We start from the raw sequence: 56056 nt of genomic DNA, 5'->3' as shown, positions 1-56056 counted from the left end.
GGTATTTGATGGCGCGCAGGAGGAAGAGATCAAGGCCCTGCTGGCCCTGGCCGATCTGCCGGAAAGCGGGCAAATGATGCTCTATGACGGACGTTCCGGTGATCAGTTTGAGCGGCCTGTAACCGTCGGTTATATGTACATGCTGAAACTGAATCACCTGGTAGACGACAAAATGCATGCCCGTTCAACGGGATCCTACAGTCTGGTCACCCAGCAGCCATTGGGCGGTAAAGCCCAGTTTGGTGGTCAACGCTTTGGTGAAATGGAAGTGTGGGCGCTCGAGGCCTATGGCGCAGCCTATACCTTGCAGGAAATGCTCACAGTCAAGTCCGATGATGTGAATGGTCGTACCAAAATGTATAAAAACATTGTGGATGGCGATCACAGCATGGAGCCCGGCATGCCGGAATCCTTCAACGTGTTGGTGAAGGAAATACGCTCGCTTGCTATCAACATCGAGTTGGAAAACGAGTAACGGTCATTATTAGGTTGGGGGCGGACCTAATGTCCGCCGCGCAAAGCTAGCACCCACTGGAGAAAGGCATTGAAAGACTTACTGAATCTGCTCAAGTCACAGGATCAAACCGGCGAGTTTGACGCCATACGTATTGGCCTGGCATCACCGGACATGATCCGGTCCTGGTCATATGGCGAAGTGAAAAAGCCGGAGACTATTAACTACCGCACCTTCAAGCCCGAGCGCGAAGGTTTGTTTTGCGCCAAAATTTTTGGTCCGGTAAAGGATTACGAGTGTCTCTGCGGTAAATATAAGCGCATGAAGCACCGCGGTATCGTTTGTGAAAAATGTGGTGTCGAGGTCACTCTGGCCAAAGTGCGTCGGGATCGTATGGGTCACATTGAGCTGGCCTGCCCGGTGGCCCATATCTGGTTCCTGAAATCGCTACCTTCCCGCATTGGTCTGATGCTGGATATGACCCTGCGTGAAATTGAGCGCGTCCTCTACTTCGAATCATTTGTGGTTACCGACCCGGGCATGACGACGCTTGAGCGTGGCAACCTGCTGACCGATGAAGAATACTTTCAGGCCATGGAAGATTTCGGTGATGACTTCGAAGCCACGATGGGTGCCGAGGGCATCCAGAAGCTGATGAAGGATCTCGATTTGGAGCAAGAAATTGCAGATATCCGTGAGGAGATTCCCAATACCCGTTCCGAAACAAAAATCAAGAAACTGTCCAAGCGGCTGAAATTGCTGGAAGCTTTCCTGCACTCCGGCAATAAACCGGAATGGATGGTCATGGAGGCACTGCCGGTATTGCCGCCGGACCTGCGTCCTCTGGTGCCTCTGGACGGTGGACGTTTTGCCACCTCGGATCTCAATGACCTGTATCGCCGGGTTATTAACCGCAACAACCGTTTGAAGCGCCTGCTGGAGCTGAATGCTCCTGATATCATCGTGCGCAATGAAAAACGCATGCTGCAGGAGGCTGTCGACGCCCTGCTGGATAACGGTCGTCGCGGTCGGGCCATCACCGGTTCAAACAAGCGTCCGTTGAAATCGCTGGCGGATATGATCAAGGGTAAGCAGGGTCGTTTCCGTCAGAACCTGCTGGGCAAGCGCGTGGATTATTCCGGGCGTTCGGTGATTGTTGTTGGTCCAACCCTGCGTCTGCATCAATGCGGCCTGCCAAAGCGTATGGCGCTGGAGCTGTTCAAGCCCTTTATCTTCTCGAAGCTGGAGTTGCGTGGTCTGGCAACCACCATTAAAGCGGCCAAGAAAATGGTCGAGCGGGAAGAATCGGTAGTTTGGGATATCCTTGATGATGTGATCCGCGAACACCCCGTATTGCTCAACCGGGCACCCACGCTTCACCGTCTCGGTATTCAGGCGTTTGAGCCGGTACTGATTGAGGGTAAAGCCATTCAGTTGCACCCGCTGGTCTGTGCGGCCTACAACGCCGATTTTGACGGCGACCAGATGGCGGTCCATGTTCCCCTGACTCTGGAAGCACAGCTGGAATCCAGGGCGCTGATGATGTCCACCAACAATATCCTGTCTCCCGCTAGCGGTGAGCCGATTATTGTGCCGTCCCAGGATGTCGTGCTGGGTCTCTATTATATGACTCGTGAGCGGGTCAATGCGCAGGGCGAAGGTCGGGTGTTTGGCACCCTTCAGGAAGTTTCGCGCGTCTATTACGGCAAGCACGCGCACTTGCAGGCAAAGGTAAAAGTGCGTATCCACGAAGTTACCTTCAGTGAAGAAGGTGAGCGCCTGGCGCGTACCTTCATTGCTGACACGACAGTCGGTCGTGCGCTGCTCTGGGGTATCGTTCCGGAAGGTCTGAGTTTCGATCTGGTTAATCAGCCGATGACCAAAAAGGCGATCTCCCGCATTATCAACCGCTGCTATCGCGATGTTGGCCTCAAGGCAACCGTCATTTTTGCCGACCAGCTGATGTACACCGGTTTCGATTTCTCCACCAAATCCGGGGTTTCCATTGGGGTTAATGATTTCACTATTCCCGAAGCCAAGGGTGAAATTATCGCCCGGGCCGATGCCGAAGTATTGGAAATTGAAAGTCAGTTTTCCTCGGGTCTGGTGACCCAGGGGGAAAAATATAACAAGGTGATTGATATCTGGTCGCGAGCCAATGACCAGGTCGCCAAGTCCATGATGGATGTCATCAGCACCGAGCCGGTCATTAACCGGGATGGTGTCGAGGTGGAACAGGAGTCATTCAACTCTGTTTATATCATGGCCGACTCCGGCGCGAGGGGTTCTCCTGCCCAGATTCGTCAGCTGGCTGGTATGCGCGGCCTGATGGCTCGTCCGGATGGTTCGATCATTGAAACACCCATCACTGCAAACTTCCGCGAAGGGCTGAACGTCCTGCAGTACTTTATCTCTACTCACGGTGCCCGGAAGGGTCTTGCCGATACCGCTCTGAAAACGGCCAACTCCGGTTATCTGACGCGGCGTCTGGTGGATGTATCCCAGGATCTGGTGGTGGTTGAGCATGACTGTGGTACCAGCGAAGGGCTGTTGATGACCCCGGTCATTGAAGGCGGTGACATTATTGAGTCGCTCGGTGACCGTATATTGGGTCGGGTAGTGGCAGTGGATGTGTTGAAAGCCGGGTCCAATGATATCGCCATAGAAGCTGGCCTTATGATTGACGAGAAATGGGTTGATCGCATTGAGGCAATGGGCATTGATGAGCTGGTTGTGCGCTCACCGATTACCTGTGAAACCCGTTTTGGTATTTGCTCCGTCTGCTATGGTCGCGATCTCGCCAGAGGCCACATGGTCAACCCCGGAGAAGCCATCGGGGTCATCGCGGCCCAGTCCATCGGTGAGCCGGGTACCCAGTTGACAATGCGGACCTTCCACATTGGCGGCGCGGCATCACGTGCCTCTGCTGTAGACAGTATCCAGGTAAAAATGAGCGGCACTGTGCGGCTTGTTAATATCAAGGTAGTCGAGCGTGAAAACGGCGAGCTGGTTGCCGTCTCCCGCTCGGGTGAACTGGCTCTGGCGGATGAAAACGGCCGCGAGCGCGAACGTTATAAATTGCCCTATGGCGCTACGATCAATGTGAAGGAAGGTGCCAAGGTTCAGGCGGGCGATGTGGTGGCCAATTGGGACCCGCACACCCACCCGATTATTACAGAAGTGGCAGGCCATATAGCGTTCTCCGGTATGGAGGAGGGGCTGAGTACCCGCACGCAAACAGATGAGCTGACCGGCCTTTCCAATATTGCCGTGTTGGATCCCAATGAGCGCCCATCTGCAGGTAAGGATCTCAAGCCGATGGTGACAATGCTGGATGACAAGGGCAAGGAAATGACCTTCCCCAGCTCGACCGTTCCAGCACACTACATGCTGCCCACCCACGCCCTTCTCAGTGTCAGCAATGGCAGCCGGGTCGGCGCGGGTGATGTTATCGCGCGGATCCCTCAGGAGGGATCGAAAACCCGCGATATCACTGGTGGTTTGCCCCGGGTAGCGGATCTGTTTGAAGCGCGCCGCCCGAAAGATCCCGCTATTCTCGCCGAGGTAACCGGTACCGTTACGTTTGGCAAGGAAACCAAGGGTAAGCGCCGTTTGGTTATTACCCCCACGGATGGCCAGACATTGCCTGACGGAAGCCCCTTCTACGAAGAGCTGATTCCCAAATGGCGCCAGCTGGGTGTGTTCGAGGGTGAGCATGTCGAGAAAGGGGAGGTGATAGCCGACGGACCCGCCAACCCTCACGATATTTTACGTCTGCAGGGTGTGGATTCACTGGCGAAGTATGTCGTCAATGAAATCCAGGACGTCTACCGTCTGCAGGGTGTAAAAATCAATGACAAGCATATCGAGGTCATTGTTCGCCAGATGCTGCGCAAGGTCGAAATTACTGATATGGGTGACTCGTCGTTCGTGAAAGGCGAGCAGGTGGAGTATAACCGCGTCCTCGAAGAGAATGAGGCGCTCTATAATGACGGCAAAACGCCGGCTAAGTTTGAGCGCCTGTTGTTGGGCATAACCAAAGCTTCACTGGCGACGGAAAGCTTTATTTCGGCCGCTTCCTTTCAGGAGACAACGCGAGTTCTCACCGAAGCCGCTGTTACCGGTAAAGCCGATTTCCTGCGCGGCTTGAAGGAAAATGTGGTGGTGGGGCGTCTGGTGCCAGCGGGTACGGGTCTTACTTATCACAAACAGCGTCGCGAAGCCCGAGAAGTTGTTGGTGAAACGACGGTGAGTGCCAGCGATATTGAAGCAGCATTAAGCGAGGCGCTGAATTCGAGCGACGAATAAAATTTGCTTTGCAAGCGGCCCGTACGGGCCGCTTGACTCGCAGGTTCTCTGTCTTTAGAATGCCGCCTCCCTAAAGTGGGGTCCAGCTAACTGGATCTATTTATTGGAGCCTTCTGCGCGAAGGCGTTTTTATATCTGGAGTTAATGAATGGCAACGATCAATCAGTTGGTTCGTAAGCCGAGGAAACGCAGAGTTGCCAAGAGCGACGTTCCTGCATTGCAAGCTTGTCCCCAGCGTCGTGGTGTCTGTACCCGCGTTTATACAACTACGCCAAAAAAACCAAACTCGGCGCTGCGTAAAGTTTGCCGGGTTCGCCTGACAAACGGTTACGAAGTCAGTTCTTACATTGGCGGCGAAGGGCATAATCTGCAAGAGCACAGCGTGGTTCTGATTCGTGGTGGTCGTGTTAAGGATTTGCCGGGTGTGCGTTACCACACCGTGCGAGGCAGCCTGGATACCGCTGGCGTGAATAATCGCAAACAGCGCCGTTCCAAATATGGTACCAAGCGTCCCAAGAAATAACGGACGAACTGTGTGTCGGTAAGAAGAACTGAGTAAGGCCGGGTGCGCGTCAGCGCTCAGTGAATCCCGGATAGCCCTGAAGAGAAGAGCAGACTATGCCTAGAAGAAGAGTTGTCGCCAAACGCGAAATTTTACCTGATCCAAAATTCGGTAATGTAACGCTGGCAAAGTTCATGAACCACGTTATGGTAAGTGGCAAAAAATCTGTCGCCGAGCGCATCGTTTACGGTGCGCTGACGGTGGTTCAAACCCGTTTGAAGGAAGATCCTGTCGCGGCTTTTGAAACGGCGCTGGATAATATTGCGCCGATGGTTGAGGTGAAATCCCGCCGGGTCGGTGGTGCAACCTACCAGGTGCCTGTTGAAGTGCGTCCATCCCGCCGGGTTGCGCTGGCAATGCGCTGGATGGTGGACTACGCCCGCAATCGTGGTGAGAAATCCATGTCCCAGCGTCTGGCTGGCGAGATAATCGATGCCTACCAGAGCAAAGGTGGCGCCGTGAAGAAACGTGAAGACGTCCACCGTATGGCGGAAGCCAACAAGGCGTTCTCGCACTTCCGGTTCTAGTCCCGGTTGGCGTGCTTTCGTTTTGCAAAAGGGTAGCTGGCTTACAGCTACCTTTTGTAATTTTTAAGATTAATTGTTTGTTGGGGAAAAATTGTGGCTCGTAAGACTCCCATTGCCCGTTACCGGAATATTGGTATTTGTGCGCACGTAGATGCTGGTAAAACGACTACGACAGAGCGTGTGTTGTTCTACACGGGGCTGTCACACAAGTTGGGCGAAGTGCATGATGGTGCCGCCACTACTGACTGGATGGCTCAGGAGCAGGAGCGTGGTATCACGATCACCTCAGCGGCCGTCACGACTTTCTGGCAAGGGATGGATCAGCAGTTCGATCAACACCGAATCAATGTTATCGATACACCCGGCCACGTCGACTTTACGATTGAGGTTGAGCGTTCACTGCGAGTGCTGGATGGTGCGGTTGTAGTGCTCTGTGGCTCTTCCGGTGTTCAGCCACAGACTGAAACAGTCTGGCGGCAGGCCAATAAGTACGAAGTGCCGCGCATGGTATTTGTGAATAAGATGGATCGTGCTGGCGCTGACTACATGATGGTTGTCCGTCAATTGAAGCAGCGTCTCGGCGCTAATGCTGTGCCATTGCAGATGACCATCGGCTCTGAAGAGAATTTCAAGGGCGTGGTCGATCTGATCAAAATGAAAGCAGTGCTTTGGAACGAAGCTGATCAGGGTATGACCTTTCAATATGCTGAAATTCCGGCAGACATGGTTGATCAGTGTCAGGAAATGCGTGAGTTTATGGTTGAGGCCGCCGCCGAAGCCAATGAAGAGTTGATGAACAAATACCTCGAAGGCGAAGCGTTGACCGAGGCAGAGATCAAGATAGGTCTGCGTGCCCGTACGCTGGCTAACGAAATTGTGCCGGTTCTCGGTGGTTCAGCCTTCAAAAACAAAGGTGTTCAGGCCGTGCTGGATGCGGTGGTTGAATATTTGCCGGCGCCCACGGAAGTGAAGGCCATTGAAGGTATTCTGGATGATGGTGAAACAGTGGCAGTGCGCAAGGCTGATGACGACGAACCCTTCTCTGCGCTGGCGTTTAAAATTGCCACCGACCCTTTTGTGGGTACCTTGACGTTCTTCCGTGTTTACTCCGGCACACTGAATTCAGGTGATACGGTCTTAAACCCGGTCAAGAGCAAAAAAGAGCGTATCGGTCGTATGGTGCAAATGCACGCCAATAACCGCGAAGAGATCAAGCAGGTGCTGGCGGGTGATATTGCAGCGGCGATTGGCCTTAAAGATGTGACCACAGGTGATACGCTCTGTGATTTGAACAATATCATTACACTCGAGCGCATGGAGTTTCCGGAGCCGGTAATCTCGGTTGCCGTAGAGCCAAAATCCAAAGCCGATCAGGAAAAGATGGGCATTGCATTGGGCAAGCTCGCTCAGGAAGATCCTTCTTTCCGTGTTAAAACAGATGAAGAGACAGGTCAGACCATTATCTCGGGTATGGGTGAGCTGCATTTGGATATCCTGGTAGACCGGATGCGTCGCGAGTTCAATGTCGATGCCAATATCGGCAAGCCACAAGTTGCCTATCGCGAAGCGATTCGCAATACCTGCGAAATTGAAGGTAAGTTTGTGCGTCAGTCCGGCGGTCGCGGTCAGTACGGCCACGTCTGGATCAGGTTCGAGCCGGGTGAGGACGAAAATGCCGAAGGGCTGGAATTCGTCAATGAAGTCGTTGGTGGTGTGGTTCCCAAGGAGTATATTCCTGCTGTGCAGAAGGGTATTGAGGAGCAGATGCAGAATGGCGTGCTCGCTGGTTATCCTCTGCTGGGTTTGAAGGCAACAGCCTATGACGGGTCTTACCACGACGTCGATTCGTCTGAAATGGCCTATAAAATTGCTGCGTCCATGGCGACCAAGCAACTTGCCCAAAAAGGCGGCGCTGTTCTGCTTGAGCCTATCATGAAAGTTGAGGTTATTACGCCCGAGGAAAATATGGGGGATGTGGTCGGTGACCTCAACCGCCGGCGCGGCATTATTCTCGGTATGGATGAAAGTGTTTCAGGAAAAGTTATTAATGTGGAGGTTCCCCTGGCAGAGATGTTTGGTTACGCAACCGACCTGCGTTCAGCCACCCAGGGCCGCGCTACATTTGCTATGGAATTTAACAAATACGCCGAGGCGCCGCGCAATATTGCCGATGAAGTCATCGCAAAAAACCAGCGCTAATTTTTGAAATATTAAAAAGCATATCTTTAAGAGGATCTAGACAATGGGTAAAGCAAAGTTTGAACGTAACAAGCCCCACGTAAACGTTGGCACGATTGGTCACGTTGACCACGGTAAAACGACCCTGACGGCTGCGCTGACGCGCGTCTGTTCAGAGACCTGGGGCGGCAGCGTAGTAGCGTTTGATGGTATTGATAACGCGCCGGAAGAAAAAGCCCGCGGTATCACCATTGCGACGTCCCACGTTGAATACGATTCTCCGAGCCGCCACTACGCACATGTTGACTGTCCGGGCCACGCCGACTATGTAAAAAACATGATCACCGGTGCTGCGCAGATGGATGGTGCGATCCTGGTCTGTGGTGCCACTGATGGCCCGATGCCGCAAACCCGGGAGCATATCCTGCTGTCCCGCCAGGTGGGTGTCCCCTACGTTGTGGTATTCCTGAACAAGGCAGACCTGCTGGCTGAAGATTGCGGTGGTGTTGGCTCTGAAGAATATAACGAGATGATCGAGCTGGTTGAAATGGAGCTCCGTGAGCTGCTGGATACCTACGACTTCCCGGGAGACGACACGCCTATTATTGCCGGTTCAGCCCTGATGGCGCTGAACGGTGAAGACGACAACGAGCTGGGTACCACGGCGGTTCGCAAGCTGGTGGAAGCCCTGGATGCCTATATTCCTGAGCCCGAGCGTGCGATTGACCAGCCGTTCCTGATGCCGATCGAAGACGTATTTTCGATCTCTGGACGCGGTACGGTAGTGACCGGGCGCGTTGAGCGCGGTGTTGTCAAGGTGGGCGAAGAGATCGAGATTGTGGGTATCCGGGATACCACCAAGACGGTCTGTACCGGTGTTGAGATGTTCCGGAAGCTGCTGGACGAAGGTCGTGCTGGTGAGAACGTTGGTGTTCTGCTTCGCGGAACCAAGCGCGATGACGTGGAGCGCGGTCAGGTTTTGTGTAAGCCCGGCAGCATCAAGCCGCACACCAAGTTTGAAGCCGAAGTTTACGTGCTGTCCAAGGACGAGGGAGGGCGTCACACGCCGTTCTTCAAGGGCTACCGCCCCCAGTTCTACTTCCGTACCACGGACGTGACAGGCGCCTGTGAGCTGCCTGAGGGCGTGGAGATGGTTATGCCGGGCGACAACATCCAGATGACAGTGACGCTGATTGCGCCGATTGCGATGGAAGATGGCCTGCGCTTTGCGATTCGTGAAGGTGGTCGCACGGTCGGTGCCGGCGTGGTCGCTAAAATTATTGAGTAATAAAGCGCCTGTCTTGTTTGTGGGGGTCCCTGGGACCCCCTTTTTATCGCGATGCCATTGATCGATAGCCGATAAAAATCGCCTGGGTTGCCAGGTTTTTACTTGACAGGGATTGGGGGCAGCCTTAGAATCTCGCCTCCATTTTTCCGGGTCCCGATGTGCGGGATTCGATGGCTCTTTAGACAGTTGGAGTTTGATTCCATGCAGGATCAACGCATTCGTATTCGCCTGAAAGCCTTTGATCACAAGCTGATTGATGCTTCCACGCAAGAAATTGTTGAGACGGCAAAGCGTACCGGGGCCCAGATTCGTGGACCGATTCCCCTGCCAACTCGCAAAGAACGTTTTACCATTTTGATCTCGCCGCACGTGAACAAAGATGCGCGTGATCAATATGAAATCCGTACCCACAAACGGTTACTGGATATTGTTGAGCCGACAGAGAAAACTGTTGATGCCTTGATGAAGCTGGATCTGGCCGCAGGTGTTGAGGTTCAAATTAGCCTGACATAAGCGGTACTGAAAACCCATGTCCTGCCAACGCAGGGCGTGTGTAACGCTCTGAAATGGGCGGCCATAGCGGGTAATAGCCCCGTACACTATGAGGTTAGACAAATGACTATTGGTATAGTCGGTCGCAAATGCGGCATGACACGTGTGTTTACTGAGGATGGCGCCTCTATTCCGGTCACTGTGATCGAAGCGGAGCCCAATCGCATTACTCAAATCAAAACCGATGATACTGACGGCTATATTGCCGTACAGGTGACGACTGGTGCCCGTAGGGCTTCTCGAGTCAGTAAATCCCAGGTTGGTCATTTCGCCAAAGCCGGCGTTGAAGCGGGCAGAGGTTCCTGGGAGTTGCGTGTCGAAGGTTTGCCCGAAGACTTGCAGGTTGGTGGCAACATCACCGTTGAGCAGTTCGAGGCGGGCCAGAAAGTCGATGCTACCGGTACTTCTAAAGGTAAGGGTTTTCAGGGTGTCATCAAGCGCTGGAACTTCAGCATGCAGGATGCGACGCACGGCAACTCATTGTCACACCGTGCTCCCGGTTCAATCGGTCAGTGTCAGACGCCTGGCCGGGTATTCAAAGGCAAAAAAATGTCTGGGCACATGGGTGCTGAGCGTGTTACCACGCAGAATCTCGAAATTGTCCGTATAGACGCTGAACGTAACCTGCTCCTTATCAAGGGTGCTGTACCTGGTGCGCCAGGTGGTGACGTGATCATTCGTGCTGCTGTGAAGGGCTGAGGGGATCGCCGATGGAATTAACGATAGCTACTCCCAAAGGCAGCGCAGGAACCATAGAGGTTTCTGAGGTCGCGTTTGGTAAAGAATTTAATCAGGATCTGGTGCATCAGGCAGTGACTAGCTACCTGGCGGGTGCCCGTCAGGGTACGCGGGCTCAAAAAACCCGTGCCGAAGTCAGCGGTGGTGGCAAGAAACCCTGGCGCCAGAAGGGTACGGGTCGTGCCCGTGCCGGCACCATTCGTTCGCCAATCTGGCGTACCGGTGGTGTCACCTTCGCCGCCAAGCCACAGGATCATTCGCAAAAGCTGAACCGCAAGATGTATCGCGCCGCGCTCAGATCCATACTTTCAGAACTGGCCCGTCAGGATCGCCTGGTGGTGGTGGAATCCTTTGAAGTGGATCAGCCAAAAACCAAAGCCTTGATTCAGAAACTGGGTGAGTTTGGTGTTCAGGATGTGTTGATCGTGACTGAAGAGGTGACAGAAAATCTGTATCTGTCATCGCGTAATTTGCACAAAGTCGACGTGCGTGATGCGGTTGGTGTTGATCCTGTCAGTCTGATCCATTTTGAAAAGGTGTTGGTCACAGTGCCTGCGCTGAAGAAGATTGAGGAGATGCTGGTATGAATCAAGAGCGCATCTTTAAAGTGTTGTTGGGGCCGCATATTACGGAAAAGACATCCCTTGCTGCGGATCGTCAAAATCAAGTTGCTTTCAAGGTTGCTACCAATGCGACCAAGCTTGAAATAAAGGCTGCCGTTGAAAAACTGTTTGATGTTGTGGTGATGGATGTTCGTGTCGCCAAGGTCAAGGGTAAAACCAAGCGCACACGCTTTGGTTTGGGTAAGCGCTCTGACTGGAAAAAAGCGTATGTACGTCTTGCGCAGGGTCAGGACATTGACTTTGCAGTAGCTGCTGAATAAGGGGTTGTTGAGATGCCAGTCGTAAAGAGAAAGCCAACGTCTCCCGGTCGCCGATTTGTTGTCAGTGTCGTCAACCCGAATCTGCATAAGGGAGAACCCTATGCGCCGTTGCTGGAGAAGAAAACCAGAACGGGTGGGCGCAATAACAATGGCCGAATTACAACACGCCATATTGGTGGTGGTCATAAACAGCATTACAGGCTGATCGATTTTAAGCGTAGTAAGGACGGTATTCCGGCAAAAGTCGAGCGCCTGGAATACGATCCCAACCGTACACCCTATATTGCGCTGGTTTGTTATACCGATGGTGAGCGCCGCTACATTATTGCTCCCAAAGGTTTGAAAGATGGCGATATGATCCAGTCCGGCGTTAGTGCGCCGATCAAGGTGGGAAATACGCTCCCTCTCAGAAACATACCGGTGGGTAGTGTTATCCATTGTGTCGAGATGAAACCCGGTAAGGGTGCACAATTGGCGCGCAGTGCGGGTACTTCTGTGCAGCTGGTCGCCCGTGAAGGTCAATACGCCACCTTGCGCCTGCGCAGCGGTGAAATGCGCAAAGTGCCGGTAGATTGTCGTGCGACCATTGGTGAAGTTTCCAACAGCGAGCACAGTCTGCGCTCACTGGGTAAAGCTGGCGCATCTCGCTGGCGTGGTGTTCGCCCCACTGTTCGCGGTGTGGTTATGAACCCGGTTGATCACCCCCACGGTGGCGGTGAAGGTCGTACATCCGGCGGGCGTCATCCGGTGACCCCGTGGGGTATCCCGACCAAAGGTTACAAGACCAGAAAAAACAAGCGCACAACTAATATGATCGTGCGCCGTCGCGGCAAGTAATTGATAGAGAAGAGGAAAATATAGTGCCACGCTCTCTCAAGAAAGGACCTTTTATCGACCTTCACCTTGTGAAAAAAGTTGATGAAGCCCAAGAAAAAAATGACAGACGTCCGATCAAAACCTGGTCGCGCCGTTCGATGGTCAGCCCGGATATGGTCGGCTTGACTATTGCCATACACAACGGTCGTCAACACGTACCAGTGTTGGTGAATGAGGAAATGGTGGGGCACAAATTAGGTGAATTTGCCCCTACTCGCACTTATCGCGGCCACGTAGCGGACAAAAAGGCCAAGCGTTAAGCTGGTGTTTAAGAGGTAGATGACTGTGGAAGTAGCAGCAAAATTACGCGGAGCCAGATTGTCGGCGCAAAAGGCGCGTCTGGTGGCTGATCAGGTGCGTGGCAAGCCTGTAGAGGAAGCGCTGGATATATTGGCTTTTAGTGCCAAAAAAGGTGCGGCGATTATCAAAAAAGTGCTCGAGTCTGCTATTGCAAATGCCGAGCACAATGAAGGCGCGGATGTTGATGAACTTCGTGTATCGACAATTTTTGTCGATGAAGGCACCACCATGAAACGCATCAAACCCCGTGCCAAGGGTCGTGCTGACCGCATATTCAAACGCTCTTGTCACATTACCGTGAAAGTTGCCGATGAGGAGACCGTTTAATGGGTCAGAAAGTACATCCAACAGGCATTCGTCTGGGTATTGTTAAAAAACATACCTCTATCTGGTACGCCGGACAGAAAGATTATGCAGACAAACTGAATGCTGACTTGAGTGTTCGCGAGTTTATCAATAAAAAACTTGCCCATGCCTCTGTCAGCCGAATTGAAATTGAGCGCCCCGCACAAACGGCGAGAATTACTATTCATACTGCCCGTCCTGGCATTGTGATCGGTAAGAAGGGTGAAGATGTTGAGGCGCTGCGCAACGAGGTTTCTGCCCAAATGGGTGTTCCCGTGCATATCAACATTGAGGAAGTTCGCAAGCCCGACCTTGATGCAACCCTGGTGGCCCAGAATGTCGCTCAGCAATTGGAGCGTCGCGTTATGTTTCGTCGCGCCATGAAGCGGGCGGTCCAGAATGCCATTCGGCAGGGCGCAAAGGGTATCAAGATCCAGGTCGGCGGACGTCTTGGTGGCGCTGAAATTGCACGCTCAGAATGGTATCGCGAAGGTCGTGTTCCCCTGCACACCCTGCGGGCCGATATAGATTATGGCACTGCAGAAGGTTCGACTACTTACGGCATTATTGGCGTAAAAGTATGGATCTTTAAGGGCGAAGTGATTGGTGGTGAAGAGGCGGCGCAAGCGCCAGCCAAGAAAACACCGACTAAAAAGAAGTAAGTTTGCGAGTTAAGGGTCAAGCGAGATGCTGCAACCGAAACGTACAAAATTCCGTAAGCAACACAAAGGCCGCAACCGTGGTCTGGCATTGCGCGGTAGCAAGGTAAGCTTTGGCGAATTTGGTCTGAAGGCCATAGGTCGTGGTCGTCTGACTGCGCGTCAGATTGAATCTGCCCGTCGTGCCATGACCCGCCACATCAAGCGTGGTGGCAAGATCTGGATTCGGGTTTTCCCCGATAAACCGATCACCAATAAACCACTTGAAGTGCGGATGGGTAAAGGTAAGGGGAGCGTTGAATACTGGGTCGCTCAAATTCAGCCCGGCAGAGTGCTTTATGAAATGGAAGGTGTTTCTGAAGTAATCGCTCGCGAGGCCTTTGCGCTCGCGGCAGCCAAGTTGCCGGTTCAAACTACCTTTGTTAGACGGTCGGTAATGTAATGAAAGCCATCGAATTGCGTGAAAAAACAGTTGAAGAACTGAATCAGGAATTGAGCAAGCAGCTAGAGCAGCAATTCAAGTTGCGTATGCAGGCTGCCACTGGTCAGTTGGGTCAGAGCCACAAGGTCAAAGAGGCGCGTGTTAATGTCGCGCGTATCAAGACTGTGCTGAATGAAAAAGCGGGTAACTAAGATGAGTGAAGCAGAAAAAAATGCTCGCACGCTCACTGGTCGAGTTGTTAGTGACAAGATGAATAAATCAGTCACTGTGCTGATCGAGCGCCGGGTTAAGCACCCGGTTTATGGAAAAATCGTGAGCAAGTCCACCAAGGTTAAAGCTCATGATGAAAGTAACGATTGTCGTCAGGGTGATCTGGTGACCATTGCGGAAACTCGTCCACTGTCCAAAACAAAATCCTGGACGCTGGTCAAGATTGATGAGCGTGCGGCCGAAATTTAATCGGCGCGCAGCAGTAACGGGTTCGGAGAGAGACAATGATTCAGACAGAAAGCTATCTGGATGTGGCTGATAACAGTGGTGCTCGTCGCGTGATGTGTATCAAGGTTCTGGGTGGTTCACACCGCCGCTACGCCAGCGTGGGTGACATTATCAAGGTAACTGTCAAAGAAGCCATACCCCGTGGCAAAGTAAAAAAAGGTCAGGTGATGAATGCAGTTGTGGTGCGTACCCGTAAGGGTGTTCGTCGCCAGGATGGCAGTCTGATCAAGTTTGATGACAATGCAGCTGTTCTGTTGAATCAGCAGCTCGCGCCGATTGGTACCCGTATTTTTGGGCCGGTTACACGTGAGCTGCGCGGCGAACGTTTCATGAAAATTATCTCACTGGCGCCTGAAGTTCTGTAAGGCCGGGGGCGAGGAAAGGGTTATGCGCAAGATTAAACGTGATGATGAAATCATCGTGACAGCCGGGAAAGATAAAGGCAAACGTGGCAAGGTGCTGAAAGTACAGGCCGATGGCCGTCTGCTGATCTCCGGTGTCAATATCGTCAAAAAACATCAGAAACCGAATCCTCAGATGAATGTTCCTGGTGGCATTATTGAGAAAGAGGCGCCGATTCAGTCCTCCAATGTTGCAATTTATAATCGTGCAACCAGCAAGGCGGACCGCGTGGGCTTCAAAGTGCTCGAAGATGGTAAGAAAGTTCGTATTTTTAAATCCAACGGCGAAGCCGTTGACGCCTAATTTGACAGGAAACTGACATGGCAAGGCTGAGAGAAGTCTACAAGAGTGAAATTGCTTCCAAGCTTAAAGAAGAGCTGGGGCTGGCAAATGTAATGCAGGTGCCAAAGATCACTAAAATCACACTAAATATGGGTGTGGGTGAAGCGCTGGGCGATAAAAAAGCCCTTGAAAATGCGGTGGCGGATATGACGTTGATTGCTGGTCAAAAGCCGGTTGTCACCAAAGCACGCAAGTCCATCGCCGGGTTCAAGGTTCGTGAAGGATGGCCAATCGGTTGCAAGGTGACCTTGCGGAGCGATCGTATGTACGAGTTTCTCGAACGTTTGATTTCTCTGGCGATCCCAAGAATCAGAGATTTTCGGGGTATCAGCCCGAAATCCTTTGACGGCCATGGCAATTTCTCCATGGGTGTTACCGAGCAAATCATTTTCCCCGAAATTGAGTACGATAAAGTGGATACGTTGCGTGGACTGGATATCACCATTACCACCACCGCCCGCAATGATGATGAAGGCCGGGCTCTGCTCCGTGCATTCAGTTTTCCGCTGAAAGGTTGAGGTAAGTTATATGGCAAAGACATCCATGATCGAGCGCGAGAAAAAACGTGCACGTATTGTTGCGAAATACGCTGAAAGGCGTACCGAGCTGAAAGCAATTATTTCCAATACGACGCTTTCTGATGAAGAGCGTTGGGATGCTCAGGTGAAATTCCAACAATTGCCACGTAATGCCAGCCCTTGCCGCCAGCAACGTCGTTGTCGTCAAACCGGCCGTCCCCATGGTGTCTATCGTAAATTTGGTCTGTGCCGCAACAAGCTTCGTGAAGCTGCCATGCGCGGAGATGTTCCAGGCCTGGTTAAGGCCAGTTGGTAAGCAGCGTCGCGAATTAAGGAATTAAACAGATGAGTATGCAAGATACCCTGGCAGATATGTTGACCCGCATCCGCAACGCGCAGATGTCGGCAAAAAAATCTGTCACTATGCCGTCCGCCAAATTGAAAGTGGCCGTTGCCCAGGTTTTGAAGGACGAAGGTTACATTACTGATTTCAGTGTTGCGGATGGTGCCAAGCCGGAATTGACCCTGGTGCTGAAATACTTTGAAGGAAAACCGGTGATCGAATCGATTACCCGTTACAGTAGACCGGGCCTTCGCCAGTATTCAGGTTCAGACAAGCTGCCAAGTATTCGAGCGGGCCTGGGTGTTGCTATCGTCTCCACAAGTAAAGGTGTGATGACTGATCGCGCTGCCCGTGCTGCCGGTATTGGCGGTGAGGTTCTCTGCACAGTTTTCTAATGGGATAGTCGAGATGTCTAGAGTTGCAAAAAACCCGGTTACCATACCGGCTGGTGTGGAAGTAAAACTCGGCACTAATGAGATTTCGGTCAAGAGTGGTTCGAATGCCCTCTCACTGGCTGTCAATCAACAGGTGGAAATCAAGCAGGAAGATAACCTGTTGACCTTTGCTGCGCGCGATGGAAGTAAGCAGGCGAATGCCATGGCCGGAACGACCCGTTCATTGGTCAACAATATGGTTTTGGGCGTCGGAGAGGGTTTCGTCAAGAAACTACAGCTAATTGGTGTCGGTTATCGTGCCCAGGCCCAGGGTGGCAAAATCAATTTAACGCTGGGCTTTTCCCACCCCGTTGAATATCAACTGCCTGATGGTGTTTCAGTAGAGACTCCGAGTCAGACAGAAATTTTACTGAAGTCGGCAGATAAGCAGCTGCTTGGACAGGTGGCATCAGAAATACGTGCTTTCCGTCCACCTGAGCCCTACAAAGGCAAAGGAGTTCGCTATGCGGATGAGCAGGTACGTCGTAAAGAAGCGAAGAAGAAGTAGGTCAAGATCATGAGCGACAAGAAACAATCACGTTTGCGTCGTGCACGTCGTGCCCGCTGCAAGATACAAGAACTAGGCGCCAATCGTCTCTGTGTGAACAGAACGCCGCGTCACATTTATGCGCAAGTTATATCGCCTTGTGGCGGCCTGATTCTGGCCAGTGCTTCAACGCTGGACAAGTCACTGCGCGCCGGTAAAACCGGCAACACAGATGCGGCCAAGGGTGTCGGCGCTCTCATTGCAGAGCGTGCCAAGCAGGCAGGTGTCACTCAGGTTGCATTTGACCGAAGTGGTTTCAAGTATCACGGACGCGTTAAAGCATTAGCCGATGCCGCTCGTGAAGCCGGTCTGGAATTCTAAAGGTTTATTGTTATGTCTAGAGATCAGAGAGATACATCAGCCGGTGAAGAAGGGCTGCAGGAAAAACTGGTTGAAGTTAACCGGGTTGCCAAAACTGTAAAAGGTGGTCGGATATTTGGCTTTACCGCGCTGACGGTGGTTGGTGATGGTAACGGCAAAGTGGGATTTGGTCGCGGTAAGGCACGCGAAGTACCTCAGGCCATTCAGAAAGCCATGGAGGCCGCTCGTCGCAATATGATCCAGGTGGATTTGAAAGGCACGACTATTCAGTACCCCACCAAGGCTAACCACGGTGCATCCAAGGTCTATATGCAGCCGGCCTCTGATGGTACTGGCGTCATTGCCGGTGGCGCTATGCGCGCAGTGCTGGAAATTGCCGGTGTGCAAAACGTATTGGCAAAATGCTACGGCTCGACCAACCCTGTCAATGTGGTGCGTGCAACGTTTAAAGCGTTGCAGGAAATGAGTTCACCAGAAACAGTGGCAGCTAAGCGCGGTAAGAGCGTAGAAGAGATACTGAATTAAGTACGGCGGTTGCCGCGTTAAGTACAAAACGGAAGCTTTACCATGACAAAGGCTAAGAAAATCAAGGTTACTCAGGTGCGCAGCGTACATGGCCGGCTTGCAGCTCATAAGGCGTGTGTCGCAGGTCTGGGTTTGCGCCGCATCAACCACACTGTCGAGGTCGAAGATACTCCATCAGTTCGTGGCATGATTAATAAAGTTCACTATATGGTTAAGGTTGAGGGAGTATAAACATGCGTCTGAATACGCTAAGTCCCGCACCAGGCAGAATCAAGGAAGGCAAGCGTGTCGGTCGAGGTATCGGCAGTGGCCTGGGTAAAACTGCTGGTCGTGGCCATAAAGGTCAGAAAGCACGTTCCGGTGGAAGCGTTCGCCCGGGGTTTGAAGGCGGGCAGATGCCCTTGCAGAAACGTTTGCCGAAGTATGGCTTCACTTCCCGTATTTCCCGTGTTACGGCTGAAATCCGCTTGAGTGAATTGAACAGTGTCTCAGGTGACTTGGTCGACATCGCAACACTGCGTGCTGCAGGTTTGATTAATGGGTCAATTACCCGCGCCAAGGTTTTTATGTCCGGTGAAGTGGATCGGCCCGTTACTGTTAAAGGCTTGCGTGTAACCAAAGGTGCTCGTGCTGCGATTGAAGCGGCTGGCGGCAAAGTTGAAGAGTAAAGCCTAATGGCAAAACCCGGAAACATGCCGCAGGGCAATACTAAAGGTTTGGGCGAGCTTTGGGCTCGCCTTCGCTTTTTGTTTGTAGCGCTGGTGATCTATCGTGTTGGGACTCATATCCCGGTGCCGGGTATAGATCCGGACCGTCTGGCTGACCTGTTTGGCCAGAATCAGGGAACGATCATCGGGATGTTTAATATGTTTTCCGGTGGTGCCCTGGAGCGAATGAGTATCCTGGCGCTCGGCATCATGCCCTATATTTCGGCATCAATTATCATGCAGCTGTTGACAGCGGTAACGCCGTCGTTGGAACAGTTAAAAAAAGAAGGCGATGCCGGTCGACGCAAGATTAACCAGTACACGCGTTACGGCACCGTTCTGCTTGCCACTGTTCAGGCTATTGGTATGTCGGTAGGTCTGGCGGGTCAAGGCCTGGCTTTTTCCGCCGACTTCAGCTTTTATTTTATCGCTGTAGTCTCGCTGGTAACCGGTGCCGTGTTCATGATGTGGCTCGGTGAGCAGATCACGGAGCGCGGTGTTGGTAACGGTATATCAATGCTGATTTTTGCCGGTATTGCCGCGGGTATCCCGTCTGCTATTGGTCAGGCGTTTGAGTCATCACGGCAGGGTGAACTACATATTCTCGCCTTGTTGGTTGTGGGTGTTTTGGCAATTGCCGTGGTTTATTTCGTTGTGTTTGTCGAGCGTGGGCAGCGCCGCATCACCGTAAACTATGCGCAAAGGCAGCCGGGCAGAGGACCGGCACAAACCAGCCACTTACCTCTGAAAGTGAACATGGCTGGTGTCATACCGGCAATTTTCGCCAGCAGCATTCTGTTGTTCCCGGCGTCTATTGCGCAATGGTTTGGCCAGGGAGCGGATAGTCCGGATTGGTTGCAGGACGTGGCGTTATTTCTCGGGCCAGGCCAACCACTGCATGTGCTGCTGTTTGCCGGATTGATAATTTTCTTCTGTTTTTTCTATTCGGCATTGATGTTTAATCCGAAAGAGATGGCAGATAACCTCAAGCGGGGTGGCGCGTTTTTACCCGGTATCCGTCCCGGCGAGCAAACTGCGCGTTATATCGACGGAGTCATGACAAAGTTGACCCTGGTCGGTGGTTTGTATATGGCGGCTGTGTGTTTGCTGCCGCAATTTTTGAATATTTATTTTAATGTGCCCTTCTATCTGGGTGGTACCTCATTGCTGATTGTTGTCGTTGTTACCATGGATTTCATGGCTCAGGTCCAATCTCATTTGATGTCACGTCAGTATGAATCGCTAATGAAGAAATCAAATCTGAAAGGTTTTGGCAGCGGAATTCGCTAGTTGAAGTTGAGGTGTTCCTATGAAAGTGCGTGCTTCGGTAAAAAAAATGTGCCGCAACTGTAAGGTTGTTAAACGCAAAAGTGTTGTGAGAGTGATTTGTAGTGCAGAACCCCGCCATAAACAACGGCAGGGTTAGTCGTAGACAGTTATTGATTTTTTGTGCCTTCAGCGCTATCCTTTTGCGCCTTTTTGGCCAGCCCTGTGGGCTGTTAAAGCAAGTTGACGGCAGTTAAACATAAAAGTGGAGTAAAGTGATGGCCCGTATTGCCGGTGTCAACATCCCAGATAATAAACATGCGGTGATTTCACTTACCTATGTTTTCGGGATTGGTCGCAGTTCAGCCCGTGCCATTTGTGCCCAGGTTGGTATTGCCGAGGACGTTAAGATTTCCGATTTGAGCGATGAGCAGATGGACGCTGTCCGTAATGCTGTTGGCGATCATACAGTTGAAGGTGATCTGCGTCGCGAAGTCAGCATGAGCATCAAGCGTTTGATGGATCTGGCCTGTTATAGAGGTCTCCGTCACCGCCGTGGTCTGCCGCTGCGCGGTCAACGCACCAAAACGAATGCGCGTACCCGTAAAGGCCCTCGCAAGCCCATCAAGCGATAGGAAAGACAAATGGCAAAGCCTGGACAAAAAACGACTCGTAAAAAAGTCAAAAAGACGGTTGTAGATGGTGTGGCGCATATTCACGCTTCATTCAACAATACGATCGTAACGATTAGTGATCGTCAGGGTAATACCCTGAGCTGGGCTACCTCTGGTGGTTCTGGCTTCCGCGGTTCACGGAAAAGTACTCCTTTCGCTGCTCAGGTAGCTGCGGAGCGTGCTGGCCTCGCTGCACAGGAATATGGATTGAAAAATCTGGATGTTCAGGTGAAAGGCCCCGGGCCCGGTCGTGAGTCTGCCGTGCGCGCTCTGAACAATGCAGGCTTCAAAATTACCAATATCACCGACGTGACACCGATCCCGCACAACGGCTGTCGTCCGCCGAAAAAGCGTCGGGTATAAGAGGATAGTTAACTAATGGCAAGATATCTTGGACCGACTTGTAAGCTTTCCCGACGCGAAGGCACGGATCTTTTCCTCAAGAGTGGTATCCGTCCACTGGAGTCAAAGTGTCGCGCAGAAAGCGCACCCGGCCAACACGGTCAACGTCGTGGTCGTCTTTCTGACTATGGCGTTCAGTTGCGCGAAAAACAAAAAGTGCGCCGACTTTACGGCGTATTGGAAAAACAATTCCGCAATTACTACAAGGAAGCGGCCCGCATAAAAGGTGCAACGGGTGAAAACCTGCTGCAACTGCTTGAGCGCCGTTTGGATAACGTTGTTTACCGCATGGGCTTCGGTTCCACACGTGCAGAGGCTCGTCAACTTGTTGCTCACAACTCTATTCAGGTGAATGGCAAGAAGGTCAATATTCCCTCATACAGAGTGATGGATGGCGACGTAGTGAGCATTCGTGAAAAATGTAAAAAACAGTTACGTATTCAGTCTGCGATGCAAATTGCTTCGCAGCGAGGATTGGTTGACTGGATGGAAATAGATGCGAATAAACTGGAAGGTGTGTTCAAGCGCAATCCGGTGCGCAGCGATCTCCCTGCTGAAATCAATGAAAACCTCATTGTTGAACTTTACTCGAAGTAAAGAACTGAAGGCTGAAAACCAGTTAAGCGACCCCATCTAACAGGTACAGATATGCAGACATCAGTAAATGAGTTTTTGACACCACGCAACATTGACGTAACCGAGCTCGGCCCAACCCGTGCCAAGGTCGTTTTAGAGCCATTGGAGCGTGGATTTGGTCATACACTGGGTAATGCGCTGCGCCGCATTCTGTTGTCATCAATGGGTGGTGCGGCCATTGTCGAGGTTGAGATTGACGGTGTGCTACACGAATACAGCAGCATCGAAGGCGTTCAGGAAGATGTTATTGAAATCCTCCTGAACCTCAAAGAGGTTGCTATCGTTCTGCACGACAAGGACGAGGTTACGCTGACCCTGAGCAAAAAAGGCAAAGGGGTTGTGACTGCTGGTGATATTCAGGTAGATAACTCTGTAGAAATTAAAAACCCCGATCACCTGATTGCCACGATCACGGGCGATACTGCTCTGAATATGCAGCTACACATCACCACAGGACGTGGTTATCAGCCGGTTGATAGCCGTGGTAATGATGAAGATGAGACCCGCTCTATTGGTCGTCTCCAGTTGGATGCCACCTTTAGTCCGGTTCGCCGTGTGGCCTATGTTGTTGAGAGTGCCCGGGTTGAGCAGCGTACTGACCTCGACAAACTGGTGCTGGATCTTGAGACCAATGGCACCATTGATCCTGAAGAGGCCATTCGCCGTGCAGCTACTATTCTGCAACAGCAGCTGGCCGTATTTGTCGATCTGGAAAGCGAAAATCTTGCTGAGCCGGTAGAGCGAGAGGAAGAAGTAGATCCTATTCTCCTGCGTCCTGTTGATGATCTGGAGCTCACAGTACGTTCAGCAAACTGCCTGAAAGCGGAGAGCATTTATTATATTGGTGATCTCATCCAGCGCACTGAAGTTGAGCTGCTGAAGACGCCAAATCTTGGTAAAAAGTCGCTCACTGAAATTAAGGACGTACTGGCATCCCGTGGACTTTCCCTGGGTATGCGTCTGGAAAACTGGCCACCTGCCAGCCTGCGTTCTGACACTGAACAGGTGTAATTGATTAGGGTTGCAGATGTAGTCTGCGGCCGTTGCATAGAGTACTTGCTGAGTTAACAGCAACATTTTAAAGGAAGTATAAAATCATGCGTCATCGTCTTAGTGGCCGCAAATTAAGTCGTACAGGTGCTCACCGTCGCGCCATGTTTCGCAATATGACGACCTCCCTGGTTGAGCACGAATTGATCAGGACTACGCTGCCAAAAGCAAAAGAGTTGCGGCGTTTTGCCGAACCTCTGATCACCCTGTCAAAACAGGACAGCGTTGCCAATCGTCGTCTGGCATTTGACCGTTTGCGTTGCAAGTCTGCTGTCGGTAAATTGTTTGCCGAACTCGGGCCGCGCTATGAAAGTCGTCCCGGTGGCTATATTCGCATTCTCAAGTGTGGGCTGCGCTCTGGTGATGCTGCGCCGATGGCTTACGTAGAATTGGTAGACCGCCCAGATGTTGAACCGGTTGATGTGGATGATGATGAATAATTGACCAGGGTGATTTGGTCAGATAAGAGCCGGACGAATGTCCGGCTTTTTTATGCCCTTTTTCCCGACAAACTAATAAGTGCGTGATAGTCTTGTTTAGGCTATCTGATAATTGCTGATTATTTTTAAATACAGGGTGTCGCAATGAATGTACTGGTCACTGGAGGTGCAGGCTATATCGGCAGTCATGCCTGTGTCGCGCTGCTTGAAGCAGGCCACGACATTGTTGTGCTGGACAACTTCGCAAACAGTTGTATGGCGTCGCTGGATCGGGTCAAACAAATTACCGGAAAGGATTTTCCTGTGGTGGAAGGTGATGTCAATCACCATCGGGTTCTGGACAGTATTTTCAGCAGTCACAATATAGATGCGGTGATGCATTTCGCGGGCTATAAAGCGGTCGGTGAGTCCTGTGAAAAGCCACTCCTCTATTATCGCAACAACGTTGCCGGCACACTGACCCTGTGTGAAGCAATGCAGAAACATCAGGTTTTCCTGCTGATTTTTAGTTCATCTGCCACCGTCTATGGCGATCCGCCTACAGTGCCTATCAAGGAGGATTTCCCGCTCACCGCCACAAACCCCTATGGTCGTTCCAAGCTGATGGTAGAGGAGATCCTGCGCGATTTGGTGAGTGCTGAACAACTTGCAGGATCCGGGGTCTGGCAGATTGGTTTGCTGCGTTACTTCAATCCGGTGGGTGCCCACCCCAGTGGTTTGATCGGTGAAGATCCCAATGGTATTCCAAACAATTTATTACCTTACATTTCTCAGGTGGCAATCGGTCGATTGCCTGCCTTATCAGTATTTGGTTCGGACTATCCCACTATCGATGGAACGGGTGTTCGGGACTATCTCCATGTGATGGATCTGGCCGAAGGCCATGTCCGTGCACTGGACTACCTTGCCCAGAGTAAAACCACATCGGGATGCCACACCTGGAATCTCGGTACCGGTAAAGGCTATTCAGTGTTGGAGATGATCAGAGCATTTGAATCCGCCAGCGGAAAGACCGTGGCCTTCAAGATGGCTCCGCGCAGGGCGGGAGATATTGCGGCCTGTTGGGCGGATACGTCCAAGGCAGAGAGTGAACTCGGCTGGACAGCATCGCGTGGCCTGCCTGAGATGATGGAGGACAGCTGGCGCTGGCAACTGGGTAATCCCCAGGGCTATCGCAGTTGATACTGGCAGAGGGTTATGTCTATACCTATGCCAGGGGCAGCTGGATATGGAAGGTGGTGCCGACATTCATGTCAGAGGTAACTGCGAGCTGCCCTTTGTGTTGTTCTGTGATAATGAAGTGTGAGAACGAGAGGCGCTTGCCCGCGTCATAGTCTTCTGCGGATGACTTGCCTGCTTTATTGGTGAAGAAGGGCTCAAATATATACTGTTGCTCATCATAGCTGATGCCCAAGCCATTGTGTTGGACCTTGATCCAGAGCATGTCATAACAAACAATGATCTGAATGCGAATAATCGGTGTGTGTCCGGACTTGTTCACCTGACCGAGTGCGTGACAGGCGTGGCGGAACAAACTGAGAAATACCTGCTGTAATTCTGATGCGTAGCAGGGAATATCCGGGAGATTTCGGCTGTAGTGTCTTTCTATGGTGATTTCCCGGAAACGCAACCCGGAGGGTACGGAAAGCACATCATTGGCCAGTTCGATAGTGTGCTCGATCAGTCCAGTGATGTTTGCCAGTCGTTTCTCGCCACCGCGGCTTTTGGAGAAGTCCAGCAAATTGTTAATAACCGCCAGGGCCTGCTGTCCCTGATGATCTGCTTCTTCCAGTACGCCGGTTACATCATCTGCCCACGGCGAATCTTCACGATTTGTCTGCAATAGTCTGTAGGCGGTTTGAATGTCATTCAGAATAATCTGCAACGGGGCATTAATATCGTGGGCCATGGTCGCTGCCAGCTCGCCCATGGAGGACATTTTGTCGCGCTGAATCAGCATGTTGGATGTAAGGATGTGCTGTGTGACATCGTCAATCAGGATGACTGCATCGGTTTCTGCCTGATTGCGTAACGGGTAAATGGTTATATCGAAATGGTATTGGCCCCGCTGGCTGTGTTTGATGGTCACCGGTTTTTTATCGTTTAACGCTTTTTTTACCTGGTCTTTCGACAGCGTGATTGTGGGGTAGGTTTTCCACAGATTTTTAGTCACTGCCTGTGCTGCCGGGATACCGGTGATTTCTTCTGCGCGACGGTTCCATTGTGTAATGCTGCCCGTTTCTGTTAAACCGATTAGCATCAGCGGCATCGAACTCAACACATCTTTTATGTAGGCTTCAGAGGATCGCAGTCGACTGGTGGTTTCCCGGTGCTGGACAATTTCACCCTGTAGCAGGACATTGGCCTTTTGTAGTAAGCGGTTTGACTCATCCAGCGTTGCCGTGCGTTCCTTGACGCGCTGCTCAAGCTCCTGGCGGATGACTTCCAGTGCCTTGTTGGCGCGATGTGCTTGTCGGCGACTGAAAAAAAGCGTAACCACAGTGATGGAAAGGAGAATGATAAAGATACCACTGGACCAGTTGGCAACGTACTGCCAGTTGGTGTGACCATCTTCCAATCTGAAATAAGGAATTATGCTGGCTGTGGCGGGACAGCTTGCCAGCATAAAAAAAAGCGCGGTCGCGTAAATCTTCATAATGATCGATAGTGCTCTTGCAGAGATTAATGTGCGCTGAGTTCAAACCGGGCTATATGATACCAGTGAACGAACAGCGGGTTGTGAAATCATCAAAGCGCTGGTCTTATTCCTTGTCTGTCGCCGTTATCTCCGGGAAAAGTATCCAATTCTACCGGTCTTTCAACGGCTTGATACTGGCAATCGGTGACAGGGGCGTCGAACCAATCCGGTAAACGACAGCCCAGGTCGCCAGTTTGTGATTCGCCTATTGTCTGCTACCTGACTCTGAATGGAAATATACGGGTAACCCCGACCCCAATATCTTTCTGACCGGCGGAAAGTCCCCTCCTGTCCAGCACATCAGAATAGCAATAATAGTGCGACACCATAGACAAGGCCTGACCAGAGTAGCGCCACGGTGCAGTAACCCATAATATCCTTGATGCCCAACCTGGCTATGCCCAGTAAGGGAAGGGCCCAGAATGGCTGAATCATGTTGGTCCAGGCATCGCCCAGGGCGACAGCCATGGCGGCCTGATTCAACGGAATACCCAGTGATTGCGCGGCGGGAATGACGATTGGTGCCTGGATTGCCCACTGTCCGCCCCCGGAGGGGATAAAGAAATTTACTACCCCCGCACTGAGGAATGTAAACAGGTTAAACGTGTGTTCATTGGAAATGCTGATGAACCACTCGGATACGGATGCCGCCAGTCCGGATTGCGCCATCATCCCCATAATTCCGGCATAGAGCGGGAACTGCAGGACAATACCGGACAGACCTTTTACCGCCTCGTTGACCGCAGAGAGGTAGTTGCGGGCGGAGCGGTGCAGGAGTAGCCCCGTCACCAGAAACATGAAATTGACAGTATTCAGCCCGATACTGCCGCCGTCACTGAAAAATTCAAACAGGTAGGCGCAACCCAATAGACCGAGCATAAGTGTGGGCAGGCGGCTGTGTTCAATCCGGTCTGCCGGTGTGTCGACTCTGACGGGAATATCTTCGGTGACACCCACTTGTTGCGGTGTCACTTCGCGGACCGCATCGGGTGGTGGCATCATCAATCGAAAAATAACGGGCAACGTCACTAACATCACCAGGCAAATGAGCAAAACTTCCCAGCTGAAAATTGTCTCTGCCAGCGGGATTGTGGTGTCGCCCATCAAATTGCTGATGATATCGCCGTCGGCTACGGCAATTTTCAGTGGGATTGAGCCAGATAATCCCGCATGCCAGATAACCATTCCCGAGTAAGCCGATGCCACCAGAAGTGGGTAGTGAACGCCCCTGACGTGGCGTGCTATTTCCCGAGCCAATAGGGCGCTGGTGATCAGCCCGAAGCCCCAGCTGATCCAGCCACAAATCAGTGCTATCGAGGTCATCAGAATGATGGCCTGGCCCGGAGTTTTAGCCAGACAGGCCAGTGATCTCAACAGTTTTTTTACCGGTGCTGTTTGCGCCAGTACACTGCCGGTCACCAGTGTCACAGTGACCTGCATGGAAAAGACCAGCAGGTTCCAGACACCATCCCCCCAAAAGCGAATCATCTCAGAGGGGCGTTGTGTTTCCCCAAGAATACCCGCCAGCAGCACAATAAAGGTCAGAAGAATGGCAAAGATAAAGGCGTCGGGCATCCAGCGCTGCATAATACGGGTAAACAGGTTGGACAGAGAGCGAATCATTTGCGTCACCTTGTAATTATCAATTATGGGTTGGTTGCAAAATTAAGGCGTTATTCTATCGGCTTCACGGTTGATCTGAAACGGGCTGCCGCGAGGCGGTATTTACAAATGTTGGTGAAAACAGGTGCCGGTGTCCAGGTTCATCAATCGCATAGGTCCGCCCCAGACACAGCCGGTATCCAGCGGGAACAGGTTACTGCCGCAGGGTTGTCCCTGTAGCGCGGCCCAGTGGCCAAAAATGATTTTCCATTGGCGGGTTTTTCGATGCGGGTGACTATACCAGGGCGCATAGCCCGCTGGTGGTTCGTTCGGCGTGAACTTGCTGTGAAGCTCCAGCTTCCCCGCAGTCGAACAAAAACGCATTCGCGTGAAATAGTTGGTAATCAGGCGCCAGCGTACCGGCCCGGTGAGTTGGTCGCTCCATTGGTCGGGTTGATCGCCATACATGGCTTGAAAAAACGCGCTTGCCTGTTCAGGTTCTCGCAAAACATCACTGATTTCACTTGCCCGTGTCAGGGCTTCATCGCGTGTCCACTGTGGTGGGATTCCCGCATGGACCATCAACCAGTCGCCCTGTGCGACCATCAGCGGTTGTAACTGCAACCAGTTGAGCAATTGATCCCGGTCCGGTGCTTTCAGGATAGCTTCCAGGGTATCGTTGCGGCTGGGTGCGCGCACGCCGTGAGCGATGGCCAGCAAATGCAGATCGTGATTGCCCAGCACCATTTTCAAGGAATCTCCCAGCCGGTGGCAGAAGCGCAGGGCTTCGAGGGAATCGGGGCCGCGGTTAACGATGTCTCCCACCGACCAGAGACAATCTTTGCCGGGCTCAAAGCGGACTTTCTCCAGCAGCAGCTGCAGAGGCTTCAGGCAGCCCTGCAGATCACCCACTGCATAGGTGGTCAATGCACCGTTCCGGGTACGGAGAGCAGAAAGGCAGGTATCGGGGCATCAAACGTTTCTCCGTGGTCACTGACCATTTGATAGCTGCCCTCCATTGTGCCCACCTGGGTATCCAGGACGACCCCGCTGCTGTATCGGAAAGACTGGCCGGGGGCAATCAGCGGTTTTTCGCCGACCACCCCGGGGCCCTGGACTTCTTTAACCTTGGCATTGCCATCCGTGATGACCCAGTGGCGGCTGATCAGTTGGGCTGGTGTGTCGCCCTGGTTACGTATCGCGATATGGTAGGCGAACGTAAATTTATTATTGTCCGGTTCGGATTGACCGGGGAGGTACTCTGGTGTGACCTCAACGACGATCCGGTTCATTGCAGCGCTCCTATCTGGTTGCTGAGATGGACAAAGTCCGCCACGCTGAGGTTTTGAGGGCGAAGAGATATATCAATATCAAGTTGTTCAAGTTGGCTGGCATCAAGCATATATTTCAGGGTGTTGCGCATGGTTTTCCGCCGTTGCTGGAAACTGGCACTCACTAGTTTGGCCAGTAATTTCAGGTCGTTCGCGGGGTGGGGTGGCTGGCTGTACGGCAGCAGTCGAACAATAGCGGACTCTACTTTGGGTGCCGGTCTGAATGCTGTCGACGGAACGCTAAATAATGGCTGTACGCTACTGTAATACTGCACCATCACACTCAGTCTGCCATAGTTTTTGTCACCGGGTGAGGCAGCCAGTCGGTCCACCACTTCTTTTTGCAGCATGAAGTGCATATCTTCGATCTGCGGGCTGAAATCCAGCAGGTGAAAAATCAGTGGTGTTGAGATGTTGTAGGGCAGATTGCCAATAATGCGCATTGCCCGACCCGGTTGATAAAACTGGCAGAAATCGATTTTCAGTGCGTCACCCTGATGAATCTGAAAATCCGGATAACCGATGAATTTTTCTTGGAGTAGTGGGACCAGGTCACGGTCCAGCTCCACCACTTTGAGGGAGGGGCATTTGGCCAGTATGGGCTCGGTGATGGCCCCCCGACCGGGTCCAATCTCGATGATGTTCTGCTCTGGTTTTGGTGCAATGGCCGCGATAATTTTGTCGATCACATGGTGGTCGACCAGAAAGTTCTGGCCAAATCGTTTGCGGGCCTGGTGTTGGTAAGAATCGTCCCGGTTCATGGCTGGTTGTTTGCCTTTGCCATACTGGTGGCTGTGGTAATGGCTTCGATCAGGCTGCCCGTGCTGGCAAGCCCTGTTCCTGCCAGATCCAGTGCTGTGCCGTGGTCGACCGAGGTGCGGATAATGGGTAGGCCGAGCGTAATATTGACGGCTTTGCCAAACCCTATGTATTTGAGTACGGGCAAACCCTGGTCATGATACATGGCCAATACCGCATCACATCGCTTCAGATACTTTGGCGTGAACAGTGTGTCTGCCGGCAGGGGACCTTCGATGTGCATCCCCAGACCGCGCAGCCGCGCCAGAACGGGTTCTATCACCTGAATTTCCTCCATGCCCAGATGGCCGCTCTCGCCTGCGTGGGGATTGAGTCCACACACCAATATCCTTGGTGCCGGTAGACCAAATTTCTGCTGTAAATCCGTATGCAGAATATCAATTGTCTCGGTCAAACCCGCTTGCGTAATCTGAGCTGGCACCTGGCTAAGCGGCAGGTGTGTCGTGGCCAGTGCAACCCGAAGCCCTTCGGTAGCCAGCATCATGACCACCTTTGGGGTATGGGTTTTCTCCGCGAGAAATTCAGTGTGCCCCGTGAACGGAATGCCTGCATCATTGATGATGCCCTTGTGTACCGGGCCGGTTACCAGTGCCCGACAAACATTTGCTTGGCAGTCTTCAAGCGCAGTGGACAAGGTCTCCAATACATACGGGGCATTGCGCGAATCGAGTATGCCGGGCCTGGCGGGCATACTCAGTTCAATCGGCCTGATAGTGAGTTCGCCAGCCGCCAATGGGGAGGGTGGTGTCTCGGTCGAGAGCTGGCGCAGCCGCAGGGGAAGATTTAGTTCTCTGGCTCGGGCCAGGAGCAATTCAGGATCAGCGTACACCACCAGTTCTACAGCATTTGGACGCTGTGCCAGTTTGATAATCAGGTCGGGACCAATACCGGCTGGCTCGCCTGGTGTAATGGCAAGTCGGATCACAATTTAATGTCTACAAATGCCTCGTCGCGTATTTCCCGCAGCCAGATTTGCTGTTCTTCGTCGAACTTGCGTCTCCGGATGATATTTTCAGCCTGACGCCGTTTTATCTCGTCACTGAAATCCTGGCGACGACGTTCGGTTACTTGCAGAATATGCCAGCCAAATTGGGTGCGGAAAGGTTCACTGATCGCCATGGTGTCAAGACTGCCCATGATTTTCTCAAATTCCGGCACGAACTGTCCCGGCAGAGACCAGCCGAGATCTCCGCCACCCAGAGCAGTACCAATATCCTCCGAGTGTTTTCTGGCTAATTCGGCAAAGTCGGCGCCACCGAGGATATCGGCGCGCATCCCTTCGAGCATGGTCCTGGTATCGTCTTCACTGCGAATCTCGTTGGGCTTGAGCAGGATATGGCGGACTTTGTGTTGTTGCACAATTTGTTCGCCGCCACCTCGGCGATCATAGAGTTTGAGTAAATGATAACCGGCATCACTGCGAATCGGCATGCTGACCTCGCCCGGGGACAGTTTATCCACGGCACTGACAAAAATACTGGGTAACTGGGTTGTCTTCCGCCAGCCCAGGTCGCCTCCCTGAAGTGCGTCCTGTGCACCGGAGTTGGCGATCGCGAGGCTTTTGAAATCTGCACCATTCTGCAGTTGTTCGTAGAGGTTTCGAACTTTCTGTTCTACCTCGGCAACGTCCTCGCGGGAAGCGCCTGAGGACAGGGGCAGCAGAATATGACCGAGGTTTACATCCGGTGATGACCACTGTTGGCCCTCTTCGGAGGCCAGGAAGTTATTTACCTCCTGCTCGCTGATGTAGATGCGGCGATTAACGGCACTTTCCTGTACCCGGTTTATGGTAATCTCATTGCGCAGCTGTTGTCTCAACGACGTCAGGTCGATCCCGCTCTGACGGGCGTCCTCGATCATTTGCGCAACCGTCTGTTCCCGGCTCTCAGCCATTCTTTCCATGGCCTGGGTAACTTCTTCGTCGCTGATGCGTATCCCCATCCGTTGTGCCCGGTTGAGCTGCAGACGCTCCAGGATAAGGCGCTCCAGAACCTGTGGAACCAGTACCGATTCCTCAGGGATTTCGGTTTCACTGTTTTTCAGTCGGGCATAGATATCCGCTACCCGCTTCTCCAGCTCGCTGGCCATGACCACATCATCGTCAACCACGGCGACAATATGGTCGAGCGCTATTTCTTCTGAGCTTGCCGGCAATGCCCAGGCAAGCCCCAGCAGGAGCAGGCTGAAGAAAATATTCGTTTTACTGCGTGTGCTCATAATCCGGCTCATCTGCATTAGTAGTTGCTTTGTGGTTCATATCCGTAGATGCCATCCTGCAGGATGGAGTCCACTTTGCTGCCACTGCCGGCTAGGCCTTTGAACTGGATTTGGAAGAACACGCCATTGTCGTGCTCCAAATCTTCATCCGGTAGCAGAATATAGTCATTTCGGTCGAGCCAGCGACGACCGATGATGCTCATCTTCCAGCAGCAGCTCTCATACTGGAGCCCGAACAGGGTTTCCAGGTCCCGGCTGTTGGTCAGATCATAATTGTACCGTCCGATCAGGCTCCAGCTTTGTGAAATCGGCAGAAAGGTGGAAAAGTCTGCCTGCTCGATATCGCTATCAATCTCAATAAATTGATTTCCTATATCGGAAAGGCGGGGAACCCGGCGGTTATACCGGTAGCTCAAATTGAATATCTTGTTGTTGCGATCGTTATAACGCAGGCTGGCGTTACCCCGGTCGAGTTCGCTGTCGTCTTCATCGTAGAGCACGTCAGCCTGGAACCGGAGGTGTTCGCTGAGCCGCATGGCAAATTCTGCCGCGTAGGCAGAATCATCACGCAACAGGTCGGCGGCGATATCTCGTTGTAGGCGATTCAGATCATCGGGGTCATCCAGGCCTTTCAGGAAAGACTTGCTCAGATTCGGGTTCAGGGAGACGTAGCGGTCACTCAGGTAGAAAATCTGGCCGATGCTGGCTCGCAACCACTCAATCCCGGTGGATTGCTCAACCAGACGGCTGGTTAACCCCAGGGAAACTTGCTCGGTATCGCCAATGCGGTCGCCGCCGATAAAACGGTCTTCCCGAAACAACTGGTTATAGGTAAATGTCATCTGCGATGTGTCAAAGTCCGGTAAATCACTTTGATCTTCATACTTGGTATGAACCATGTACAGACGCGGTTCAAACGTCTGGGTAAACCCCGTCAGCATGGTGGTGTCGCGCTCCATAAACAGACCGGTATCAATAACACCAACCGGCACGGTGACCGAGGGACTGTCATCGTTTTGCCCCAGCACGGGGTTATCCAGGTTGTAGGACAGGTGCTTGAGGGTGACCGAGGGCCGGAAGTAGCCCCATGCCCACTGTTTGTCCCAGGTTAAACCGTAATCGAGGCGCAGCCGGTCGCCGGTTACGAAGGTGCCGTTTTCATCTTCAAAGAAGGTTTCACCCTGGAGATAGCCGGGTAGGGCGTCGTTCTCGTCATCGTGATCGAAAGCGGTGAACTGGTTTTGCAGGTTAAAGATAAAGTCGCCGAGGCGATAATTGCCCCGGGCTTCCAGGCGGGGCAGCATCTGGTATTGGTCAATCCGGTTGGGGTCGTCGGTGATGGTCTGGAATTCCTGCCCCTTGATACCAAACAGCCAGTGATCCGTCCGGTAACTGGCCGAAACCAACTGACGGAGATAGGTCTGGCTGTTGACCTCCAGTGTGGCGTTGTCCAGGTCGCGGAAGTATTCACTGTCGCTGACCCTGGTGTAATCGACGCGGGTTTCCCAGCGTTTGCCGATGCCACCCAAGTGATTCAGGTTGACCAGCCAGCGGTCTTCACCCTGAAAATCTCTTGTATCTGAGACTTCGGTTGGGTCGTCATTGTGGTCGTCGCCACCGTCATCGTCCGACAGGAAGGCGCCGCTCAGGATGGTGTTGGTCAGTTTCGACATATGCCGGACTTCGACCTCAGCCATGGGCCCGCGTTCCTGAATGTAGCGCGGTGTAATGGTGGCGTCGTAGTTGGGTGCCAGATTCAGGTAGATGGGCTGCGCATAATCAATGCCGTTCTCATCGCCGATTTCAAAACTGGGGAACAACAGACCGGTGGCTCGTCGATCATCAATTGGGAACCGTATCCAGGGAGCATAGAGTATCGGTATATCCTGGACTTCCAGTCGCACATGCCTGGCATTGGCGATCCCGGTTTCAGGATTAATATCAAGTTTGCTGCTGACCAGACGCCAGGCTTTGCTACCCGGTTCGCAGGTAGTGTAAGTGGCGTTATCAATGTAGAAGACTTCATCGACTCGCCTGGCTTGTGTCGCCGTACCGCGCACACCGGATTCGTGGAACAGGTACCCGGCCTGCTCAATTTGCATGTCCTTGGAGTCCATGTTGATCTGAGCGCTGTCCCCGGTAACCAGCAGTCCCGGTTCGCGGAACTGGACATTGCCTTCAAGGTTGACGATGCGTGTGTTCTGGTCGGCTGTGGCGCTATCGCTTCGAACCTGTCGGTATCCTTGGGTCAGTTGGACATCACCATGCAGGCGGGCAATGTTTTCCTGCTCCACTTCTGTGGATGCTGAGGCAACTCGCATGGGTGCGTCGGCCGGATCCATATCGGCGTCTTCATAGTCTCTTTTGGGTTCTATATAGGCACCGCAGCAACCCGTAGCCATCTTTTCGCGCTCTTCATCGGTAAGCGCTTCCTCTTCAACCCAATCCAGATTGTTGGCCACCCTGACATCGGGACCACTGTCTTCTGGCGGGATTACCGGTTCAGGATGAGATGGCCTGGGGAAAGCCCTGCCGGACATATGCCTTTCGCCACATGCCCAGCTGCCATCGGCTGCCGCACGGCACTCCCATTGGCTGTAGGAATCCTGGTTCTCCGCGGCTACTGGTGCCGAAACAAGCAAGCCAAAGAGCAATAATCCTGATGTCCTGGAATACTGTGAGCGCAAGGCATGATAGAGCCTGGTACGGATATGACTCGTTTTTATGGGCATTCTGATTGTCCGTGTTCTCTCTGGGCAGGCGGTGTCTTTAATGCGACGGTACATTTTACCGATTCTGGGGCATCATGCGAGGGTTTGGGCTAGAATGGCTAACCTTTTTTCCATATGCTTTCCTCAAACATGTCTGATCACCAAAATCTTCAGCAGTGGGTAGAGCGCTCCCTGCCCCGGCAATTTTTGACATCGACTGCGCCACAGCTTTACCCGCTGAGTGGTGATGCCGGTTTTCGGCGCTATTTTCGGGTGAATTGTACGCCATCATTGCTCGCTGTTTCCGCGCCGCCGGAACACGAAAATAATGAGGCTTTTGTTCGGATAGCCGCGTTGCTCAAGTGCGGTGGTGTCCGTACGCCCCGCATTTATGCCGTGGATTACCCGCAGGGGTTTCTATTGCTTGAAGATTTCGGCGACCAGTTGCTGTTGCCGTTACTGTCCTCTGAAACAGTGGATCGGTTTTACCAGAGAGCAGAAGATACGCTGTTGGTGTTGCAGGGTGTTCCGCTCGCTGATAGTGGTTTGGCCGTTTACGACCGTCAGCGTTTGCTGGATGAGATGAGACTCTTTTCCGAGTGGTTTTTGCGTCAGCTGCTTGGGCTGGATATTACGACTGAAGATAGTCGGCTCATCGAGCAGACTTTTGAGCAATTAGTGGTGAGTGCGCTTTCTCAACCGGAAGTGATCGTCCACCGGGATTTCCACTCCCGTAACCTGATGTTGCTCGCTGATGGCGACATGGGGGTCATCGATTTTCAGGACGCCGTCAGGGGCCCACTGACGTACGATTTGGTTTCACTGCTCAGAGACTGTTATATTCGATGGCCCGCTGAGTATGTTTCGCGGCGGGCACTCAACTATTTTCGGCGAGCTGTAGCGGCAGGTGTCGCCGATACGGTGCCGGACAGCCAGTTCTTGCGCTGGTTTGACCTGATGGGGTTGCAGCGACACATCAAAGTGCTGGGTATTTTTGCCAGGCTCTGGTTGCGTGATGGAAAGCAGGGCTATCTGGCGGATTTACCACTTGTTCTTCATTACACCCTTGAGCAATTGACGCCGTATCCTGAACTGCATGACTTCAAGTCCTGGTTTGAAAGACGTGTGATGCCTCTGGTGAAAATACAGCCCTGGTATCAGAAAAAATAGGCCAGCAAATAAGGATAGATCATATGAAAGCAATGATTCTCGCGGCGGGGTATGGTGAAAGGCTTCGCCCCCTCACGGATGAGACGCCCAAGCCCTTGCTGCATATCGGTAATAAGCCCCTGATTCAATACCATGTGGAACGATTGGTTGAGGCAGGTGTGCGCGAGATAGTGATCAATACCTCCTGGCTGGGTGAGCAAATAGAGTCTTTTCTCGGCGATGGCTCGCGTTTTGGTGTGAGTATTGCCTGGTCCCGCGAGACGGACCCTCTGGAAACTGGCGGTGGTATTCGCCGGGCTCTGCCGCTTCTCGGCAATCAGCCTTTTATGGTGATTAATGGTGACGTGTGGACCGATTATCCCCTTCGGTCGCTGGTCGAGCAGAGTTGGTCCGAGGATCTGGACGCGCATTTGGTATTGGTGCCCAACCCCCTGCATCACGCCGGCGGAGATTTTTCCCTGAATGCAGATCATCGTGTTGGTTATCCCCTGGCGGGGGATCAAACCTTTACCTTCAGTGGTATCAGTGTCATGAGGCCGGAGACATTTGCCATGTTTTCTTCCGCCAGTGAACGCTTTCCACTGAGAGATGTGCTCGCCGGGGGCATCCGGGGTGGTTATGTCACAGGGGAGGTTTTTTGTGGTACATGGTGGGACGTGGGTACTCTTGAAAGGTTGCAGGCGCTGAATCTATTGGTTTCAGGTCGGGAGGTCAGCCCGGGAAAAAAGTCGCAACTTAAATTGCGCTAGCGGTCGGTGCCAGAGCCATGACGAATGTGACATTCTGGCGAGCCACACTGCTATTTTCTTTGATTGCGGTGCTGCTGCTGGCTTTATTGCCCGCTGCGGACAAGATGGTATTTTCCGGACAGGATAAGCTGGTGCATGGCATCACTTTTGCGGTCCTGTTTCTGCTGTCGAAGCAGAGTTTGCCCGCAGGTGCTTCCCTTTGGCTGATTTACCCGGGACTGATGAGTTATGGGGTGCTGATGGAGGTGCTGCAGGGGCTCACCGGTTATCGCCACATGGAAGGCATGGATTTGTTGGCCGATTTGCTGGGCCTGATGGCGGGACATCTGATTGTTCTGTCAATCCGGAAAGCTCAGTGCAAGCTTCAGGTTCCCCGGCTGTAAGGTGGGGGTGCCACAGAACATCAACAGCAGTGTTGTCAGGTCGTCCCAGGGATCTGCAATGCGCGTTCCCTTGATAGCACGGTCTATGCCTGCGGCTAATCGAAGCATCTGTTTTAACCGGGCCAGTTTCAGTCTCCTCAGGGTTTGCTTGAACAACGGTTTGCGTTTTTCCCATACCCCCAGGTTTTTTAACGCCCAATCGAGATGATCTCCGTTTTCCAGCGCTTCACCGGCCCTGATCAGCGTGCGCAATTCCCGGGTCAGTGCCCAAAGAATAATGGCGGGCTCGGCACCTTCATCACGAAGGCCTCTGAGGGTGCGGCAGGCGGCCTGGGGGTCCCCCTCCAGAACCTTGTCCGCGAGTGTGAAGACATTGAAGCGGGCGCTGTCGGCAACCACTGTTGACATGGTTTGACCATCAACTTCGCCGTCAGGTAGCAGCAACTTGAGCTTTTCAATTTCCTGAACCGCCGCCAGCAGGTTGCCCTCTACCCGATCGGCGAGAATTTCAACGGCCTGGCGATCTGCCTTGATGCCGGCCTGCTGAAGGCGTTTTCCGATCCAGCCGGGAAGCTGGTCGGGGGGCACCGGCCACGTCTGGATCAGGGCGCCGTGGGTCTCGATGGCCTTAACCCATTTGCTGCGAACGGTGGCAGCTTCCAGTTTCGGCGTGATGATCAGCAGCAGAGTATCGTCAGTGGGCTTGCCGGCGCATTCCTGAAGCACCTTTGAACCCTTGTCCCCCGGTTTGCCGTTGGCAATCCGAATCTCAATAATTTTCTTTTCAGCGAACAATGACAAGCTGTTGGCTTCGGTCAGTACGGTATTCCAGTCGAAACTGCTTTCGGCATGGAGGATTTCGCGTTCAGTGTAGCCCTGCAGGAAGGCAGCAGCCCGGATAGTGTCTGCCGCCTCCTGGACCAACAGTGTCTCATCTCCGCTGACCAGATAAAGCGGGGCCAGAGTGCCCTGGGAGAGGTGAGTGCCGAGTTGTTCAGCCTTCAGTCGCATCGGCACCCGGTACGGTCGTCGAGCGGTTGGCAACAGCGTCGAGACGGCTGATGATCTGGCGAATCAGGTCGCTCCGCATTTCACGCCGCAACAGGCTGGTTTCGTCTTCTTTCGACTGAACATCATTTTCATCGAAATCAAAGAATCTGTCTGTGCTGAGGGTGGTGCGCTGCAATAGTGGTTGTCCGTTGGCCGCCAATATCATGATGGTCACTTCTTCGGTGAGCTGGTATTCAGAGACCCGCACGGTGACGCTGACGGTGGCGGTCTTGCGGGAGTATTTCTGGTCGAGAATCACAATGTTGTATTGTGCGTCAGTGGCATTCTTTACCACGGTAATATCGTTGGCCTGCAGTGATCGCGAAAGAGCCTCGTAAAACTCACCAAATCGGCCCTGGCTACTGATATGTACACTGGAGACATTGTCAACAGATGCCGTGCCCCGCAAACGCCACCCACAGCCGGCGGTGAGGGTGGTCACCAGCAAACCGGTTATGACCAGACAAAAAAATCGTTTCATTGTTATTCCTTAGGTTGTCACTTTTTCAGCTTGCAGTTGCGGGTTGTCAGTTGGCAACAATATTGACCAGTTTGCCGGGCACCACGATTACTTTACGGATGGTTTGCCCTGTCGTAAAGCGAAGAACATTTTCATGGGACAACGCGCTATCCTCAATACTCTGCCGGTCTGCATCGACCGCGACATCGATCTGCGCGCGAAGCTTGCCGTTGACCTGAACCACCATTTGCAGGGTGCTTTTGGTCAGCGCAGACTGGTCGGGAGCCGGCCACGGCGTGTCCAGCAGGCTGTCAGTGTGTCCCAGCGCCTGCCAGAGTGTATGGCAGATATGGGGCACAATCGGTGCCAGCACCTGTACGGTAATGGTCAGGGCTTCCCGCTCCACGGCCCGTCCATTAGCCGTGCTGCGATCGACGGACCTGGCCAGCTCATTGAGCAGCTCCATCACTGCAGCAATGGCGGTATTGAAGGTCTGGCGGCGGCCGAAGTCATCGCTGACTTTGGCGATTGTCTCATGGGTTTTACGGCGCAGATCCCGCTGCATCTGGTCAAGCGTCCCGGTGTCCAGCTCGCCGGGTGTGCCTGCCTCCAGATGGGCGTGAACCATTTTCCAGAGTTTCCGCAAAAACCGATGGGCCCCTTCAACCCCGCTGTCATTCCATTCCAGTGACTGTTCCGGTGGTGCGGCAAACATGGTGAATAGCCGGACAGTATCTGCACCGTAACGGTCAATCAGCTGTTGTGGGTCCACGGTGTTGCCCTTCGACTTGGACATTTTGGTGCCGTCTTTGAGTACCATGCCCTGACACAAAAGCCGGGTGAAAGGTTCATCGGAATTCAGCAGGCCCTCGTCGCGCATCAACTTGTGGAAAAACCTTGCGTACAGCAAGTGCAGAATAGCGTGTTCGATCCCCCCGATATATTGGTCAACAGGTAGCCAGTAATTGGCGGCTTTGCTGTCGAGCATTCCATCGGTGAAGTTCGGAGAGGTATAGCGGGCGTAGTACCAGCTCGATTCCATAAAAGTATCGAAGGTGTCTGTTTCCCGCTCGACCATCTGACCATTAAGCTGGATCTTGCACCACTCCGGATCCGCTTTGATCGGCGAGTGAACCCCGTCCATGACCACGTCTTCCGGCAACAGCACAGGCAAGCGGTCGGCGGGAACGGCAATTTCTCCTCCATCGGGAAGATTCAGTATGGGGATCGGGGCACCCCAGTAGCGTTGACGGGAAACGCCCCAGTCGCGCAAACGATAATTGGTTTTTATTTCGCCGCTGCCTGACTGTGCCAGCCGGTTGGCAATGGCATCAAATGCCTCTCCAGGGTTCAAGCCGTCAAAATCGCCGGAGTTGATTGACACAACCTCATCCGCTGACTTGGATGAGTACCAGTCTTTCCATACGCCGGGATCAAAATAAAAATATTCGTATTCTTCTTTAGGAAATTCTTTTTTGGCGTTTTCTGCACAAAGGAGAGTCCGTGCAAATACCTGTTTGATGGGGAGCCCGTGTTTGTTGGCAAACTCGAAGTCCCGCTCGTCGTGGGCGGGCACCGCCATAATCGCGCCGGTGCCATAGTCCATCAGCACGTAGTTGGCCACCCACACCGGGACTGCTTCACCACTGATCGGGTGAATGGCATTGAGGCCGGTGGCCATGCCCCTTTTCTCCATGGTGGCCATGTCGGATTCCGCCATGGACTGGGTCTTGCAGTCCTGGATAAAAGTTGCCAGTTCCGGATTTGTTTTGGCCAGCGCCAGGGCGATAGGGTGCTCAGCAGCGATACTTGCGTAGGTGATACCCATTAGCGTGTCGGGGCGGGTGGTGTATACCTCAAAGTGGTCGATGCCACCAACGCCCTGTTCCAGCTGGAAGCTGAACTGCACGCCGCGGCTCTTGCCAATCCAGTTGCGCTGCATGGTCCGCACCTGCTCCGGCCAGCCATCCAGTTTATCCAGATCGTTCAGCAACTCCTCAGCATAGGCCGTGATTTTTATGAACCATTGTGGAATTTCCTTGCGTTCTACCGTGGTGTCACAGCGCCAGCAACAGCCGTCTATAACCTGCTCGTTGGCCAGTACGGTCTGGTCGTTGGGGCACCAGTTGACCCCGGCTGTTTTTCTGTACACCAGGCCTTTCTCGTAGAGCCGGGTAAAAAACCACTGTTCCCAGCGGTAATAATCCGGCTTGCAGGTGGCCAGTTCACGCGACCAGTCATAACCGAAGCCCAGTCGCTTCAGCTGGGCTTTCATATACTCAATATTTTCGTAAGTCCATTTTGCCGGGGCGGTATGGTGCTTGATGGCCGCATTTTCAGCTGGCAGGCCAAACGCATCCCAGCCCATGGGTTGCAATACATTCTTGCCGAGCATCCGCTGGTAGCGGGCAATCACATCCCCGATCGTATAGTTGCGCACGTGCCCCATATGCAGCTTGCCACTTGGATAGGGGAACATCGCCAGACAGTAGTACTTTTCCCTGTCGGGAATTTCGCTGACTTCAAAGGCGGCGGTTTCCTGCCAGTGTTGCTGGACGACAGTTTCTATTTCACTGGGGTGATATTGGTCTTTCATCGACACTCTGTATTGTGAGGTTGGGCGTTAGGCCAGAAAAGCCGCCAATTATAGGCTAAAGGAAGGGTCAGACACAGCCCGCGATGTGACTATTGGCGGTCCACTGCTCCGGTTGGTGAGGTTTGCGTCAGTCGGCCCGGGATTTCCAGAAAGCGGCAAACAGCATGATCAGCGAGAACAGCAAGATCGGGTTTGAGCCCCATTGGCCGAAGGGTGTCTGGCCTCGATAGGGCGTCAGTTGGCCTGTGAGGGTGCTGCGAATGAAAGGGGGTATCGTAGCGACGACCTTGCCATGATGGTTGATCAGGGCAGTAATGCCATCATTGGTGGCGCGAATCAGCGGTTTGCGGTTTTCTGCCGCCCGCATTCTGGCCATCTGAAAGTGCTGTTTTGGACCGATGGAGCGGCCGAACCAGCTATCGTTGCTGACAGTCAGAAGCAGGTTTGAACGGTTGGCAGTAGCTGCCACCAGGTCAGGAAAAACAATTTCGTAGCAAATGGCTGTGCCAATGCTGAAACCGTTGGCATGGATCGGTTCCTGTTGAACAGGCCCGGGGCTGAAGATCGACATCGGCAGGTTCAAAAAGGCCATTGTTCCGCCAAGCCAGCGCTCAAAAGGCACATATTCACCAAAGGGTACCAGGTGTTGTTTGTGGTAAATGCCGCTTGCTGTGCCGAGAGCCATCACGGAATTGTGGTACTGCCGTGTGGTTGAATTGCGCGTGGGAATTCCCGTGAGCAGGGCGGTATTGGTATCCAGCGCACTTTTTGCCATTGCGGCAAGAAAGGGTTTTACCCGCTCTTCCAGAGTCGGCACCGCGGATTCTGGCCAGATCACCAAATCGTTGCCAAGTAATTCACGGGTGGTCAGGCGATTCTGCTCGAGAATAGCGGCAAGCTGTGTACTGTCCCACTTTGCGGCGACGGGGAGCGCGGGCTGCATGATGCCAATGCGCAGTGGGTCGCCTGCGGCAGTAGTCCATTGCGCAGACTGTAGATGCCAGCCGCTTGCCCAGCCCACTGCCGCCAGCAATGCGACATTACCGAGCACAAAGGGTTTTCTGGTGATGGCAGCGATGCCGATCGCAGTGCTGGATAATGCGCAAAGCCAGCTGATCCCCAGCACCCCGGTGATGGGTGCCCACCCCGCCAGCCAGGTGTCAATGTGGCCATAGCCGAGATACATCCATGGGAAGCCGCTAAATAACCAGCTGCGAGTCCATTCTCCCAAAACCCAGATACTGGGAAAGGCGAGGGCCATGGTGCCCGCCGTACGGTTTAACCCTGTGCCGTATAGCATAAATGGCAGGGCAAAAAGTACGGCCAGCAGAATCACAAACAGGGATGTCAGAAACAGGGCGAGGGGTATGGATGCGTGACCATGGTCGTGGATGCTGATGAAGACCCAGGAAACCCCGACACCAAACATGCCGAGTCCGAACCAGAAGGTGCGCCAGAAGCAGTCAACCGGGCGCAACCCCTTGAGCAGAACAACCAGGCCGGCAACAGACATCAGGCCGATTGGCCACCAGTTCCAGGGAGCCAGTGATAGTGGCAACGCAGCGCCTAACAGTACCCCGAGCAGGTGTCCCCTGAGTTTGGGGTGAGAAGCGGTAGATCCCATCATTGGATTGTGGTCCCGAACAGACGGCTGGGCTAGGCTTTAATTCGCAACTCGAGCAATTTGACCTGCCGGTTGTCGCCCTCCGCAACGCGAAAGTCGAAATTGTCCACTTCGATGGTTTCATCGACTTTGGGCATGCGGCCAAAGGCCTGGACGATAATGCCGCCTATGGTGTCGAATTCCTCGTCACTGATCCCGACATCGAAAAATTCATTGAAATCCTCAATGGGTGTCAGGGCATCCACCAGATAGCTGTTGTCCTGTTGGGGACGAATCATGGTGTCTTCATCCTCATCGGTCTCATCTTCGATGTCGCCGACAATTTCCTCGAGAATATCTTCAATGGTGATCAACCCGGCAATACCGCCATATTCGTCAATGACGATGGCCATGTGATAGCGCTGCTCGCGGAATTCCCGCAACAGTACATTCAGCCGCTTGCTCTCGGGGATAATGGTGGCGGGTCTGATCACTTTGGCAATCTCGAAATCTTCTCGGCCGCTCAGTAGCAGCGGTAATAGTTCCTTGGCCAGCAGAATGCCGACAATATCATCGGCGTTGTCACCGATCACCGGGAAGCGGGAATGACTGGATTCGATGACCAGTTGGAGAAGTTCTTCAAGGCTGGTATTTTGCTGAATGACGACCATTTGAGTGCGGGGGATCATGATTTCCCGTACCTGCTGGTCGGAGACATGCAGTGCTCCCTCAATAATTTCCAGCGCATCGTGATCAATTATGCCGTTGTCGTAGGCGGAGCGCAGGGTGTTCGCCAGCTCCTCCCGCGATTGTGGCTCAGAGGAAAAGGCTGTAGCCAGTTTGCCTAACCAGGATTTCTCCTGGGTGCCGTTCAAGTCGTCATCAGTCATGAAATATCTGCTGCTCCGGAGCATCATTCTGTTGGTAGGGTGGTGAAAACCCCAGCTTCGTCAGTATACGGGTTTCAAGGGCTTCCATTATATCTGCATCATTATCTTCAATATGGTCGTAGCCGATCAAATGCAGGCAGCCGTGAACCAGCATATGCGCCCAATGTGCCTCGACGGGTTTGTGCTGCTCGGCGGCTTCGCGCTCGACCACTGGTGCACAGATGACCAGGTCACCGAGCAGCGGAAGCTCCAAATCCGGCGGCAAATCGGCCGGGAAAGACAACACATTGGTGGAACCTGGTTTGTGACGATAACGTTGGTTCAGCTCGGCACACTCTGCCTCACCGACAATTCTCACGCCCAATTCGGCCGTCTGTCGGGCGTTGGACAGAGCTGCTGTAGCCCAGCAGCGTATCTGTTTTCTGTCCGGTATCCAGCCCGCTTTGCCATAGGTGTTTTCGATATCGAGCTGAAGCTTCATTGGGGCGAGTCTTTGGCCTCTTCCTGTTCGAAGACATCATAGGCATCGACAATCTGCTGTACCAGCGGGTGGCGAACCACGTCCTTCGAGCCGAAAAACGTAAAGCTGATATCCTCGACGTCCTTGAGCACCTTGCAGACGTGAAGCAGTCCGGAGTGACTGGGTCGGGGCAGGTCGATCTGGGAGGTGTCCCCGGTAATCACCGCGGTGGAGCTGAAACCGATTCTGGTGAGGAACATCTTCATTTGTTCCCTGGTGGTGTTCTGGCTCTCGTCGAGAATAATGAAAGAGTTGTTCAGGGTGCGACCGCGCATGTAGGCCAGCGGTGCTACTTCAATGACACTCCGGTCAATCAGTTTGGCCACGGTTTCAACGCCGAGCATTTCATACAGCGCGTCGTAGAGTGGGCGCAGATAGGGGTCCACCTTCTGGCTCAGGTCCCCGGGCAAAAAACCGAGCTTTTCGCCGGCTTCGACGGCAGGACGCACCAGTAGAATGCGTTCCACTTCGTCTCTCAGTAGCGCCTCCACCGCGCAGGCTACCGCCAGATAGGTCTTGCCGGTCCCGGCAGGCCCTACTCCAAAATTGATATCGTGGGTCTGCACGGCCCGCACATAGCGTTGCTGGCTGAGCCCTCTGGGTTTGATATTGCCTTTTTTGGTGCGGATGACCGTCTGTGTTGTAGCGTTCTCTGTCTCGGCGACATTGCTGTCTGCTGGAGTCGTGGTCGCATAGTGTTCCATAGGCATTCCGGCGGTGGATTGTTGAATGGCGAGATGAATGTGGTCGGGTGTCAGCTCACGGCTGCGACCGGTTTCCTGATAAAGGTGATGGAGAAGTTGCCCAGCCACATCAGCCGCGGCGTGGTCGCCGAACAGGGCGAATGTATTACCTCGGTTGCGAATCTCGATTTTCAGCCGCTGTTCGATGTGCCTGAGATGTTCGTCGAATTGCCCGCAGAGTGTTGCTAGGCGACGGGTGTCGCTGGGTTCCAGCGTGATGGTCTGTGTTGCAGTCTGAATATTCAAATTTTCCAATAGGCCGCCCTCTGCGGCTACGCATGTAGGGCAAGCATATAACCTTTATTAGGGCCTGAAAACAGTTTTGAGTGAGGTTTGCAGGTATTTGCCAGCGCCGTCATTTATGCTGCAGTGTTCTCCGTAGCAGCGATCAGGCGTCCGCGCAGTGAATTGGGCAGCGCCTCGATAATGCTCACCCTGGCAAACGTACCTATCAGTTGATGGTCGGTGGCTGGAAAATTGACGACCCGGTTGTTTTCGGTGCGACCCTGCAATTGACCGGGATCTTTCCTTGAAATGCCGGTGATCAGGATAGTCTGTTCTGTGTCGACCATTTGCTCGCTAATAGCTGTGGCATGCTGGCTGATCCGGCTTTGCAGGATTTGCAGTCGTTGCTTCTTGATGCTTTCGGGCGTGCTATCGGGCAGATCCGCTGCCGGCGTGCCCGGCCGGGCGCTGTACACAAAGCTGAAGCTGTGATCAAAGCCGATATCCTGAATCAGCTTGAGGGTATCCTCGAAATCCTTCTCTGTTTCACCGGGAAAACCAATGATGAAGTCCGATGAAATACTGATGTCCGGTCGGATCCGACGCAGCTTGCGAATTTTTGATTTGTATTCCAGCACGGTATGGCCGCGCTTCATTGCCGCCAGAATCCGGTCCGAACCACTTTGTACCGGCAGGTGAAGGTGACTGACCAGCTCGGGTACTTCGGCATAGGCCGCAATGAGACTGTCTGAAAACTCCACCGGGTGGGAGGTGGTATAGCGAATGCGGTCAATGCCTTCAATCCCCGCCACATAGCCAATCAGCTCCGCCAGGTCGCAGAGGTTTCCGTCGGGCATGGTGCCGCGGTAGGCATTGACATTCTGTCCCAGCAAATTGACTTCCCGGACGCCCTGGCCGGCGAGATGAGCCACTTCTGCGAGTACATCCGCAGCCGGGCGGCTGACCTCCTCACCTCTTGTATAGGGTACAACACAGAAGGTGCAGTATTTGGAACAGCCTTCCATAATCGAAACGAAAGCAGTGACACCGTCGGCCTCCGGCTGAGGCAGTCGGTCAAATTTCTCAATTTCCGGGAAGCTGATATCGACGATGGTGGTGCCGTCTTGCTGCTTCCTTTCGGCCAGCATTTCCGGCAACCGGTGCAATGTCTGGGGACCAAACACCAGATCCACAAAAGGTGCGCGCCTGGCAATGGCGTCACCCTCCTGACTGGCGACACAGCCGCCAACCCCGATGACCAGTTCCGGATTGCGGGCTTTGAGGTGTTTCCAGCGGCCGAGCTGGTGAAAAACCTTTTCCTGGGCTTTTTCCCGGATAGAGCAGGTGTTCAGCAACAGTACGTCGGCTTCTTCCGGGTTGTCTGTCACCACCATCTGATGGCTGTCGCCCAGCAGATCGCGCATCCGCGATGAATCGTACTCATTCATCTGGCAACCGTGAGTGACTATGTGCAGTTTTTTGATTTTTGGCTCGGACATAAATGCTGGTTATGGATACACTTGACGCGGCCGCACAGTATAGCGGTCGTCGGGGGTGAATCCCACAGGGGGTGGTCTGATTGGGTGAAATTTGTGCAGATTGTGGTATTCTTTCGCGCCCTTGATAAATCGGTGAACAGGCAACCTGTATGGCATCAACCCCCATTTACAAAATTGTATTTTTCAATCAGGGTCAGGTGTACGAAATCTATGCCCGGCAGGTATACCAGAGTGATTTGTGGGGCTTTCTGGAAGTCGAGGAGTTTGTGTTTGGCGAACGCTCCCAGATGATTGTCGACCCTTCTGAAGAAAAACTGAAGAACGAGTTTTCCTCCATCAAGCGGAGCTTTATTCCGCTGCATTCTGTCGTGCGCATTGATGAAGTGGAAAAAGAAGGTTCCTGCAAAATTATTGAGGCAAAGGGCGGCGCCGGTAATGTCACCCCTTTCCCCTATCCGGGTCTTGCCCCCAAGCCAAAAAGTGATCGCTAGTTAAGAGGGGCCTGTATCTTGAATAAAAAGGGCAGCGCAAGCTGCCCTTTTTTGATGTCAGGCGCTTAGGCCTCAAGTTGTTGGTTCACAGAGGCCAATTTCACGGCATTACAGAAGACGGCCATGGCGCGATCAATATCCTCCACGGTGGGGAATGACGGTGCCAGCCGGATATTTTTATCGTCCGGGTCTTTGCCGTAAGGGAAGGTGGCGCCTGCCGGGGTGAGTTTGACCCCCGCTTCTGCAGCCAGCTGGATGACGGCGTTGGCCAGCCCGGGGCGGGTATCGAAAGAAATAAAGTAACCGCCATCGGGTGAACTCCATTCTCCCAGGTCAGAATCGCGGAAGTTTTCCTCAAGGTGTTTCAGGACACAGGCAAAGCGCGGTCGCAGCAGTTCGGCATGTCGGGCCATGTGGTTGCGCAGTTCCGCCATAGTGCCAATCATCTTCAGATGCCGGAGCTGGTTGACCTTGTCCGGCCCGATAGTAGCAATTCCCAGATGCTTTTTCATGGCACTTAAATTCGTTTTGCTGGCCGCCATGAAGGCCACGCCAGCACCGGCGAAAGTCACCTTGGAGGTCGATCCGAATTGCAGCACGCTATTTTCGGTGCCATGTTTTTCACAGAACGCCCGGATATTGGCCAGTTGGGCAGGTTCATCCATAAGGTCGTGAACTGCGTAGGCGTTGTCATAGAAGACCCGGAAGTTCGTGGCCGCGATAGTACCCAATCTGGCCAGCCGTTCGATGGTGTCGACGCTATAAATACAGCCGGTGGGATTGGAGTACTTGGGTACACACCAGATCCCCTTGATGCTGGTGTCATTGCGGACCAGGGCTTCCACTGCGTCCATATCCGGGCCGCCGTCATTCATCGGCACGTTGACCATCTCAATGCCAAACTCCTCGCAGATGGCAAAGTGGCGGTCATAACCGGGTACCGGGCAGAGAAACTTGATGGTCTCTTCATGTCGCCAGGCCGACTCGGGTCCGCTCAAGCCAAACTGCCAGGCATACAGGACGCTGAAATACATCAGGGTCAGGCTGCTATTGCCCCCCACCATGATTTCGTCAGGTGTTGCGCCGAGGATCTCTGCCGCCAGTTGGCGCATGGCCGGCAAGCCGTCCAGTCCGCCGTAATTGCGGGTATCCACACCTTCGTCCGAAACATAGTCTCCCTGCAGGATACCATCCAGCGGATCGGCCAATGATAATTGGTTCGCTGAGGGCTTGCCCCGGGTCAGATCGAGATTAAGCTTGCTGGAGACAAAGCTCCGGTGGTTGGCAGAAAGCTCTTCTTGCCAGCGTTGCAACTGTTGACGGTCTGCTTGTTCGACGTACACGGGGATTCCTCTTGACGGGGTTGGGGGTGAAGTTTTGGGTGCTGCGGATGCGGAATAGATACATTCGCAGTGTTCGAGTGATTATACGAAAAACATAACACTCGGTGGGGTGGAATAATGGGGTGCCAGGCCATTAAATCCAGAATTGCCAGGGACGTTTTTGTACTTCTTTGTCTTCCTTGCGGCGTCCGGGGCTTTGGCGTCGGTCTTTTTTCCCCGGTTCGTATCGGACTTCCTGGCGGGGATCAGTGAAAGAGCGCCTTTCACCTTTTCTTGAATCGGGCCCGCGGTATGCCTCAGTTTGGGTTAGTTCCCTTGCCTGAAAGAGGTTCTCTTTGCTTGGGGGGGCTTCCTCGGGTTTTGGCTGGACAGCCAGCCCCGCTTGAGGTGCCTGGGCTGGTGGGGTCCTGCGAGCGGTGTCCGAGATATCAATTACTTTTTTTTTAGTGTCGCTAACGGCCACAGGTGTCACCTGGGGCGGGGTATCGTAGGTGTCCTGAACAGCAAAGTCGAGATCGGGAAGCATGGCCTTTGATGTCAGCTGCTCCTGATCTATTTCACCCAATACAATCTTGGCGTCGTTGATGCTGATTTTGTGCAACTCTTCAACGCAGGCATGTAAAAAAAGTCGACTGCAGATCATGTTGATGCGGCGAGGGATCCCCTCGCTGACTTTGTGGATCACTGGGTAAATGGCATTACTGATAGCCGGGTCTCCTTTCCAGCCAACCTGATTCAACCTGTGTTTGATGTAACCCTTGGTTTCCTCCTCATTCAGGGATGCCAAATGGCAGGCGGCCACGAGTCGCTGGTGCACTTGCTCCATATTCGGTTGCTGAACGATACCCCTGAGCTCTTCCTGGCCCAAAAGAAAAATCTGTAGCAGTGGTTGTCGGCTCATCTGCAAGTTGGTGAGCAATCGAAGCTCCTCCAGTGCTGCTGTGGAGAGGTCCTGTGCTTCGTCAATAATCAGGAGGGCACGCTTGCCGGCTTTGTAGTCGTTGACAAAAAGCCGGGTCAGCTGTTGCAGGAGCAGTGATTTATGGTCTGTGTTGGAAGACAAACCAAAAGCATCGGCAACCATTCGCAGCAGGTCGTCCGCCCCCAGCTGTGTGCAGACCAGCATGGCGACATTCACTTGATCTTCCCGCAGACTTTCCACAAGATCACTGACTAGGGTTGTTTTTCCCGTGCCGGGTTTGCCTGTAATCATCACAAAGCCTTCGGCGCGCTGAAACGCATACTGCATGTAAGCCTTGGCTTTGGCGTAACTGCGGTGGTTAAAGCAGAACCGATGATCCGGACTTAGGCGGAAGGGCTCGGCCTTGAGGTCATAAAACTGTTCGTACATGGGGATTGGCCGAATTGTATTTGTGAGTTTGTGAACCCCCGGAGTATAAATTGAGCAAATAAAATCAGCAACTTAATGCTTTTGCTCTTATGATTTATTCGCTATAACTAAAATCGGGCTGGGTTGACAATAAAGGAGCCCTGTCTGTCGTTAAACGTGACGTGAGGGGCGTTAAGTGAGGATGCTATCGAACATAGCCACGGTGGCGGGCATTGCCGGGGTGGTCATCTGTCTGCTCGCTGGCGTTATTCGTCTGATGGGCGGTTACTACTTTGTGGGTTTTGAAATACTGACCCTGTTTAATATCGGTGTTGCAGCGATGGTTTTCAGTTGCCTGTTAAAGCTTGAGTATGTTGTGCATTCGCTCAAGCGGTGATTTTGCTGTGACGGGCAATGCTCTGAGAACACTTATTTTTCCTGCCTGAGCGCTTTTCTGAGCAGGTGCGGAATCAGTAGCCTCATGGGCATGCGAAGATAGTGTGACCTGATAAATAAAATAAAGCGGGCAAGCCCCAGTAAATGGGTTCTCTGGCCAATACAGCTTGGCATCATGGCTTTCAGTAACATCTTGTCCATGAGGTATCTGGAGAAACCAAAGGGTTCTGCTTGGGTGGCAATTTCTCTCGTCAGCGCCTCTGGAACGGGGGTTTTAAGTAACATTCTGGCGTAGCGCAGTCCGTAATAGAGCGAGCGTGACAGTTGGAGTGTCTCTGCCCGGGTGAGCAGGCCGGCCCAAGCGCGGCCATTCTCCAGGGAATATTCACGTAGTAACGCGTCCAGGTCGACAACATCGCGTAGTCCCTGTTCGAAGTCACCTTCATGGAAAAGATGGGTGGCGCTGTGCAGAATCATGTCCTGGAGAGATAGAACATACATTCCCGGATAATCTTTTACTTCAATCACCTGCTCCCATATTTTATTGATATCAGGTTTTGCTGCGGCAGTAGGTGGGAGAATGGTGTGGTGAACATCCAGGTCTGTTTGTCTTTTCAGGTGCTTCAGCGGCGGTAGCTCGTGCATCCAGGTACGATAATATTTCTGGTCATAGGGGTCTATTTTTGTGCAAAACCACCCGTGTTTAATAAGTGCCTTTTCAGCCTCTTTTAACTGTTCATCCCTGACCAGAATATCAATGTCGCCAAACAGGCGACCTTGAAATGCATCGCGCTCGCTCATGACATAAGCGGCACCCTTGAGCAGGGCAAAAGGGATGTCGGCCTCACTCAGCGCTGTATAAATTTGCAAGACCTCCCACTTTACCGAACGGAGGTTGCTCGATGACACCAGTTGGGCGCTGTACAAGTGGGGCTGAAGATGTTCAGGCACAAAAGACAGAAGATCGTATGTTTCGACGAGGTGCGTCATGCGGCTCAGTAAATTGCTGCGTCTTGCCTGACGAATAAGCATTTGCCATTCACCAGGTGAAAGTTTGGCGGCACTGTGTTGCGGATCACGAAGGAAACGAATCAGGCAGCTTTGCATGATTGACTCAGGCATCAATCAGATTCCCGAGAGTGGCATAGGCGTCATCCAGATTGTGATAGCTCAATCTGAAGCATTCGCACTGGTCGAGCATGGCCGTTAACGCACTAAAGGCGGTTGAGCCAAGTATGTGGTAATTGAAACTGTTTTCTGCCAGTTCGAGGAAGGTCCTGCCTTTGCTCAAAGGCAATAATTCAATACTCCCGTCCTTGCGGTATTTGGGGAAGACGATGGCAGCCGGCACAGCTGCTTCATCACTTCTTGCTACGCTGCTCATGGGTGCACGCATGTGGGCAACGCTGCCCTTGGCGGTATCATGCACTGGCTTACCCACAAAAATGTCATCATTTGCAAATGACCTGACGATATCAATGGACTCGTTTTTAAGGCTTATCGGCCGAGGAATGGGTGTGATTAAGCCGGTTTCAGTAGAAAGTAGTGCCATCTCATCGGACAGCAGCCGCCACCCCTGGCTTACAAGGCCCGCACACAGGGTGCTTTTCCCGCTACCTGGCGTCCCCGGAAAGATGACCGCCTTGCCATTTTTTTCCACAACGGCGGAGTGGATGACCAGATACTGATGTGCATTGTTGGCTACGCACCAGTTGAGTCCCCACTCGAACATAGCAAAAGATTGGGTCTGTGGCAGAGGCTTGAACGGCAGATAGCCATCAAAGGAGAAAATGGCCTGGGGACGAATCCAGCGCCTGATTATCGACGGAGATTGCAGTGCGATATGGAAATCGACCCGGTGGCTATCTTCCAGAGTATAGGCGCCGTATAGATCACTGAGATTTTCCGCAACCTTCGGCAGGGTTGATGACAGGTTGACCACGAAGGGACCAATTTTTAAATTGATGCCTTCTTCTGCGAGCTGTTGTTTGAGTTTTCGAGGCGGTATCGACGAGAGCAACAAAGGAGCTATTCCCCTGTCGCTGAAATTAAGTGCATGTCCTGAAGTTTCTGCAAGGTAGTGCAGAGATACTCATCTATTTCTGGTTCAGGCACATCATTCAGCTGCTCTTTGAGAAAGAGGCTCAGTTGATCGTACCGTGTTGGTGCTGCTGCAATAGTGATCAGAATCTTGGCGGCTGTTGCTTCCAGTAAATGGGTTTCCCCGGAAACCGGATTGTACATGACGCATTCCTCCTCCCATTGGCGATAGAGGCAGGACTGGCAGGAGGAAGAGAAAGTATCGGCACTATTCATAATGCCGATACTTTAAAACAAAAACTTACCAGGTTGAATCCAGAAATGATCCGATGTTCCCTGTATAGGGTTCCGGTATGGTTGATGGATCATTATAAAGTCCAACAAGCTGGCTGGGTGTGATGACATAGGTTATGCCGCTGTGCGAGGCATTCAGGAGCGCTGCTACAAAATGGCCTGCAAAGTTGCCTGTGCCACCGCCGGTATTTTCATTCAAAATGGTAGCCATCGGCAGGTGGCAGACACTGGCGAGTCCGGAGGGACAGCCCAAGCCATAATAGCCCAGGGCTTCGGAGAGTGTTGTCCCCTCTACGTAGCACTCAGGCTGGTTTTTACTGTTGTGGCCGCATTTCTTGGCTTTTTTTCCGCCACCCTTGGTGTAGGTCGCTTTCGGGTCATAAATGCCATACTGAAAAGGCGTGCTGTTCCAGTCTGGCTCACTGCCACCTACATTTTTCCAGCCGCCCGGGCTCCAGCCGGGGCTGCACTGACCTCTGTCCTGGTACAGGTGTCCGGACATCATGTTGGACAGGCAGGGGGCGCCCAGTGCAGAGGGGCTGGCGAGGGACATGAGAATCGGTGCCGCAGCCCCGATACGGGAAAAGTTGCGACGTGAAATATTTACTGAAGAATTGAGTTCAGCCCCCTTCTTGGTTACATGATTTTGCGAGTTGTTTTCCATTTCTCCAAACCTGTATCTGCTGGGTTGTACTTGATAGGCAATATGAATGCAATAAACGGGCCATTCTTGTGGGAGTCTTTATTTATCAGTGTGTTGCGGTCATCAGGGCGAGTTTGCTTTTTAAAAAAGTGGCCGACTATCCCGCAATGTAAAAAAAACTGACAACCGCGACAATTCAGAAAACCCGTTACTAGAGATAATAGTCGATGCAAGGCTTTCCGGTGTGACCTTTGAGGCGATTACAGCCGCCATATATCGATATTTTTCTCTTCAAACAAAGACCTGTCGAGCATCGATTTAACATCGATGATGGTGGCGTCTTCAGCCATGATGGCGCCAAGCTCAGCTGTAGAGAGTTTTTTGTAGTGCTGGTGGGCAACCGCCAGAACCACCGCATGCGCGTTTTTGATTTGATCCCAGGGGGTAAGTTCCACGCCGTACTCCTCAATGGCCTCGCTCCTCTCTGCCATGGGATCATGAACAATGATATTGCAGTGATATTCCCTGAGTTCTGCGATGATATCTGCAACTTTTGAGTTTCTGAGGTCGGGGCAATCTTCTTTGAATGTCAGTCCCAGGATAACTACATTGGCGCCACAGACAGGGTGACCTTTCTTGACCAGTTGTTTGACAGTTTGCTCGGCAATGTATTTGCCCATGCCATCGTTGGTTTGTCGGCCAGCCAGAATGACCTGGGGGTGGTGGCCCTCTGCTTCGGCTTTAAAGGTGAGGTAGTAGGGGTCGACGCCAATACAGTGTCCACCCACCAATCCGGGGCGAAACGGTAGAAAATTCCATTTTGTTCCCGCTGTCTCCAGAACATCCAGCGTGTCGATACCGAGTTTGTGGAATATAAGGGACAGTTCGTTCATCAGTGCAATATTAAGATCGCGCTGAGTATTCTCGATCACTTTTGCCGCTTCAGCTACCTTGATGCTGGCTGCCCGATAAACGCCGGCCGTAATGATCTGTTCATAGGTGTTGGCTACTTTTTCCAGGGTTTCGGGCGTGTCGCCAGAGACGACTTTGACGATGGTTTCCAGCCGATGAACTTTGTCACCGGGGTTGATCCGTTCTGGCGAGTAGCCAATGTGGAAGCCATTTTGGTTGCCCTCGCTGGTTGCTCCCGGTTTGCCAAGCCATGGCATACCGGAGACCGACTCCAATATGGGTACACAGGTTTCTTCGGTGCAGCCCGGGTATACGGTTGACTCATACACGACAGTTGTGCCTGGACTGAGGTGCTCTGCAATGGTTCTGGATGCCCCGTGAACAGCCCTCAAATCAGGTTTGTGAGCCTGGTCGATAGGGGTGGGAACGGCGACAATGATAACGTCGGCTTCCGCTAACCTGGCGGGATCGTTGGTGAGCTCCAGGAAAGTCGCTGCGGCCAGGTCCTCTGGCTCCACTTCTCCACTGGGGTCTTTCCCGGAAAGGTAGGCGGTCAGTTTTTTCTTGTCAAGATCAAAGCCAATGGTTGGCAACTTTTTGCCAAATGCAACGGCCAAAGGCAAACCTACATACCCTAATCCAACGACTGCTACTTTCTTCACAATATCTCCCGTGTCCCTATGAGACCGTTGACGAATTATTTTTAATCCGCTGTCTTTTTTAAAAACCAATCCAGTGTCGTCTGTAACCCCTGGTGGACATTATGAGAGGGCTGGTATCCGAGCAATGAATTGGCCTTTTCAATGTTTGCCCGTGAGTGTCGAACATCGCCAGGGCGCAACGCCCTGTGCCTGGCAGTCAAATTGTTGATGTTCGGATAATGGCTGCCGAGGAGCATTTTTATCGAAGAAAAAAGCTCGTTCAGGCTGGTTTGGTCGCCACAGGCAACATTGTAGATTTGATTGATGGCGGCCGGATTTTTGGTGGTTGCGGCCAACAGGTTAGCCTGGACGGCATTATCGATAAAACAAAAATCCCGTGACGTTTCCCCGTCACCGTTGATGAAGCAGTCTTCCCCGGCCAGTAGTTGCCCGAACCACTTTGGTATGACAGCGGCGTACGCACCATTTGGATCCTGCCTTGGACCAAAAACATTAAAGTAGCGGAGGCCTATGTTTTCCATGCCATAAGTCCGGGCGAAGACATCCGCATACAGCTCATTCACGTACTTGGTGACTGCATAGGGTGAAAGTGGACGGCCAATTTCATCCTCTACCTTGGGGAGCCCGGGGTGGTCGCCATAGGTGGATGACGAGGCTGCGTATACAAAGCGCTTGACCTTGGTATCCCTTGCTGCCACCAGCATATTCAGAAAGCCATCTATATTTGAGCTATTGGTTGTAACAGGGTCTTCAATAGATCTTGGCACACTTCCCAGAGCTGCCTGATGAAGAACGATATCGATACCCTGGCATGCATTTATGCAGTCGTTCAAGTTCCGGATATCGTAGGCGTGAAAGGTGAATCTATCCCAGTTTTTGCCGCTTTCGGCTTGCACGTCGTCCAGGTTGGATTGATGTCCGGTAGAAAAATTATCAATACCGACAACCCGTTGCTCCAGTTCAAGCAAGGTTCTGAGAAGGTTGGACCCGATAAACCCTGCAACACCAGTAATTAGCCAGGTTTTCGGCTCTGATCTTAGTGATTGCTGTAGATCGCTGTACGCTGTCACCGATATTATCCTTGATTCTTGGGTAGCTAATCCATATGTTGCGATTGTCTCGTCCACCACAAAGCGGTAGATGGAAGGGCAGTAACTGATAGCAGCCAGCTGGGCTTTTTGGTTGAATCGCCACCGGGTAAAACCACTGCTTTGAATACCTCGGCAGCATACCCGACTAAATTTAAGGTGCTGAGTATAGTGTTAAAGGCAGTTCTGATCCAGAATCCGCTAGTGTGCAAAATCTGTTACTGAACGGAGGCGTTTTATGATCGACGGAGTCTTGGCGTTGGGCCTGCAGGTTCTCGCATGAATGTGGGTGTGCCCAGCTATCTGTTCGCTTTTTTCGCCTATTTGGTGCTGGCAATCCTGATCAGCGTTTCATGGCGTGGACGGCCGCAGGG

65 protein-coding genes (2 of these 65 only partly in view) are annotated in these 56056 nt (G+C 52.8%); 41 read left to right on the top strand and 24 right to left on the bottom strand.

The window, feature by feature from the left end; all coding sequences use genetic code 11:
- The 35 genes from rpoB to galE all read left to right on the top strand — a co-directional run.
- On the top strand, window positions 1-475 hold the end of the coding sequence (rpoB, locus tag QZ516_RS09460; protein ID WP_297188797.1) for a DNA-directed RNA polymerase subunit beta. It extends 3605 nt beyond the left edge of the window; the window shows 475 of its 4080 coding nt (coding positions 3606-4080); its start codon lies off the left edge, out of view; the stop codon is at window positions 473-475.
- Window positions 476-544: 69 nt separating this feature from the next.
- Complete coding sequence (gene rpoC, locus QZ516_RS09455) at window positions 545-4762, top strand: DNA-directed RNA polymerase subunit beta' (RefSeq protein WP_297188765.1); 4218 nt, start codon at window positions 545-547, stop codon at window positions 4760-4762.
- A 148-nt stretch (window positions 4763-4910) separates the two neighbouring features.
- The gene (rpsL, locus tag QZ516_RS09450) at window positions 4911-5285 is read left to right on the top strand and encodes a 30S ribosomal protein S12 (RefSeq protein WP_036858677.1); all 375 of its coding nucleotides are present in this window, start codon (window positions 4911-4913) and stop codon (window positions 5283-5285) included.
- A gap of 95 nt (window positions 5286-5380) precedes the next feature.
- On the top strand, window positions 5381-5851 hold the full coding sequence (gene rpsG, locus QZ516_RS09445; protein WP_297188763.1) for a 30S ribosomal protein S7: 471 nt from the start codon (window positions 5381-5383) through the stop codon (window positions 5849-5851).
- A 93-nt stretch (window positions 5852-5944) separates the two neighbouring features.
- A complete protein-coding gene (gene fusA / locus QZ516_RS09440; protein WP_297188761.1) occupies window positions 5945-8050 on the top strand; it encodes an elongation factor G in 2106 nt (701 codons plus the stop codon).
- Window positions 8051-8093: 43 nt separating this feature from the next.
- A complete protein-coding gene (gene tuf / locus QZ516_RS09435) occupies window positions 8094-9317 on the top strand; it encodes an elongation factor Tu (protein ID WP_297188759.1) in 1224 nt (407 codons plus the stop codon).
- A 201-nt stretch (window positions 9318-9518) separates the two neighbouring features.
- Complete coding sequence (gene rpsJ / locus QZ516_RS09430) at window positions 9519-9830, top strand: 30S ribosomal protein S10 (protein ID WP_036861018.1); 312 nt, start codon at window positions 9519-9521, stop codon at window positions 9828-9830.
- Between the two features lie 102 nt (window positions 9831-9932).
- The gene (gene rplC, locus QZ516_RS09425) at window positions 9933-10568 is read left to right on the top strand and encodes a 50S ribosomal protein L3 (RefSeq protein WP_297188757.1); all 636 of its coding nucleotides are present in this window, start codon (window positions 9933-9935) and stop codon (window positions 10566-10568) included.
- A gap of 11 nt (window positions 10569-10579) precedes the next feature.
- Entirely contained in the window at window positions 10580-11194 is a 615-nt protein-coding gene (gene rplD / locus QZ516_RS09420; protein ID WP_297188755.1) for a 50S ribosomal protein L4, read from the top strand.
- Window positions 11191-11490 (top strand): 50S ribosomal protein L23, encoded by a 300-nt coding sequence (rplW, locus tag QZ516_RS09415; RefSeq protein ID WP_036858671.1) that lies wholly within the window; start codon window positions 11191-11193, stop codon window positions 11488-11490. Before rplD ends, rplW begins: the two co-directional genes overlap by 4 nt.
- A gap of 12 nt (window positions 11491-11502) precedes the next feature.
- Window positions 11503-12327: a 50S ribosomal protein L2 gene (gene rplB / locus QZ516_RS09410; protein ID WP_297188752.1), complete on the top strand. Its 825-nt coding sequence runs from the start codon at window positions 11503-11505 to the stop codon at window positions 12325-12327.
- A 23-nt stretch (window positions 12328-12350) separates the two neighbouring features.
- Window positions 12351-12626, top strand: coding sequence for a 30S ribosomal protein S19 (rpsS, locus tag QZ516_RS09405; protein WP_036858668.1), 276 nt, complete (start codon window positions 12351-12353; stop codon window positions 12624-12626).
- Window positions 12627-12651: 25 nt separating this feature from the next.
- Window positions 12652-12993, top strand: a complete 342-nt coding sequence (gene rplV, locus QZ516_RS09400) for a 50S ribosomal protein L22 (RefSeq protein WP_036861017.1) — start codon at window positions 12652-12654, stop codon at window positions 12991-12993.
- A complete protein-coding gene (gene rpsC / locus QZ516_RS09395) occupies window positions 12993-13673 on the top strand; it encodes a 30S ribosomal protein S3 (protein WP_293615528.1) in 681 nt (226 codons plus the stop codon). The genes rplV and rpsC overlap by 1 nt, the downstream gene beginning before the upstream one ends.
- A gap of 25 nt (window positions 13674-13698) precedes the next feature.
- A complete protein-coding gene (gene rplP, locus QZ516_RS09390; RefSeq protein ID WP_036858666.1) occupies window positions 13699-14112 on the top strand; it encodes a 50S ribosomal protein L16 in 414 nt (137 codons plus the stop codon).
- Window positions 14112-14303: a 50S ribosomal protein L29 gene (rpmC, locus tag QZ516_RS09385; protein WP_036858665.1), complete on the top strand. Its 192-nt coding sequence runs from the start codon at window positions 14112-14114 to the stop codon at window positions 14301-14303. The genes rplP and rpmC overlap by 1 nt, the downstream gene beginning before the upstream one ends.
- A gap of 1 nt (window position 14304) precedes the next feature.
- Window positions 14305-14571, top strand: a complete 267-nt coding sequence (rpsQ, locus tag QZ516_RS09380) for a 30S ribosomal protein S17 (protein WP_297188750.1) — start codon at window positions 14305-14307, stop codon at window positions 14569-14571.
- A 35-nt stretch (window positions 14572-14606) separates the two neighbouring features.
- Window positions 14607-14975, top strand: coding sequence for a 50S ribosomal protein L14 (gene rplN / locus QZ516_RS09375; RefSeq protein WP_036858663.1), 369 nt, complete (start codon window positions 14607-14609; stop codon window positions 14973-14975).
- A gap of 22 nt (window positions 14976-14997) precedes the next feature.
- Window positions 14998-15315, top strand: a complete 318-nt coding sequence (gene rplX, locus QZ516_RS09370; protein ID WP_297188748.1) for a 50S ribosomal protein L24 — start codon at window positions 14998-15000, stop codon at window positions 15313-15315.
- A 17-nt stretch (window positions 15316-15332) separates the two neighbouring features.
- Window positions 15333-15872: a 50S ribosomal protein L5 gene (gene rplE / locus QZ516_RS09365; RefSeq protein WP_293615531.1), complete on the top strand. Its 540-nt coding sequence runs from the start codon at window positions 15333-15335 to the stop codon at window positions 15870-15872.
- A gap of 10 nt (window positions 15873-15882) precedes the next feature.
- Window positions 15883-16188 (top strand): 30S ribosomal protein S14, encoded by a 306-nt coding sequence (gene rpsN / locus QZ516_RS09360; protein WP_297188744.1) that lies wholly within the window; start codon window positions 15883-15885, stop codon window positions 16186-16188.
- A gap of 29 nt (window positions 16189-16217) precedes the next feature.
- On the top strand, window positions 16218-16610 hold the full coding sequence (gene rpsH / locus QZ516_RS09355) for a 30S ribosomal protein S8 (RefSeq protein ID WP_293615533.1): 393 nt from the start codon (window positions 16218-16220) through the stop codon (window positions 16608-16610).
- A gap of 13 nt (window positions 16611-16623) precedes the next feature.
- Window positions 16624-17157 carry a 50S ribosomal protein L6 gene (gene rplF, locus QZ516_RS09350; protein ID WP_297188742.1) on the top strand — a complete coding sequence of 178 codons (534 nt, stop codon included), beginning with the start codon at window positions 16624-16626 and terminating at the stop codon, window positions 17155-17157.
- Window positions 17158-17166: 9 nt separating this feature from the next.
- Entirely contained in the window at window positions 17167-17517 is a 351-nt protein-coding gene (rplR, locus tag QZ516_RS09345; protein ID WP_036858656.1) for a 50S ribosomal protein L18, read from the top strand.
- A 12-nt stretch (window positions 17518-17529) separates the two neighbouring features.
- Window positions 17530-18042 (top strand): 30S ribosomal protein S5, encoded by a 513-nt coding sequence (gene rpsE / locus QZ516_RS09340; RefSeq protein ID WP_036858654.1) that lies wholly within the window; start codon window positions 17530-17532, stop codon window positions 18040-18042.
- A 42-nt stretch (window positions 18043-18084) separates the two neighbouring features.
- Entirely contained in the window at window positions 18085-18273 is a 189-nt protein-coding gene (rpmD, locus tag QZ516_RS09335; RefSeq protein WP_036858653.1) for a 50S ribosomal protein L30, read from the top strand.
- A 2-nt stretch (window positions 18274-18275) separates the two neighbouring features.
- Window positions 18276-18710 (top strand): 50S ribosomal protein L15, encoded by a 435-nt coding sequence (gene rplO, locus QZ516_RS09330; RefSeq protein WP_297188740.1) that lies wholly within the window; start codon window positions 18276-18278, stop codon window positions 18708-18710.
- A 6-nt stretch (window positions 18711-18716) separates the two neighbouring features.
- Entirely contained in the window at window positions 18717-20039 is a 1323-nt protein-coding gene (secY, locus tag QZ516_RS09325) for a preprotein translocase subunit SecY (protein ID WP_297188738.1), read from the top strand.
- Window positions 20040-20058: 19 nt separating this feature from the next.
- Window positions 20059-20175 carry a 50S ribosomal protein L36 gene (gene rpmJ / locus QZ516_RS09320; RefSeq protein WP_081890805.1) on the top strand — a complete coding sequence of 39 codons (117 nt, stop codon included), beginning with the start codon at window positions 20059-20061 and terminating at the stop codon, window positions 20173-20175.
- 118 nt (window positions 20176-20293) lie between these two features.
- Window positions 20294-20650, top strand: a complete 357-nt coding sequence (rpsM, locus tag QZ516_RS09315) for a 30S ribosomal protein S13 (RefSeq protein WP_036858650.1) — start codon at window positions 20294-20296, stop codon at window positions 20648-20650.
- Between the two features lie 9 nt (window positions 20651-20659).
- Entirely contained in the window at window positions 20660-21052 is a 393-nt protein-coding gene (rpsK, locus tag QZ516_RS09310; RefSeq protein ID WP_293615537.1) for a 30S ribosomal protein S11, read from the top strand.
- A gap of 15 nt (window positions 21053-21067) precedes the next feature.
- Window positions 21068-21688, top strand: a complete 621-nt coding sequence (gene rpsD, locus QZ516_RS09305) for a 30S ribosomal protein S4 (protein ID WP_036858648.1) — start codon at window positions 21068-21070, stop codon at window positions 21686-21688.
- 51 nt (window positions 21689-21739) lie between these two features.
- Window positions 21740-22738, top strand: coding sequence for a DNA-directed RNA polymerase subunit alpha (gene rpoA, locus QZ516_RS09300; RefSeq protein WP_297188735.1), 999 nt, complete (start codon window positions 21740-21742; stop codon window positions 22736-22738).
- 86 nt (window positions 22739-22824) lie between these two features.
- Window positions 22825-23217, top strand: coding sequence for a 50S ribosomal protein L17 (gene rplQ / locus QZ516_RS09295; protein WP_293615539.1), 393 nt, complete (start codon window positions 22825-22827; stop codon window positions 23215-23217).
- Between the two features lie 144 nt (window positions 23218-23361).
- Window positions 23362-24399 carry a UDP-glucose 4-epimerase GalE gene (gene galE / locus QZ516_RS09290; RefSeq protein WP_297188733.1) on the top strand — a complete coding sequence of 346 codons (1038 nt, stop codon included), beginning with the start codon at window positions 23362-23364 and terminating at the stop codon, window positions 24397-24399.
- Between the two features lie 25 nt (window positions 24400-24424).
- Here the strand turns inward: galE and QZ516_RS09285 are convergent, their stop codons facing one another.
- From QZ516_RS09285 to QZ516_RS09250, 8 genes are all read right to left on the bottom strand, one after another.
- Window positions 24425-25873 (bottom strand): ATP-binding protein, encoded by a 1449-nt coding sequence (locus QZ516_RS09285; protein WP_297188731.1) that lies wholly within the window; start codon window positions 25871-25873, stop codon window positions 24425-24427.
- Between the two features lie 342 nt (window positions 25874-26215).
- Entirely contained in the window at window positions 26216-27538 is a 1323-nt protein-coding gene (locus QZ516_RS09280) for a short-chain fatty acid transporter (protein ID WP_297188729.1), read from the bottom strand.
- Between the two features lie 102 nt (window positions 27539-27640).
- Window positions 27641-28444, bottom strand: a complete 804-nt coding sequence (locus tag QZ516_RS09275; protein WP_297188727.1) for a symmetrical bis(5'-nucleosyl)-tetraphosphatase — start codon at window positions 28442-28444, stop codon at window positions 27641-27643.
- Window positions 28441-28809 carry a Co2+/Mg2+ efflux protein ApaG gene (gene apaG, locus QZ516_RS09270; RefSeq protein WP_297188725.1) on the bottom strand — a complete coding sequence of 123 codons (369 nt, stop codon included), beginning with the start codon at window positions 28807-28809 and terminating at the stop codon, window positions 28441-28443. Before apaG ends, QZ516_RS09275 begins: the two co-directional genes overlap by 4 nt.
- Window positions 28806-29609, bottom strand: coding sequence for a 16S rRNA (adenine(1518)-N(6)/adenine(1519)-N(6))-dimethyltransferase RsmA (gene rsmA, locus QZ516_RS09265; protein WP_297188724.1), 804 nt, complete (start codon window positions 29607-29609; stop codon window positions 28806-28808). The genes apaG and rsmA overlap by 4 nt, the downstream gene beginning before the upstream one ends.
- Window positions 29606-30595, bottom strand: coding sequence for a 4-hydroxythreonine-4-phosphate dehydrogenase PdxA (gene pdxA, locus QZ516_RS09260; protein ID WP_297188794.1), 990 nt, complete (start codon window positions 30593-30595; stop codon window positions 29606-29608). The genes rsmA and pdxA overlap by 4 nt, the downstream gene beginning before the upstream one ends.
- A complete protein-coding gene (locus QZ516_RS09255) occupies window positions 30589-31884 on the bottom strand; it encodes a peptidylprolyl isomerase (RefSeq protein WP_297188722.1) in 1296 nt (431 codons plus the stop codon). Before QZ516_RS09255 ends, pdxA begins: the two co-directional genes overlap by 7 nt.
- Window positions 31885-31901: 17 nt before the next feature.
- Window positions 31902-34616 (bottom strand): LPS-assembly protein LptD, encoded by a 2715-nt coding sequence (locus tag QZ516_RS09250; protein WP_297188720.1) that lies wholly within the window; start codon window positions 34614-34616, stop codon window positions 31902-31904.
- Between the two features lie 129 nt (window positions 34617-34745).
- Between QZ516_RS09250 and QZ516_RS09245 the strand changes: the two genes are divergently transcribed.
- The 3 genes from QZ516_RS09245 to QZ516_RS09235 are packed head-to-tail and all read left to right on the top strand — an operon-like array spanning window position 34746 to window position 36897.
- Window positions 34746-35765, top strand: a complete 1020-nt coding sequence (locus tag QZ516_RS09245; RefSeq protein ID WP_297188718.1) for a phosphotransferase — start codon at window positions 34746-34748, stop codon at window positions 35763-35765.
- A gap of 23 nt (window positions 35766-35788) precedes the next feature.
- The gene (gene murU / locus QZ516_RS09240; protein WP_297188716.1) at window positions 35789-36514 is read left to right on the top strand and encodes an N-acetylmuramate alpha-1-phosphate uridylyltransferase MurU; all 726 of its coding nucleotides are present in this window, start codon (window positions 35789-35791) and stop codon (window positions 36512-36514) included.
- Window positions 36515-36531: 17 nt separating this feature from the next.
- Window positions 36532-36897 carry a hypothetical protein gene (locus QZ516_RS09235; RefSeq protein ID WP_297188714.1) on the top strand — a complete coding sequence of 122 codons (366 nt, stop codon included), beginning with the start codon at window positions 36532-36534 and terminating at the stop codon, window positions 36895-36897.
- Here QZ516_RS09235 and holA read toward each other — a convergent pair.
- The 8 genes from holA to miaB all read right to left on the bottom strand — a co-directional run bounded on the left by holA (window position 36853) and on the right by miaB (window position 46483).
- Window positions 36853-37908, bottom strand: a complete 1056-nt coding sequence (holA, locus tag QZ516_RS09230; RefSeq protein WP_297188712.1) for a DNA polymerase III subunit delta — start codon at window positions 37906-37908, stop codon at window positions 36853-36855. The two genes, QZ516_RS09235 and holA, sit on opposite strands and share 45 nt — an antisense overlap.
- Entirely contained in the window at window positions 37892-38428 is a 537-nt protein-coding gene (gene lptE, locus QZ516_RS09225) for an LPS assembly lipoprotein LptE (RefSeq protein WP_297188710.1), read from the bottom strand. The genes holA and lptE overlap by 17 nt, the downstream gene beginning before the upstream one ends.
- Window positions 38429-38474: 46 nt before the next feature.
- The gene (gene leuS / locus QZ516_RS09220; RefSeq protein ID WP_297188709.1) at window positions 38475-41003 is read right to left on the bottom strand and encodes a leucine--tRNA ligase; all 2529 of its coding nucleotides are present in this window, start codon (window positions 41001-41003) and stop codon (window positions 38475-38477) included.
- A 127-nt stretch (window positions 41004-41130) separates the two neighbouring features.
- Window positions 41131-42630: an apolipoprotein N-acyltransferase gene (gene lnt / locus QZ516_RS09215; protein WP_297188707.1), complete on the bottom strand. Its 1500-nt coding sequence runs from the start codon at window positions 42628-42630 to the stop codon at window positions 41131-41133.
- A 29-nt stretch (window positions 42631-42659) separates the two neighbouring features.
- Window positions 42660-43496 (bottom strand): transporter associated domain-containing protein, encoded by an 837-nt coding sequence (locus QZ516_RS09210; protein WP_297188705.1) that lies wholly within the window; start codon window positions 43494-43496, stop codon window positions 42660-42662.
- Window positions 43489-43977 (bottom strand): rRNA maturation RNase YbeY, encoded by a 489-nt coding sequence (gene ybeY, locus QZ516_RS09205; protein WP_297188703.1) that lies wholly within the window; start codon window positions 43975-43977, stop codon window positions 43489-43491. The genes QZ516_RS09210 and ybeY overlap by 8 nt, the downstream gene beginning before the upstream one ends.
- Complete coding sequence (locus QZ516_RS09200) at window positions 43974-45005, bottom strand: PhoH family protein (protein ID WP_297188701.1); 1032 nt, start codon at window positions 45003-45005, stop codon at window positions 43974-43976. Before QZ516_RS09200 ends, ybeY begins: the two co-directional genes overlap by 4 nt.
- 113 nt (window positions 45006-45118) lie before the next feature.
- Window positions 45119-46483: a tRNA (N6-isopentenyl adenosine(37)-C2)-methylthiotransferase MiaB gene (gene miaB / locus QZ516_RS09195; RefSeq protein WP_297188699.1), complete on the bottom strand. Its 1365-nt coding sequence runs from the start codon at window positions 46481-46483 to the stop codon at window positions 45119-45121.
- Window positions 46484-46632: 149 nt separating this feature from the next.
- On the opposite strand from miaB, the gene QZ516_RS09190 reads away from it, so the two are divergent.
- Window positions 46633-46974, top strand: a complete 342-nt coding sequence (locus QZ516_RS09190; RefSeq protein ID WP_297188698.1) for a DUF1820 family protein — start codon at window positions 46633-46635, stop codon at window positions 46972-46974.
- Between the two features lie 65 nt (window positions 46975-47039).
- Here the strand turns inward: QZ516_RS09190 and QZ516_RS09185 are convergent, their stop codons facing one another.
- Window positions 47040-48317, bottom strand: a complete 1278-nt coding sequence (locus QZ516_RS09185) for an aminotransferase class I/II-fold pyridoxal phosphate-dependent enzyme (RefSeq protein ID WP_297188696.1) — start codon at window positions 48315-48317, stop codon at window positions 47040-47042.
- A gap of 133 nt (window positions 48318-48450) precedes the next feature.
- Entirely contained in the window at window positions 48451-49668 is a 1218-nt protein-coding gene (locus QZ516_RS09180; RefSeq protein WP_297188694.1) for an AAA family ATPase, read from the bottom strand.
- A gap of 181 nt (window positions 49669-49849) precedes the next feature.
- Here QZ516_RS09180 and QZ516_RS09175 point away from each other — a divergent pair, with 181 nt between their 5' ends.
- Window positions 49850-50044 carry a hypothetical protein gene (locus QZ516_RS09175; RefSeq protein ID WP_297188692.1) on the top strand — a complete coding sequence of 65 codons (195 nt, stop codon included), beginning with the start codon at window positions 49850-49852 and terminating at the stop codon, window positions 50042-50044.
- Window positions 50045-50076: 32 nt separating this feature from the next.
- On the opposite strand, the gene QZ516_RS09170 is transcribed toward QZ516_RS09175, so the two are convergent.
- The 6 genes from QZ516_RS09170 to QZ516_RS09145 form a co-directional block, all read right to left on the bottom strand.
- Window positions 50077-51165 carry a nucleotidyltransferase family protein gene (locus QZ516_RS09170; RefSeq protein WP_297188691.1) on the bottom strand — a complete coding sequence of 363 codons (1089 nt, stop codon included), beginning with the start codon at window positions 51163-51165 and terminating at the stop codon, window positions 50077-50079.
- Window positions 51158-52066, bottom strand: coding sequence for an HprK-related kinase A (locus QZ516_RS09165; RefSeq protein ID WP_297188689.1), 909 nt, complete (start codon window positions 52064-52066; stop codon window positions 51158-51160). Before QZ516_RS09165 ends, QZ516_RS09170 begins: the two co-directional genes overlap by 8 nt.
- A gap of 5 nt (window positions 52067-52071) precedes the next feature.
- Window positions 52072-52359, bottom strand: a complete 288-nt coding sequence (locus tag QZ516_RS09160) for an HPr-rel-A system PqqD family peptide chaperone (RefSeq protein WP_297188687.1) — start codon at window positions 52357-52359, stop codon at window positions 52072-52074.
- A gap of 25 nt (window positions 52360-52384) precedes the next feature.
- Window positions 52385-53041, bottom strand: a complete 657-nt coding sequence (locus QZ516_RS09155; protein WP_297188685.1) for a hypothetical protein — start codon at window positions 53039-53041, stop codon at window positions 52385-52387.
- Window positions 53042-53280: 239 nt separating this feature from the next.
- Complete coding sequence (locus QZ516_RS09150) at window positions 53281-54594, bottom strand: nucleotide sugar dehydrogenase (protein ID WP_297188683.1); 1314 nt, start codon at window positions 54592-54594, stop codon at window positions 53281-53283.
- Window positions 54595-54635: 41 nt separating this feature from the next.
- Window positions 54636-55724: an SDR family oxidoreductase gene (locus QZ516_RS09145; protein WP_297188681.1), complete on the bottom strand. Its 1089-nt coding sequence runs from the start codon at window positions 55722-55724 to the stop codon at window positions 54636-54638.
- Window positions 55725-55961: 237 nt separating this feature from the next.
- Between QZ516_RS09145 and prsK the strand changes: the two genes are divergently transcribed.
- A protein-coding gene (gene prsK / locus QZ516_RS09140) for an XrtA/PEP-CTERM system histidine kinase PrsK (RefSeq protein WP_297188679.1) crosses the window boundary here: on the top strand, window positions 55962-56056 show its beginning. It continues 2002 nt past the right edge of the window; 95 of the gene's 2097 nt are visible here — the first part of the coding sequence; it begins with the start codon at window positions 55962-55964; the stop codon falls past the right edge of the window.

It is taken from the genome of uncultured Porticoccus sp., assembly GCF_913061305.1.
Lineage (GTDB): Bacteria > Pseudomonadota > Gammaproteobacteria > Pseudomonadales > Porticoccaceae > Porticoccus.
This window is presented reverse-complemented; position numbering and strand designations above follow the sequence as displayed.

Bases quoted from the DNA above. Each gene is read 5' to 3' on its own strand.
- rpmJ (WP_081890805.1), top strand. From the start codon at position 20,059: ATGAAAGTGCGTGCTTCGGTAAAAAAAATGTGCCGCAACTGTAAGGTT.
- rpsQ (WP_297188750.1), top strand. From the start codon at position 14,305: ATGAGTGAAGCAGAAAAAAATGCTCGCACGCTCACTGGTCGAGTTGTT.
- miaB (WP_297188699.1), bottom strand. From the start codon at position 46,483: ATGTCCGAGCCAAAAATCAAAAAACTGCACATAGTCACTCACGGTTGC.
- QZ516_RS09160 (WP_297188687.1), bottom strand. From the start codon at position 52,359: ATGAATAGTGCCGATACTTTCTCTTCCTCCTGCCAGTCCTGCCTCTAT.
- QZ516_RS09285 (WP_297188731.1), bottom strand. From the start codon at position 25,873: ATGAAGATTTACGCGACCGCGCTTTTTTTTATGCTGGCAAGCTGTCCC.
- QZ516_RS09210 (WP_297188705.1), bottom strand. From the start codon at position 43,496: ATGACTGATGACGACTTGAACGGCACCCAGGAGAAATCCTGGTTAGGC.
- rplW (WP_036858671.1), top strand. From the start codon at position 11,191: ATGAATCAAGAGCGCATCTTTAAAGTGTTGTTGGGGCCGCATATTACG.
- lptE (WP_297188710.1), bottom strand. From the start codon at position 38,428: ATGAAACGATTTTTTTGTCTGGTCATAACCGGTTTGCTGGTGACCACC.
- rpsD (WP_036858648.1), top strand. From the start codon at position 21,068: ATGGCAAGATATCTTGGACCGACTTGTAAGCTTTCCCGACGCGAAGGC.
- ybeY (WP_297188703.1), bottom strand. From the start codon at position 43,977: ATGAAGCTTCAGCTCGATATCGAAAACACCTATGGCAAAGCGGGCTGG.
- murU (WP_297188716.1), top strand. From the start codon at position 35,789: ATGAAAGCAATGATTCTCGCGGCGGGGTATGGTGAAAGGCTTCGCCCC.
- QZ516_RS09255 (WP_297188722.1), bottom strand. From the start codon at position 31,884: ATGAGCACACGCAGTAAAACGAATATTTTCTTCAGCCTGCTCCTGCTG.
- rpoA (WP_297188735.1), top strand. From the start codon at position 21,740: ATGCAGACATCAGTAAATGAGTTTTTGACACCACGCAACATTGACGTA.
- QZ516_RS09170 (WP_297188691.1), bottom strand. From the start codon at position 51,165: ATGCCTGAGTCAATCATGCAAAGCTGCCTGATTCGTTTCCTTCGTGAT.
- rpsJ (WP_036861018.1), top strand. From the start codon at position 9,519: ATGCAGGATCAACGCATTCGTATTCGCCTGAAAGCCTTTGATCACAAG.
- rpsM (WP_036858650.1), top strand. From the start codon at position 20,294: ATGGCCCGTATTGCCGGTGTCAACATCCCAGATAATAAACATGCGGTG.
- rpsH (WP_293615533.1), top strand. From the start codon at position 16,218: ATGAGTATGCAAGATACCCTGGCAGATATGTTGACCCGCATCCGCAAC.
- rplX (WP_297188748.1), top strand. From the start codon at position 14,998: ATGCGCAAGATTAAACGTGATGATGAAATCATCGTGACAGCCGGGAAA.
- holA (WP_297188712.1), bottom strand. From the start codon at position 37,908: ATGCGACTGAAGGCTGAACAACTCGGCACTCACCTCTCCCAGGGCACT.
- rplC (WP_297188757.1), top strand. From the start codon at position 9,933: ATGACTATTGGTATAGTCGGTCGCAAATGCGGCATGACACGTGTGTTT.
- rpsL (WP_036858677.1), top strand. From the start codon at position 4,911: ATGGCAACGATCAATCAGTTGGTTCGTAAGCCGAGGAAACGCAGAGTT.
- rplN (WP_036858663.1), top strand. From the start codon at position 14,607: ATGATTCAGACAGAAAGCTATCTGGATGTGGCTGATAACAGTGGTGCT.
- lnt (WP_297188707.1), bottom strand. From the start codon at position 42,630: ATGATGGGATCTACCGCTTCTCACCCCAAACTCAGGGGACACCTGCTC.
- rpmC (WP_036858665.1), top strand. From the start codon at position 14,112: ATGAAAGCCATCGAATTGCGTGAAAAAACAGTTGAAGAACTGAATCAG.
- QZ516_RS09235 (WP_297188714.1), top strand. From the start codon at position 36,532: ATGACGAATGTGACATTCTGGCGAGCCACACTGCTATTTTCTTTGATT.
- rplR (WP_036858656.1), top strand. From the start codon at position 17,167: ATGAGCGACAAGAAACAATCACGTTTGCGTCGTGCACGTCGTGCCCGC.
- QZ516_RS09280 (WP_297188729.1), bottom strand. From the start codon at position 27,538: ATGATTCGCTCTCTGTCCAACCTGTTTACCCGTATTATGCAGCGCTGG.
- rplD (WP_297188755.1), top strand. From the start codon at position 10,580: ATGGAATTAACGATAGCTACTCCCAAAGGCAGCGCAGGAACCATAGAG.
- rpsC (WP_293615528.1), top strand. From the start codon at position 12,993: ATGGGTCAGAAAGTACATCCAACAGGCATTCGTCTGGGTATTGTTAAA.
- rplP (WP_036858666.1), top strand. From the start codon at position 13,699: ATGCTGCAACCGAAACGTACAAAATTCCGTAAGCAACACAAAGGCCGC.
- rpmD (WP_036858653.1), top strand. From the start codon at position 18,085: ATGACAAAGGCTAAGAAAATCAAGGTTACTCAGGTGCGCAGCGTACAT.
- QZ516_RS09190 (WP_297188698.1), top strand. From the start codon at position 46,633: ATGGCATCAACCCCCATTTACAAAATTGTATTTTTCAATCAGGGTCAG.
- rplO (WP_297188740.1), top strand. From the start codon at position 18,276: ATGCGTCTGAATACGCTAAGTCCCGCACCAGGCAGAATCAAGGAAGGC.
- rpsE (WP_036858654.1), top strand. From the start codon at position 17,530: ATGTCTAGAGATCAGAGAGATACATCAGCCGGTGAAGAAGGGCTGCAG.
- rsmA (WP_297188724.1), bottom strand. From the start codon at position 29,609: ATGAACCGGGACGATTCTTACCAACACCAGGCCCGCAAACGATTTGGC.
- QZ516_RS09245 (WP_297188718.1), top strand. From the start codon at position 34,746: ATGTCTGATCACCAAAATCTTCAGCAGTGGGTAGAGCGCTCCCTGCCC.
- QZ516_RS09250 (WP_297188720.1), bottom strand. From the start codon at position 34,616: ATGCCCATAAAAACGAGTCATATCCGTACCAGGCTCTATCATGCCTTG.
- leuS (WP_297188709.1), bottom strand. From the start codon at position 41,003: ATGAAAGACCAATATCACCCCAGTGAAATAGAAACTGTCGTCCAGCAA.
- rpsN (WP_297188744.1), top strand. From the start codon at position 15,883: ATGGCAAAGACATCCATGATCGAGCGCGAGAAAAAACGTGCACGTATT.
- rpsK (WP_293615537.1), top strand. From the start codon at position 20,660: ATGGCAAAGCCTGGACAAAAAACGACTCGTAAAAAAGTCAAAAAGACG.
- QZ516_RS09180 (WP_297188694.1), bottom strand. From the start codon at position 49,668: ATGTACGAACAGTTTTATGACCTCAAGGCCGAGCCCTTCCGCCTAAGT.
- secY (WP_297188738.1), top strand. From the start codon at position 18,717: ATGGCAAAACCCGGAAACATGCCGCAGGGCAATACTAAAGGTTTGGGC.
- rplE (WP_293615531.1), top strand. From the start codon at position 15,333: ATGGCAAGGCTGAGAGAAGTCTACAAGAGTGAAATTGCTTCCAAGCTT.
- apaG (WP_297188725.1), bottom strand. From the start codon at position 28,809: ATGAACCGGATCGTCGTTGAGGTCACACCAGAGTACCTCCCCGGTCAA.
- QZ516_RS09175 (WP_297188692.1), top strand. From the start codon at position 49,850: ATGCTATCGAACATAGCCACGGTGGCGGGCATTGCCGGGGTGGTCATC.
- tuf (WP_297188759.1), top strand. From the start codon at position 8,094: ATGGGTAAAGCAAAGTTTGAACGTAACAAGCCCCACGTAAACGTTGGC.
- galE (WP_297188733.1), top strand. From the start codon at position 23,362: ATGAATGTACTGGTCACTGGAGGTGCAGGCTATATCGGCAGTCATGCC.
- rplB (WP_297188752.1), top strand. From the start codon at position 11,503: ATGCCAGTCGTAAAGAGAAAGCCAACGTCTCCCGGTCGCCGATTTGTT.
- rplF (WP_297188742.1), top strand. From the start codon at position 16,624: ATGTCTAGAGTTGCAAAAAACCCGGTTACCATACCGGCTGGTGTGGAA.
- rpsG (WP_297188763.1), top strand. From the start codon at position 5,381: ATGCCTAGAAGAAGAGTTGTCGCCAAACGCGAAATTTTACCTGATCCA.
- rplQ (WP_293615539.1), top strand. From the start codon at position 22,825: ATGCGTCATCGTCTTAGTGGCCGCAAATTAAGTCGTACAGGTGCTCAC.
- QZ516_RS09155 (WP_297188685.1), bottom strand. From the start codon at position 53,041: ATGGAAAACAACTCGCAAAATCATGTAACCAAGAAGGGGGCTGAACTC.